Below are 55696 nucleotides of genomic sequence, written 5' to 3'. Positions count from 1 at the left end.
TACACAGCTACCCTGGAAGCAGCTGGGCGTCGACGTTGTGCTGGAGTGCACCGGAAAGTTCAAGAAGCGCGACCTGATCGACCAGCATTTGCAGGCGGGTGCAAAGCGGGTGTTTGCCTCACACCCGCTCGATGGCGCAGACCTCACGGTGGTCTACGGCGTCAATCACGAGCTGCTGGGCGATCAAAAGGTGATTTCCAATGCCTCCTGCACCACCAACTGCCTGGCGCCGCTGGCCAAGGTGCTGCATGACGCGGTAGGCATCCGCCAGGGGCTGCTCAACACGGTGCATTCCTACACCAACGACCAGAGCCTGCTGGACAAGGCGCACAAGGATCTCTACCGCGCCCGTGCGGCCGCGGAGTCGATGATTCCCTCGACCACCGGCGCGGCGAAGGCCATCGGCCTGGTGCTGCCCGAACTGGCCGGGCGGCTGGATGGCCTGGCGGTGCGGGTGCCAACGCCCAATGTGTCGCTGGTCGACCTGACCTTCACTGCCGAACGTGCGCCGGGCAGCGTTGAAGCGATCAACCAGATTCTGCGCGACGGTGCGCAGAAGATGCCGCTCGGGGTGATGGAGTGCAACGATCTGCCGCTGGTATCCCGCGACTTCTTTGGCCATCCGACCTCGTGCGTGGCCGACCTCAGCCATACCCGCGTGCAGGGTGATCTGGTCAAGGTGCTGGCCTGGTACGACAACGAATGGGCCTTCTCCAACCGCATGCTCGATGTGCTGCTGCACTGGGGCGACGGCAAGGCGCAGGCCAGCTGAAGGTAAACGCATGAGCAGAGGCGAGGGCATCTGGGCGCAACCGTTGGCAGACTTTCGCGCCGCGGTGGCGGCTGACAAGCCGACGCCCGGTTGCGGTGCGGCCGCCGCTGTCACCGCCGACATCGGCTTGGCGCTGGTGGTGAAGGGGCTGCGCATCAGTGAGGCGCACGGCGCCAACCCGGCGCGCCTGCAATTGCTGCAGGCCGCTGAAGCGCTGATGGGCCGACCTGGGGCCTTTGCCGACGACGACATGCAGGCCTTCAGTGACTACCTGAGCGCTGCCCGTGAAGGGGAAGCCGAGGACAAGCAGGCGGCGGCGCGTCAGGCCTGTGCGGTGCCGCTGGCCCTGGCGCATTGCTGTCTGGAGGCGCTCGAACTTGCCGTCGATGCCTGGCCGCTTACCGATCCGAACGTGCAAAGCGATGTTCAGGCAGGGGCCGTGCTGATTCATGCGGGGCTCAGTGCGGCGCTGATCAACGTCGATGCCGATATGCCGAGCCTCGACGCCGGAGCGACACGTGAACAGGCCGGGCAGACACGCCGACGCCTGCAGAGCGAAGGCGATGCTTTGCTGCGGCGGCTGGCCGATCCTGGCAGGTAGCGGTTCCCCAAGAAGTCTTGGAAGCTCAGCGGCTTCTGCTCGCCTGTAGCGCTCGGAGTTTGGCGTCTACTTGGTAAAACGCGAGCAAGCTCGCTACTGCGAGATCAGTGACCGATCCGGCGGCTGCTCACTTCCCTAATGCGTGCGCCGACGTAATGCTTGATGACCTATAACGAGAAAAAACGTCTCGTTATAGGTTGACGGCTGCTTGTGTTGTTTCTAGTCTCAGAGCCAAGTGAGACGAGCTGTCTCAACATAACAATCGAGACCAGCGTCATCTCGGGCTTCGTTCGGCGCTATGCCGATGTTGTACGTCCCGCGACCGCCCCCCGGAGAACGCCATGAGCCACCGCATCGTCCTGCCGCGCCTGATGGAAGTCGGCGCCGGCGCCAGTCAGCAGATTGTTTCCGTACTCCAGAACCTTGGCTGCAAGCGGCCGCTGATCGTCACCGACCGGATGATGGTCGAGTTGGGCTACGTCGCGCGGATCAGCGAAACCCTGGCCAAGGCCGATATCCCCAGCGACTGCTTCGCCGACACCCTGCCTGAGCCGACCGCCGCGTCGATCCGTGCCGGTGTCGAGATGGTGCGCGCCGGCAGTTACGACTCGATCATCGCGCTGGGCGGCGGCAGCCCGATCGACTCGGCCAAAGCCATCGGCATCCTTGGCAAGTTCGGCGGCGAGATGCGCGATTACCGTTTCCCACGCGATGTAAGTGAAGCGGGCCTGCCGCTGATTGCCATTCCGACTACGGCTGGCACCGGCTCGGAAGCCACGCGCTTCACCATCATCACCGACGAAACCAGCGACGAGAAAATGCTCTGCGCCGGCCTTGGCTTCATGCCGGTGGCCGCGCTGATCGACTTTGAGCTGACCCTCTCGCTACCGCCGCGCGTGACCGCCGATACCGGCATCGATGCGCTGACCCACGCCATCGAGGCCTATGTCAGCCGCAAGGCCAGTCTCTACAGTGATTCCCAGGCGCTTGAGGCCATGCGCCTGCTGGCGCCGAACTTGCGCCCGGCGTTCCACGAGCCCGGCAACCGCCAGGCCCGTGAGGCGATGATGCTCGGCGCGACACTGGCGGGCATAGCCTTCTCCAATGCCTCGGTGGCGCTGGTGCATGGCATGAGCCGGCCGATCGGTGCGTTCTTCCATGTGCCGCACGGGCTGTCCAACGCCATGCTGCTGCCGGCGATCACCGCGTTTTCCATACCCGCCGCGCCTGAGCGCTACGCTGACTGTGCCCGCGCCATGGGCGTGGCGGCGCAAACCGACAGCGTCGAAGCGGCCAATGAAAAGCTGCTGACCGAGCTGCGCGCGATCAACCAAGAGTTGCAGGTGCCCAGCCCCGAACAGTTCGGCATCACCCGCGAGCGCTTCTTCGAATTGCGCGAAACCATGGCCAAGCAGGCGCTGGCCTCGGGCTCGCCCGGCAACAACCCGCGCGTGCCTACCGAAGCGGAAATCATCGACCTCTACGAAACCGTCTGGAACCAGGAGTGACCCATGCAGACCCTCGGCAACCTGATCAACAACGAGGCCGTCGCTGGCCGCTCCGAACGCCACGCGACCGTCTATAACCCTGCCACTGGCGAGCCGCGCCTATACGTGTCGTTGTCCTCGGCGGATGAAACCCGCGAGGCCATCGGCGCGGCCCAGGCTGCTTTTGATGGCTGGTCGAAGACGCCGCCGCTGGTGCGTGCCCGCGTCATGTTCCGCTTCAAGGCGCTGCTTGAAGCGCGTCGCGACGACGTCGCCCGGCTGATCTCTCTGGAGCACGGCAAGGTTTTTTCAGACGCTCAGGGCGAAGTCACTCGCGGCCTTGAAGTGGTGGAGTTCGCCTGCGGCATCCCACATCTGCTCAAGGGCGAGTTCTCGCCCAATGTCGGGCGCGACATCGATTCCAACTCGCTGATGCAGCCGCTGGGCGTTTGCGTCGGCATCACCCCGTTCAACTTCCCGGCCATGGTGCCGCTGTGGATGCTGCCGGTGGCCATCGCCTGCGGGAATACTTTTGTCCTCAAGCCTTCGGAAAAGGACCCGAGCGCGACCATGCTGCTTGGGGAGCTGCTGGCCGAAGCCGGACTGCCGGCGGGCGTGCTGAACATCGTTAACGGCGACAAGGAAGCGGTGGACGTGCTGCTGACCGATGAGCGCGTGCAGTCGGTGAGTTTTGTCGGCTCGACGCCGATTGCCGAGTACATCTACAGCACCGCCTCGGCGCACGGTAAGCGCTGCCAGGCCCTGGGCGGCGCCAAGAACCACATGGTGATCATGCCGGACGCCGATCCGCAGCAAGTGGTGGGCTCGTTGATGGGCGCCGCCTACGGTTCAGCCGGTGAGCGGTGCATGGCCATCTCGGTGGCGGTCTGCGTCGGCGACGAAGTGGCCGACAACCTGGTCGAAATGCTCAAGGGCGAAATCGGCCAGATGCGCACCGGCCCTGGCACGGGTGTCGAACCCGAGCCGCACATGGGCCCGCTGGTCACTCGCGAGCATCAGCAGAAGGTCTCCAGCTACATCGACCTAGGCGTCGAAGAAGGCGCGACACTGGTCTGCGACGGGCGCGGGTTGAAAGTCGAGGGCTACGAGAACGGCTTCTACGTCGGCCCGACCCTGTTCGACCGCGTAACGGCGGAGATGCGCATCTATAAAGAGGAGATTTTCGGTCCGGTGCTGGTCGTGGTGCGGGTGCAGTCCTTCGACGAAGCGCTGAAGCTGGTCAACGACCACGAGTTCGGTAACGGCACCTCGATCTTCACCCGTGACGGCGACACCGCACGGCAGTACGAGGAAGAGGTGAAGGTCGGCATGGTTGGCGTCAACGTACCGATCCCGGTGCCGATGGCGTTCCACTGCTTTGGCGGCTGGAAGCGCTCGATCTTCGGCCCGCTGAACATGCACGGTCCGGACGGCGTGCGTTTCTTCACCCGGATGAAGACCGTGACCCGGCGCTGGCCGACCGGCATCCGAGCTGGGGCGGATTTCTCGATGCCGACGATGAAGTAGGCACTTGCAGGGGGGCGTCTTGGTGGGCCGAAGCCCACCCTACAGAACCGGGCATGCACGGGCGGCGGAAATGCGCCCCTCTTCCTCGATAAAAATCGTCATGGTGCGGGCAGAGCTCGCCCGCCCTGGGTGCGAATTTCTCGACGCGAATCATGAATAGACGCGCGTAGGGTGGGCTTGAGCCCACCAGCGTGTTCAGCCCACATGCGTCGATACGCTCGTTCCGCGCTATGGCGGTCCACTTTTTGAACAACAAGGCAGACGATGCGCAGCACTTCCCGCGAAAAAGGCTCTTCCATCACCCGTGTGCTGGAAATCATCGAAGCCGTGGCTGGCGCAACGGAGCCGCTGACGCCCAGTGCTTTGGCTGAAAAGCTGGACATCCCCAAGGCCAGCGCCCATCGCCTGGTGCAAACTCTGGAGAAAGAGGGTTTTCTGCAGTTCGGCCTGCGTGGCGGCCTGCTGCCGGGTGATCGGCTGCACGCCACGGCGGTGAATATCCTCGGCAGCGGTCGGCACAAAGCCTTGCGTCAGGCAATCCTGCGTCAGCTGTCCGACGAGATTGGCGAAACCTGCGGCCTGTCCGTGCCCGATGGTTTGGATATGCTCTACTTCGACCGGGTGCAGACCAACTGGCCGCTGCAGATCAACCTGCCCATCGGCAGCCACACGCCGCTCTGGTGCACCGCCAGCGGCAAGCTCTATCTCGCGTCGTTGCCGGATGATCAGCTCGAGCGGATCCTGCCGCGCCTGCCGATTCGGCAGCTGGCGCGCAATACGCTGACCGACCTCAGTGCCTTGCGTGACGATCTGGTGCGGATTCGCGAAGAGGAGCTGGCCACCGATTCGGAGGAGTTTATCGATGGCATGGTCGCCTGCGCCGTGCCGGTGCGCGATTGCCGCGGCGAGCTAAGCGCCTGCCTGTTCACCCATGCGCCGGTGATTCGCTGCTCGATGGAGTCGCTGCTGGTGTTCGTGCCGCGCCTGCGGGTGGCGGCCGGGGAGCTCGAGGCGATTGTCAGCGGTTGAGGTGCCGTAGGGTGGATGTCGCTTCTCACATCCACCGTGAAGTGCCGGTGGAGCACCACCCGGTGGATCGATGTAGCGAGATGCACCCTACGGCGGCTGCTCGGTCGGCAATGGGTAGGGTGGATGACGCTCTTTTCATCCACCGTGGTCCCGCTCGGCGCCGCGTCATGTGGTGAATTGCCCGCCGGTGGATCGCCACCCGCTGGCTCCGCACCCGGTCAATCGCGACCCGGTGGATCGATGGAGCGTGATCCACCCTACGTCTGCCTGAACCGCCTGCGGCTACTTCTTCAACATCGCTCGCATCGCCGCCAGCGCATCGTTGCCGCGGGCCGCTTTGACTTCGACCGGTGCGTCTTCCTGGCCTTCCCAGACCAGATCCTCGGGCGGCAGCTCGTCAAGGAAGCGGCTCGCCGTGCAGTCGATCACCTCGCCGTACTGCTTGCGCTTGGCGGCAAAGGTCAGCGCCAGGTTGCGTTTGGCGCGGGTGATGCCGACGTAGGCCAGGCGCCGCTCTTCTTCGATGGTGTCGGACTCGATGCTGGAGCGGTGCGGCAGGATCTCCTCCTCGAAGCCGATGATGTACACCGAGGGGAATTCCAGGCCCTTGGAGGCGTGCATGGTCATCATCTGCACACCTTCGGCGCCTTCCTCCTCTTCCTGCTGGCGCTCGAGCATGTCGCGCAGCACCAGCTTGCCAATGGCGTCCTCAATGGTCATGTCGCCGTCTTCGTCTTTTTCCAGCGTGCTTTTCAGCGCATCGACGAGGAACCAGACGTTGCCCATGCGCGCGTCTGCCACCTTGTCGCTGGAAGCGTTCTGGCGCAGCCAGTTCTCGTAGTCGATGTCCATCACCATGCTGCGAATGGCGGCGATCGGATCGTTTTGCGCGCACTCTTGGCGCACGCGGTCCATCCAACGTTTGAAACGCGCCAGGCGTTCGGTGAAGCGAGCGTCGAGGTGCTCGCCCAGGCCGATCTCGTCGGCGGCGGCGTACATGCTGATCTTGCGCTCGTTGGCGTAGTTGCCGAGTTTTTCCAGGGTGGTCGAGCCAATCTCGCGGCGCGGCACGTTGATCACCCGCAGGAAGGCGTTGTCGTCATCCGGGTTGACCAGCAGGCGGAAGTAGCTCATCAAGTCCTTCACCTCCTGGCGGGCGAAGAAGCTGGTGCCGCCGCTCAGGCGATAGGGGATCTGGTGGTGCTGTAGCTTGAGCTCCATCAGCTTGGCCTGGTAGTTGCCACGATAAAGAATGGCGAAATCGCTGTAGGGGCGCTGGGTACGCAGGTGCTCGGTGAGGATCTCCAGCGCCACGCGCTCGCACTCGGCGTCCTCGTTGCGCGTGCGGATCACGCGGATCTCGTCGCCGTGGCCCATGTCCGACCAAAGCTGTTTCTCGAACACGTGCGGGTTGTTGGCGATGAGGATGTTGGCGCATTTGAGGATGCGACTGGTGGAGCGGTAGTTCTGCTCCAGCATCACCACTTTCAAGGACGGGTAGTCCTCTTTGAGCAGCATCAGGTTTTCCGGTCGCGCGCCACGCCAGGCGTAGATCGACTGGTCGTCGTCACCAACTACGGTGAACTGGTTGCGCATGCCGACCAGCAGTTTCACCAACAGATACTGGCTGGCGTTGGTGTCCTGGTATTCGTCGACCAGCAGGTAGCGGATGCGGTTCTGCCACTTCTCCAGGATGTCGGCGTGCTCCTGGAAGAGCTTGACCGGCAGCAGGATCAGGTCGTTGAAGTCCACCGCGTTGTAGGCCTTGAGCGTGCGCTGGTAGTGCAGGTAGACGATGGCGGCAGTCTGTTCCTTGGGGTTGCGCGCGTTGGCCAGTGCCTCGTCAGGCAGAATCAGGTCATTCTTCCAGCTGTCGATGTAGTTCTTGATCTCATCGGCGCCGTCATCGCCGGAATACTCCTTCTGCATGATGTCGGTGAGCAGCGCCTTGATGTCGCCGTCGTCGAAGATCGAGAAGCCGGGCTTGTAGCCCAGACGCGCGTATTCCTTGCGGATGATGTTCATCCCCAGGTTGTGGAAGGTGGACACGGTCAGCCCGCGCGCCTCGGCACCTTTGAGCAGCGTGCCGACGCGTTCCCTCATCTCGCGCGCCGCCTTGTTGGTGAAGGTCATGGCGACGATGTGGCGGGCCTGGATGCCGCACTGCTGCACCAGATAGGCGATCTTGCGAGTGATCACGCTGGTTTTGCCGGAACCGGCACCGGCGAGCACCAGCATGGGGCCGCCGACGTAGTTCACGGCTTCCTGCTGCCGGGGATTGAGTCGGGACATTCTCGTTTGGTCTGTTGAAGCGGGGGCGAGAGTTTAGCAGGGCTGGCCCCGCTAATTGGTAACGTCCGGGCACTGGCGCTACCGGTCGTCGCCGACAGGGCTGGGTTATTCGTCACGATGCACTAGTCTATGCGCGCGGCGCCCGTTTTAGGCTGCTCAGCTTGCCGCCCCGCTTCACACAGGGAGGTGTAACCGTCGAGGTGGCGAGCCACCTCCAGCTCCGTTCGAACCGGGGAAACACCGTGAGATCGTCTACACAACCCATGCGTCTGGTTCTGCTGGCCGATGTGCCCAGGTGGACCGAAGAGCTTCAGGTTGCCCTTTCGTCTGTGCACGGCCGTCATCGACTGAGTGTGGCCGAAGACTGGTCGGCCGCCACCGCTCTGCTTGCCGAGTCCAGCCACGCCCTGTTGATTGCCACGCCGGGCTGTCGTCCCGCGTCGGCGCACTTTCCCTGGCCTACCGTGCTGTTGCTCGAAGATGAACCTGCGGATCTGCCGGAAGGTGTCATCGACTGGCTCCCCGGCCCTCGTTTGAGCGCGGACATGGTGGGGCGCTGTGTGCGTTATGCGCGCGAACGGTGCAACCTGGAGGGCGCGCTGCAGAGGCTGGCTGTACAGGACCCGCTGACCGGCATCGCCAATCGCCAGGGTTTTCAGGCGTTGCTCGCATCGCGCCTGGCCGAGCATGAGGGGCAAGGTCTGACGTTCGGTTGCCTGGACCTGGACAACTTTCGCCGGGTCAACGATGCCCTTGGGCATCAGGCGGGGGATCGCCTGATTCTGCAGGTCGTGGCGCGCTTGAAGGCGCAGCTGGAAGTGGGTGACACCCTGGCGCGTCTGGGCGGGGACGAGTTTGCGTTGTTACTCGATACAGAGCGTCAGCCGCATCGTGCGGAGCAAATCGCAGACCGAATCGTCGAGGCGATGGCCGAACCCTACTGGATTGACGGCGATACCCTGATGCTTGGCTGCAGTCTCGGGCTGGCGCACGCCAAGGCCGATACAGACCCCGATCAGCTGCTCTGGCTGGCGCAGGTGGCCATGCGCCAAGCGAAAGCGAATCAAGGCTGTACTTGGTATCTCTACAACGAGCGGGTCAACCGTAGCGCCTGTCACCTTGCCGACCTTGAAGGCGAGTTGCGGCGAGCGCTGCGGCGCGATGACCTTGAGCTGCACTATCAGCCGCGGCTCTGCATCGATACAGGTCGCATCGTAGGCATGGAGGCACTGGTGCGCTGGCCGCATGCCGAGCGTGGGCTTCTCGGGCCGGACGAATTCATCCCCATGGCCGAAGAAAGCGGCTTGATCGTACCGCTCGGCTACTGGGTGATCGCACGGGCGCTGCGTGACATGCAAAGCCTGCGCGAAAGCGGTGCAGGCGAGCTGCACATGGCCGTCAACCTGTCGTTCCGCCAGTTTCAGGACAGCCAGTTGCTGACAACCCTTCAGCGGCTCATCGCGGAGCGCGGTGTCGACCCGCATTGGCTGGAGTTCGAACTTACCGAAACCGCAGTGATGCGGCGCAGCGATCAGGTGCGCAGCACCATGAACGCCTTGGCCGCGTTAGGTGTGCGCTTCTCGCTGGATGATTTTGGAACCGGATTCTCGTCGTTCGTACACCTCAGCCGACTGCCGATCAGCCTGCTGAAGATCGACAAGAGTTTCGTCGACCAGATGGCCGCGCGGCCCCAGAACGGCCGGCTGGTTCGCGCGATGATCGACCTAGCGCACAACCTGGGCTTGGAAGTGGTGGCTGAAGGCGTGGAGGGGGCGGCACAACTCGGCCAATTGCGGCGCTTCGGTGCAGACCAGGTGCAAGGCTATCTGATCAGCAAGCCGCTGCCGCTGGCCGAGCTCGGCTCTTTTCTCAATGGCGGTTACGCGGCCGAAGCCAGCGGTTGAAACGAAGCGCCGGGCAAGAGCCCGGCGCGGACCATCAGCGAACCATGTGCAGGAAGTGCATGTGCTTCTCGTACTGGTCGAGGATGTCGCCAATCACGCCGTCTCGACTCCAGCCCATCACATCGTAGTTCTGCCCGCCTTCCTTGAGATGGACCTCGGCGCGGAAGTAGGTGGGCTCATCGCCATCTTCCTCCTCGGTCGCGACGAAGCTCGGCATCGGGTAGCCGCGCGGACGCACCTGATAGAAGAAATCGGGCGCGCCCTCGTGGGTAATATGCAGTCCGGTTCGGTTGTCCTCGCCGGTGGTCAGCTCGACCCCATAACCCTGCTTGCGCAACTCCTCGGCGACGGCGGCGCAGGCGGGCGCTGCGATCTCGTTGAGGAAGCGTTCTACATCACGACGGCGCGGATAGCGGGTCATGTTCTGCACCCGGCTGCGCCAGCCACCTTCTGACTGCGGAGCGGTCGGGGTAGTGCTGACTGCCTGGTAGCGCAGGCCCTGCTTGGTAGCATCGACGCGCAGCGCCTTGAGCAAGCCCCACATGGCGCAGAGCAGCACTATGGTGAAGGGCAAGGCACTGGCAATGGTCGCTGTCTGTAGAGCGGTCAGGCCATCGGCGAGCAGTAGCGCGATAGCGACGATCCCCATGGAAGCAGCCCAGAACACCCGCTGCCAGGTCGGCGTCTTGTCCATGCCGCCGGAGGCGAGCATGTCCACCACCAGGGCGCCGGAGTCTGCCGAAGTGACGAAGAACACCACCACCATGATGATGGCGATCAGCGACAGCAGCGAGGCGAAGGGGAAATGTTCGAGGAAGGCGAACAGTGCCAGTGAACTGTCCCGCTCGATGGCTTCGCCCAGGCTGGTGACGTGGTCCCAGAGAATCATGTGAATTGCCGTGTCGCCGAACACGGTCATCCATAGCAGGGTGAAAGCCGTTGGCACCAGCAGCACGCCGGTGACGAATTCGCGGATGGTGCGGCCACGTGAAATGCGGGCGATAAACAGGCCAACAAAGGGCGACCAGGCCAGCCACCAGCCCCAGTAGAACAAGGTCCAGCCACCGATCCAGTCGTTCGGTTCGTAGGCATAGAGGTTGAACGTGGCGGTGACGATCTGGGAGAAGTAATTACCGGTGTTCTGCACGAAGGTCTGCAGGATGAACACGGTCGGGCCGGCGATCAGCACCAGTAACAGCAATAGCACCGCCAGAGTCAGGTTCAGCTCGGACAGTCGCCGTACGCCCTTGTCCAGGCCGGTGACCACCGAGATGGTGGCCAGGACGGTCGTTCCGGCGATCAGCATGATCTGCACCGGAACGGAAATGGGCACGCCGTAGAGGTGATTCAGGCCGGTATTGATCTGGGTGACGCCCAGCCCCAGCGAGGTGGCAACCCCCAGCACGGTACCGATGATGGCGAAGATGTCCACCGCATGCCCAATCGGGCCATGAATGCGCTCGCCAATCAGTGGATACAGCGCTGAGCGCAGGGTCAGCGGCAGGCCTTGGCGAAAGCTGAAATAGGCCAGGATCATCGCGACGATGGCGTAGATGGCCCAGGCGTGCAGGCCCCAGTGGAAGAAGGTGATCTTCATGGCTTCGCGCGCGGCGGCGACGGTGCCGCCTTCACCGACCGGAGGCGAGAGGAAGTGCATGACCGGCTCGGCTACGCCGAAGAACATCAGGCCGATGCCCATACCTGCCGAAAACAGCATTGAAAACCACGTCAGATAGCTGTAGTCCGGCTCGCTGTGGTCAGGGCCCAGTTTGATCTCGCCGTAACGGCTGAGCGCCAGCAGTACGACCATCAGCAGGATGACCGCGACAGCAAGAATGTAGAGCCAGCTGACGTTGGCGATGATCCAGGCCTGGACGTTGCTGAACACGCCTTGAGCGTGTTCCGGGGTCGCGACGCTGTAGATCACCAGCAACAGGATAAGCACGGCAGAACCGTAGAACACCGGGGGATTGAGGGTGGGAGAGGAAGACTTGTTGGCCTCCATGCTGCGCTCCTTGATTACAGATTGGGGAGTGGCCGCCTGTGGCGAAGAGGACGCAATCTAACATATCGGTCAGCTTTAGACCGGGCCCGCACCCTGACGTTTGGGTGTGGGCGCTTGGATGTAACCGTAAGATGCCGCCATGCGCAGCGTATTTTTCGGTCTTTTCAGGCTGCTGCGTGCGCTAAGTTGATCACCGTTGAGCCTGCAAAGGGTTTGGTCCCTGGGTTCAACCCGCCTGGTTGCCAGGCCGGTACTGCAATGCCTCGGCCAGGTGCGCGCGACCAATGGATTCGGCCTGCTGAATATCTGCCAGTGTGCGTGCGACCTTGAGGATCCGATGTGCAGCGCGTAGGGACAGTCCGAGTCGTTCGCAAGCGCGCTCGAGCCACTGCTGGTCCTCGGGCTGCAATGCGCAACAACGGCGCAAGCCGGCAAGATCGAGGAAGGCATTGGCGCAGCCCTGTCGCTCGAGCTGAATGCGCCGCGCTTCGGCCACCTGAGCGGCGACCCGTTGTGTGGTTTCGTTGCCAGCCAGGGGGGCGTTCAAAGCCGTGGCTTCGCGCGCGACTGTCAGGTGCAGGTCGATACGATCGAGCAGCGGTCCGGAAAGCTTGCCGCGGTAGCGTTGAATCTGATCAGGCGAACAGCGACAGCGCCCGCTGGGATCGCCCAGGTAACCACACGGGCAGGGATTCATCGCCGCGACCAACTGGAAACGGGCGGGGAAGCGCACCTTGTCGCGTGCTCGCGCGATGACGATGCAGCCAGATTCCAGCGGCTCGCGCAGAACCTCAAGGACCTTGCGGTCGAACTCGGGGAGCTCATCGAGAAATAGCACGCCCTGATGCGCCAGCGTGATTTCGCCTGGCCTGGGCCGACTGCCGCCGCCGACCAGCGCCGGTCCCGATGCACTGTGATGGGGCTGCCGAAAAGGACGCTGTGGCCAATGCGCTAAGGGTGACTGACTGGCGACAGACTGAATCGCGGCGACTTCCAGCGCTTCCTTTTCTTCCAGAGGCGGAAGCAGGCCTGGGAGCCGGCTGGCCAGCAAGGTTTTGCCGGTACCAGGAGGTCCTGATAACAGCAGGTTATGCCCACCCGCGGCAGCCACCAGCAATCCACGCTTGGCTGCCGCCTGGCCTTGCACATCAGCGAGATCAGGGTAGGGCAGCACCTGACGCAACAGCCCTTGGGCGTGGAAGGGTTCGATCGGAGTCACACCGTTGAAATGTGCAGCGACTTCCAGCAAATGGTCGGCCGCGTAGACCACCAATCCCGACGCCAGGCTGGCTTCCTCGGCATTGGCTCGCGGTACCAGCAGTGCGCGTCCGGCCTGGCGGGCTGCGAGAGCCGCAGGCAGCACACCCTGAACCGGTCGCAGTGAGCCGGAAAGCGCCAGCTCGCCCAGGCATTCGAGCGTGTCGAGGCGGTCGGCGGGTATCTGACCGCTCGCCGCCAATATGCCCAGCGCGATAGCCAGATCAAAACGGCCACCATCCTTCGGTAGATCGGCTGGAGCAAGGTTGAGGGTGATTCGTCGAGCTGGGAAATCAAAGCCGGACGTCTGGATCGCGCTGCGCACGCGATCCTTGCTTTCCTTAACGGCCGTTTCCGGCAAGCCAACCAGCGCCAGCGAAGGCAGCCCGTTGGCGAGGTGCGCCTCCACCGTCACGGTGGGCGCTTCCACGCCGACCTGGGCGCGGCTGTGGACTATTGCGAGGGACATCCGATCACTCCTTTGATCGAGACGCCAGCCGGCCTATTCGGAGGCGGGTGGCGCGAGTTTCTCTTCCAGCTCGGCGACCTTGGCTTCGAGGGCTTCAAGCCTCGCGCGGGTGCGTGCAAGCACCACCATCTGGCTGTCGAATTCTTCGCGGCTGACCACATCGAGCTTGCTCAGCGCACCTTGCACGATGCCTTTGAGCTGGGCTTCGACTTCTGCGCGGGGCAGGGGGTTTTCACCGCTGAAAAGCCGTGAGGCCTGGGCGCCGACGGCGTCGAGAAAAGCTTTGGGTGGGAACATGAGTATTACCTGTATCTGAGCGACGCGCAGTGTAGCACGGGCAGTTCAGCCGTCCTGCGGGCGCCAGTGCACGATTGCGGGCACAGCGTTGCGTTGCCGTGCACCGGCATGGTGCGTGATCCGGCGGGCGCGCCTCGACGTAGGCCCGTGCCGCCTTTGCGGAGCGCCTGAGGCCGGGCATTGCAAAAAGCTGGCATTGATTCTGCTTAGTTCCATGTGACAGATGCACCAGCAGGTTGCGGTGCATAGGCGATTCGGGACGTTTCGTCGGATCGGTTGATGGTGTCGGATGGTCGCTCGGCAACGCCGGCGCGTTACAAGAGCCAGACACTGCGCTTAGACTTGAGCCGGGTTCGTACTTCTGGGGCAAGTCCACCTAAACGGGAGAAGTTTCATGAAACTAGTCACTGCCATCATCAAGCCGTTCAAGCTGGACGACGTACGCGAGTCGCTGTCCGAGATTGGCGTTCAAGGCATTACGGTCACCGAGGTCAAGGGTTTCGGTCGCCAGAAAGGTCATACCGAGCTTTATCGCGGCGCTGAATACGTGGTCGATTTTCTGCCGAAGGTGAAGATTGATGTCGCAATCGCCGATGACCAGCTCGATCGCGTGATCGAGGCCATCACCAAGGCGGCCAACACCGGGAAGATTGGCGACGGCAAGATCTTCGTCGTGAATCTGGAGCAAGCCATTCGCATCCGCACTGGCGAAACCGATACCGACGCAATCTGACGTCCCGGCGCGTAGCGCGCGTTTGAGCGGGCGGTTACGCCCGACACGTCGCCACGCACCGCCCGAGCATTGCGATTGCCTGCCTAGCAGGCCTACGAACCCCACGCCCCAGGAGTAAAACCATGACTCTGCGAAAATTCGCAGGGCTAGGAGCCCTTTTGTCTCTGATAAGCCCCGGCATCGCCATGGCGCAGGAGGCAACGCTTGATTCCGGCGATACGGCATGGATGCTCACAGCCACTGCGCTGGTGCTGTTCATGACGATTCCAGGCCTGGCGCTGTTCTACGGCGGCATGGTCCGTTCCAAGAACATCCTCTCGGTCATGATGCAGTGCTTCGCCATCACCGGCCTGATGAGCATCCTGTGGATGGTCTACGGTTACAGCCTGGCGTTCGACACGGCGGGCATGGAAGCAGGCGTCACCAACCTCAACTCTTTCGTCGGCGGACTCGGGCGTGCATTCCTGAGTGGCCTGACGCCCGACAGCCTCACCGGCACCGTACCGGAAAGCGTGTTCATCACCTTCCAAATGACCTTCGCCATCATTACCCCGGCGCTGATCGTCGGTGCCTTCGCCGAGCGCATGAAGTTCTCCGCGATGCTGGTATTCATGGGCGTCTGGTTCACGCTGGTGTATGCGCCGATCGCCCATATGGTCTGGGGCGGCGACGGCGGCCTGATGTGGGACTGGGGCGTGCTTGATTTTGCGGGCGGCACCGTGGTCCACATCAACGCGGGTATTGCTGGCCTCGTGGCTTGCATAGTGCTCGGCAAGCGCAAGGGCTTTCCGACCACCCCGATGGCGCCGCACAACCTCGGCCTCACCCTGGTCGGCGCGGCGATGCTCTGGATCGGCTGGTTCGGCTTCAACGCCGGCTCGTCGCTGGCTGCTAACGGCACCGCGGGCATGGCCATGCTGGTTACCCAGATCGCAACCGCTGCGGCTGCGCTGAGCTGGATGTTTGCTGAGTGGCTGACCCACGGCAAACCCAGCGCGCTGGGCATCGCTTCAGGTGTGGTGGCCGGCCTGGTTGCCATCACCCCAGCCGCCGGCACGGTCGGCCCGATGGGCGCGCTGATCATCGGTCTCGCCTCGGGCGTCATCTGCTTCTTCTGTGCCACCAGCCTTAAACGCAAGCTCGGTTACGACGATTCCCTGGACGCCTTTGGTGTGCACGGGGTCGGCGGCATCGTCGGTGCGCTGTTGACGGGTGTGTTTGCGGCCCCGGCACTGGGCGGCTTCGGTGAGGTGGAAAACATCGCACTGCAGCTGTGGATCCAGTTCAAGGGCGTGCTCTTCACCGTCGTCTACACCGCCATCGTCACCTTCGTGATCCTCAAGGTGATCGATGTGGTAATGGGGCTGCGTGTCACCGAAGAAGAAGAAACCATCGGCCTGGACCTCAGCCTGCACAACGAGCGCGGCTACAACCTGTAAGCACACGGAGTGCGCCCGGAGCCAACCCGGGCGCCTTAACCGAACAGCGCTGTAAGGCGCTCGGCAAAAGGTGATAAAAAATGGATAGCACAGCTTTGATACCCGTCCAGTACGGACTCGATACCTTCTACTTCCTCATCTGCGGTGCGCTGGTGATGTGGATGGCCGCCGGTTTTTCCATGCTCGAAGCCGGTTTGGTTCGGGCGAAAAACACCGCTGAAATCCTCACCAAGAACATCGTGCTCTACGCCGTGGCATCGATCATGTACCTGCTGATCGGTTACTACATCATGTATTCCAGCCCGGACGGCGGCATCCTGCCGAGCCTGGGCTTCCTGATCGGTGACGAGAACGCCGTCGACGTAGTCGCCGCAGGGGGCGAGGACGCGCCTTATTACTCGACCCGTGCCGACTTCTTCTTCCAGGTCGTCTTCGCCGCAACCTGCATGTCAGTGGTGTCGGGTGCAGTGGCCGAGCGGATGAAGCTCTGGGCATTTATCGCTTTCGCGGTGGTGATGACTGGCGTGATCTATCCCGTACAGGGCTTCTGGAAGTGGGGCGGCGGTTTCCTCGATGCGGCCGGTTTCCTCGACTTCGCGGGCTCTGGTCTGGTGCACATGGCGGGCGCATCCGCTGCCCTGGCTGGCGTGCTGCTGCTTGGTCCGCGCAAGGGTAAGTACGGCCCTAACGGACAGATCAACGCGATTCCCGGCGCCAACCTGCCGTTGGCGACCCTGGGGGCCTTTATCCTGTGGATGGGCTGGTTCGGCTTCAACGGCGGTTCGCAGCTGAAGATGAGCACCATCGAAGACGCCAACGCTGTAGCTCAGGTGTTCACCAACACCAACATGGCGGCCGCCGGTGGCCTGGTTGCGGCGCTGATCACGGCACGTCTGCTGTTCGGTAAGTCGGATCTGACCATGGTCCTAAACGGTGCGCTGGCTGGCCTGGTTGCGATTACCGCTGAGCCACTGACGCCAAGCGCGCTGCAGTCGGTGCTCATCGGTGGCGTGGGTGGCGTGCTGGTGGTCTTCAGCATCCTGGCCCTGGACAAACTCAAGCTCGATGACCCGGTCGGTGCCATTTCGGTGCATGGCGTGGTGGGCATGTGGGGTCTGCTGGCGGTGCCGCTGACCAATGCGGACGCGACATTCGGCGCGCAGTTGCTGGGCCTGGTGTCGATCTTCGCCTGGGTGTTCATTGCCAGCTTGATCGTCTGGGGCATCCTCAAAGCGGTCATGGGGCTGCGGGTGAGCGAAGAGGAAGAATACGAGGGCGTCGACGTTGTCGAGTGCGGCCTCGAGGCTTATCCGGAGTTCACCAACAAGCGCTGAGTTCACCGCTGTTGATAAGGGCGCCTCAGGGCGCCCTTTGTTTTTTCTGGCGCCGCGCTAGAATGCGCGCGTTCAAGAGCCGAAGGGGTCTTTGAGAATGTGGCGACAGACACTCATCACGCTGCGCCCGAGGCCGCGAGGCTTCCATCTGATAACCGACGAGCTGCTTGCACAGCTGCCGGAACTGCAACAATGCGAGGCCGGTCTGTTACACCTGTGGCTGCGGCATACCTCGGCTTCATTGACCATCAATGAGAATGCCGATGGTGCAGTCCGGCGCGATTTCGAGCGGTTTTTCAACCGTCTTGTGCCGCAGGGCGAAGCTGGCTACGAACACGATTACGAAGGGCCGGACGATCTGCCGGCACATTTCAAGGCGAGCCTGTTGGGTTGCCAGGTGAGTTTGCCCGTACGCGAGGGGCGCTTGGCCCTGGGGACCTGGCAGGGCGTCTATCTTGGGGAACACCGGGATCAAGGTGGCGCCAGGCAAGTACTGGCCACGTTGCACGGAATGGCAAGTTGAATTTTTTTTGGCGATGGCGAACAAAGCACATCGCTGGGCTATAACTTCCGCTTTGGCAAGTACGAGGTTGAACATGAGCGACGAAGAATTAGAACAAGACGATCTGGACACAAACGACGAGGACGAGGGCGAGGAGTTGGCTGCTGCCGATGACGGCGAAGCCGAAAACAGCGCCGACGACGAAAGCACTGACAGTGACCGTGCGACGCCCACCAGTAAAAAGAAGGCCAAGGCGGTTGTTGTCGAAGAGCTGCCGAGTCTGGAGGCCAAGCAGAAGGAACGGGACGAGTTGGCTCGTGCGATGGAAGAGTTTCTGGCACGCGGGGGGCGCGTACAGGAAGTCGAACCCAACGTCGTCGCTGATCCGCCGAAGAAGCCCGACAGTAAATACGGCAGCCGCCCTATCTAACGTCGAGAGGTTCTGATTGGACGATAGGTCACGTCGCCAGGCGGGACCGCTAAGAAGCCCAGCACGGTTGTGTTGGGCTTTGTCGTATCTGCGGGAGTGTCAGGCTATCGCCACCGGGCGAGCAGCGCAGGCAACTCTGCCAGGCTGCGAACCTCGGCGTCGGGCTGGCCTTCGTGCTGCCACGCTTTTCCGCCCGGGTTGAACCAGATGGCACGAACGCCAGCGCGCTGCGCTCCGCCGATGTCATCGTCAGGATGGTCGCCGATATGGACGGCGTGCTCGGCGGCTACGCCCGCTCGCGCGAGCGCTTCCTGGAACGGTCGAGGGTCCGGCTTGCCAATCCCCAGCTCCTCCGCGCACAAGGCAAACTGGAAATAGTCGGCCAAGCCCAGCCGCCGGATGTCCGCGTTGCCGTTGGTCAGCACGCCAAGCGTGTAGTGATTGGCCAGATGCTCAAGCGTAGGGTGTACATCAGGAAAGAGGTCGATGGCGTGGCGCGCCTCGAGAAAGACTTCAAATGCCTGATCGGCGAGGGTACCTGCCTCGCCTTCCAGGTAGCCGGCGTCATGCAAGGCGTGGAACAGGATGCGGCGGCGCAGCTCGCTGATACGGTGCTTGAGACCAGGTTCGGCCTCGACCAACATGCGGCGGATAGCGGCGAGCGATTCCACCGGAAATCCGCCAAGCCGCGGTGCATGCTGACCCAGCCAGTCACGCAGGCTGTTCTCCGCGCTGTGAATGACCGGGCCGACGTCCCACAGTGTGTCGTCAAGGTCAAAGGTGATCAGTTGAATACTCATGGTTCACTGCCTTGCTTGCGTTTGGCGCGTGGGTGCGCCTGGTCATAGACCTTGGCCAGATGCTGAAAGTCCAGGTGGGTATAGATCTGGGTGGTACCGATGTCTGCATGGCCGAGCAGCTCCTGCACGGAGCGCAAATCCTGGGAGGACTCCAGCATGTGGCTGGCAAAGCTGTGCCTGAGCATATGCGGGTGCAGGTGCTGACCCAGTTCACGCACGCCCGCCTCGCGCACCCGTAGCTGCACTGCTCGTGGTCCCAGGCGCCGCCCCTGCTGGCTGACGAACACGGCGCCATCCGACGGGTTGCTCAACGCACGCAGTGGCAGCCAGGCTTCGAGGGCTTCGCGCGCTTTGCGGCCGACGGGCAGCACCCGCGCCTTGTTGCCCTTGCCTTGAACCTGAATCAGCCCGTCGGCCAGGTCCAGCTGGTCGAGGTTGAGTCCGACCAGCTCGGCCAGGCGCAATCCTGATGAATAGAACAGCTCCAGCATCGCCTGGTCACGATGGCCGATGAAGTCGTCCTCGATACCGCCATCCAGCAATTGCATGGCCCGGTCGGTGTCGAGCAGTCGCGGCAGGCGCCGTTCACCCTTGGGTGCGGAGATGCCGGCAGCCGGATCGTGGGCGCAGCGGCCCTCCTGATTGAGATAGCGATACAGCCCACGCATCGACGACAGCAACCGAGCGAGGCTGCGTCCGGATTGGCCCTGGCGATGCTGCTCGGCAATGAGCTGGCGTACATGCGGACTTTTTAGCTGCTGCCAGTCGGCCAGTCGCTGCTTGTCACAGAAGCTGACCACCTTGGCCAGGTCGCGACGATAGCCGTCGAGTGTATGCGGCGACATCTGCCGCTCGCTGCGCAAGTGTTCGAAGTAGGCGTCGAGGTCGGTTTGCATGAGCGGCTTCCTGGGAGTGCCGGCTAGCTACGGGCTGCGCCTGACGCTCAGGCTGTAGCCCGTCGTATCGGGAGGCTGGTCGCTCAGCGCACCGAGCGCAGCGGTGTGGAGTAGGACGGCAGCACGCGGGTCAGCACTTCGGCAATGTAGCCGAGGAACAAGGTGCCCAGTGAGCTCTTGTAGTGCTGCGGGTCTTCGCTGCCAATCGCGAGGATGCCCTGCTGCTGGTTCAGTGCGACCACCGCCGCCGAGCCGATGCTGCGGCTTTCCTGTTCGCCGAAGAGGTAAGCCAGTTCGTGCGGACGAAGCACGCCGCAGACAGTCTTGCCGCTGCCGAGCAGCCCGCCGATCGCTTGCTGGGCTTCAGCGCTGGTGACGCTGCGCCCCACTGGCAGCGGCGTTTCGCTGAACAGGATCAGGCTCACGAATGGCACCTGGAACTCGTGACGCAGGCTTTCGTCCACCGCGCCGATGACCTCTTCCAGGCTGTTGGCATCCAGCAGATCCAGCACCAGTCGACGCGTTTTGTCGAACAGCCGGTCGTTATCGCGCGCTACATCCATCAGGTGCGACAAGCGATGGCGTACCTCGATGTTTCGCTCACGCAGCAGTTTGACCTGCCGCTCGACCAGCGACACGGCAGTGCCGGGCTGATGGGGAATGCGCAGCTCCAAAATCAGCTCGTCGTGATCGACAAAGAACTCCGGATGAGCTCGCAGATAGGCCGCGACGGCTTCTGCGTCCGGCAGCTGTGGCTTGTCCTGGTTTTGCTCGGTCATAGGCGAACCTGTCCTTCGAATACGCGAACGGCGGGGCCGGTCATCATAACGGGCTGTCCAGCGCCTGCCCATTCAATGGACAGACGGCCGCCCGGCAGATCGAGCTGCACCGGAGAATCCATCCAGCCTTGCTGAATCGCGGCGACTGCCGCCGCGCAGGCGCCGGTACCGCAGGCTTGGGTTTCGCCTGCGCCGCGCTCCCAGACTCGCAGCTTGGCGTGCTGACGGTCGATCACTTGGATGAAGCCGGCGTTGACCCGCTGGGGAAAGCGCGAATGATGCTCGATCTTCGGCCCGAGGCCGTGCACCGGAGCGTTGTCGACGTCCTCCACACGGAGCACGGCGTGGGGGTTGCCCATGGATACAGCGGCGATATTCAGCTGCTGGCCTTCGACGTCTAGCGGATAACTCAAGGCCTGTATATCAGCCAGGAAAGGGATCTCGGCCGGAGTCAGGCGAGGCGGGCCCATGTCGACACTGATCTGCCCGTCAGGACGGATGTTCAGCTCGATAATGCCGCCTTTGGTCTCGACGCGGATCTGCCGCTTCATGGTCAGGCGCTTGTCCAGTACGAAGCGGGCAAAGCAGCGCGCACCGTTACCGCATTGCTCCACCTCCGAACCATCGGAGTTGAAGATGCGATAGCGGAAATCCACGTCGGGATTGTGCGGCGGCTCGACCAGCAGCAGCTGATCGAAACCCACGCCGGTATGCCGATCACCCCATTGCTTGGCGTGCTTGGGCTGGATGTGCGCGTGCTGGCTGATCAGGTCGATGACCATGAAATCATTGCCCAGGCCGTGCATCTTGGTAAAACGCAAAAGCATCGTTGTGGCCTCAGGCAGGCAGCAGGCTTTCGCCAGCGTATAGCTCCTGCACGCTTTCGCGGCGGCGCACTTCGTAGGCTTCGTCGCCATCCACCAGCACCTCGGCAGCACGGCCGCGGGTGTTGTAGTTCGAACTCATGACGAAACCATAGGCGCCCGCGGAACGAACGGCCAGCAGATCGCCCTCGGCGAGTACCAGCGGACGCTCCTTGGCAAGGAAGTCACCGGTCTCGCAGATCGGGCCGACGATGTCGTAGTGGCGCGCCTCGCCTTCACGCGGCTGCACCGGTACGACGTCCATCCAGGCCTGATAAAGGGCAGGACGGATGAGGTCATTCATCGCTGCGTCGACGATGGCGAAATCCTTGTGCTCGGTGTGCTTGAGGTATTCCACCCGGGTCAGCAGCAGCCCAGCATTGGCCACGATCGACCGCCCGGGCTCGAACACCAGCGCCAGGGCGCGACCGTCGATGCGCTTGCGCACGGCCTGGATGTAGTCACCCGCAAGCGGTGGCTGCTCCTCGCGATAGCGCACGCCCAGGCCGCCGCCCAGATCCAGATGTTTGATGCGGATGCCACGCACGGCGAGGCGGTCGATCAAGGCCAGCAGCCTGTCGAGCGCATCGAGGAACGGCGGCAGCGTGGTGAGCTGCGAGCCGATGTGGCAATCGACGCCGACAACTTCCAGGTTGCTCAGCTCGTGAGCGCGGGCATAAACCTCTTCGGCGTCGGCGATGGCGATGCCGAACTTGTTTTCCTTGAGGCCGGTGGATATGTAGGGATGGGTTCCGGCATCGACGTCCGGATTGACCCGCAGCGAAACCGGTGCCACGGCGCCCAGCTCGGCTGCAACCTGCTGCAGGCGCTCGAGCTCGTCGGTCGATTCGACGTTGAAGCAGTGCACGCCGACTTCTAATGCACGGCGCATGTCGTCGCGCGTCTTGCCTACACCGGAGAATACGATGCGGTCAGGCTGACCACCGGCCGCCAGGACGCGCTCGAGTTCGCCACGCGAAACGATATCGAAGCCGGCGCCAAGGCGGGCCAGTACGTTGAGTACGCCAAGGTTCGAGTTCGCCTTGACGGCAAAACAGACCAAATGCGGCATGCCTTGCAGTGCGTCCGCATAGGCGCGGTACTGTGCCTCGATATGTGCTCGCGAGTAGACGTAGGTGGGGGTGCCGAAGCGTTGCGCGAGAGCGGGCAACGCCACACCCTCCGCGAAGAGCTGACCGTCGCGGTACGAGAAGGCCTCCATGAATGCCTCCTTACAGTTCGAATCGGTCTTTGGAACGTTCTTTGGCAGTTGCCTCGTCGTCCGGTAGGTAAAGCGGGCCTTTCTGGCCGCAGCCGGTAAGCGCGGAAGCGAGAACCGCCAATGCGATGAGTGGAAGCAGCAGACGCTTCATTGGGGGGTAATCCTAGAAAAATCGATGGGCCGGAGTATACCCAGCACCTGTCGGATTGCCTATGTGGCCGCGCTCGCCGGTCCCACATCGGAAACCTGCCCGGACCGCCGCTCGCTAGACGCGGCGGTGGCCTGCTAAGCTCGCCCGCATCGTCGGTGGCCCCCGGTGCCACCGTGCAACCCGTACTGAGGAAATGGATTCATGAGCCTGAGCGAAGCCCGCTTTCACGATCTTGTCGATGCTGCGCAGGAAGAAATCGAGGACGTGTTCGACCACAGCGGTATGGACGTCGATCTGGAGAATTCCGGTGGCGTGCTGACCGTGCGTTTCGAGAACGGCACCCAGTTGATCTTCAGTCGTCAGCCCCCGCTGCGCCAGCTGTGGGTGGCCGCGCGTTCCGGTGGATTCCATTTCGACTACGACGAGTCCAACTCGCTGTGGATCTGTGATGCCAACGATGAGCGTCTTGGCGAACTCTTGTCCCGAGTTACCGAGCAGCAGGGTGGCGAGGCGCTTGAGTTCGAAGACCTGTGAGGGTGGCGCGCAGCTGATCCAAGCCACGAATCAGGTGCGCTTGCTTATTTAATGAGCTGTGATAGGGTCGGTTACAGGTTAAATAACCCCGCCTTTGGGCGGGGTTTTGTTTTTTTGTCTGTTTACTTTTTCAGGAGCTGACCCGCACCCATGACCAGCGCACCGCCCATCATCATCACTCAACCCGATCTCCAGCGACTCGAGCGCTTGCTCGACGGTCTGGCTGACTACGGTCCGGCCGCCGAGGCGCTCGAAGAGGAGTTGTCCCGCGCCCAGGTGGTCGAGCGCAGCGAGTTGCCCGCCGGCGTGGTGTCGATGAACTCCCGCGTTCATTGCCGCGATGAGGGAGTCGGCAAGGATTATCACCTTACGCTGGTGTTTCCTCAGGATGCCGGCAAGGAAGGAACCGTTTCGGTCCTGGCGCCGGTAGGCACAGCACTGTTGGGCATGACCGTGGGCCAACACATCGATTGGCCAACACCCAGCGGCAAGGTACTCAAGTTGACCCTGCTGGCTGTCGAGTACCAGCCGGAAGCCGCGGGCGACGTCAATCTCTGAGAAGTTTGTGACGAAGCGCGTTCGCACAACGGTTCAGAGTGACTCCAGCGCCTGGTTGAGTGCTGCTTCCAGATGCGCCTTGTAGCGCAGGTGCTGAACCGTCTGGGCCCGACCGGTACCGTGCAGGCCCGACATGTCTAGATCGGTTATGTAACAGGGGTAGCGCTCGGCACCGCGCCGCTGCGCAAGAATGAAATGCGCGACGGCGGCGAACAGCTCGGCGCCGTATTCCAGGCTCGAAAACTCCTGATGGTTACAGTACAGGGTCACCCGTGAGCGGCCTCGCTCGCTGTGTTCGACAATGGCCTGCACGTCATAGAAAGGATCGCCGACATTTTCCCGGGGGGAAGGTCTGCGCTCAATGTCCGGTGCCTGGCCGGCTGCCGGTGCCATGAGTCGGTAGAACAGGATGTCCATCGCTGCCAGCCGGTTTTCCTCGAACGGCAGCTGGGTGTTGCGGCGGTAACTCACTGATTGCAAAAAGCGCAGCAAGGGCGTTAGCAGCCGCTGCTCGTCTCGATAGGGTTGCTGCTGCCGCCAGAGCGCGTTGAATTCATCGAGAACGGTGATCTCCGCCTGGCTTCCTTGAACACGGTAGAAAACTTGGATGCAGTGCGCTCTGGCCTGACCAAGGATCAGGGGCAGGTCGGTTCCTTCGAGTGCGTGTCGCTCCACGCGAATGCGTCGGACGCTGTGGTGAGCCTCGCCAAGATGTTCCAGCAGGGCCGGCATGTCACTCAACGTAATATGCCGGACATTCCCACTCACCAGATCGAGCAGGTGGTAGTGCTGGCGGACCTGCAGCAGATAACGGCTTTCTCCCGGCTCGTCCAACAGCGTCTGGGCATCGGTAAAGACAGTGTTGATACGTCGCGCGAGAGCCATGCCGGCGTTTCGACTGAAGCAGCGTATCTGCAGGTCCGGCCGCTCGCCACGAACGGGTAGTTCCTGCAAGAAGTCACGCAGGCAGTCCGGCAACGGGGATGTGCCTTCATAGCGCGTCGCGATCAGTTCGCTCCAGCTGTTCAGCGTCAGTTGATCGATGCTGAGCACCAGGTTGTCCCGCGTAACGGCATGTCGCAGCGATTCGGTTAGCTCGTCGAACGACAGTGGTTGCTGAGGATTCAATGGATCAAGCCCGACGTTTATCAGCAGCAGGACCTTCACCGGACTGGCCGCGATCAGCAGCGCTTCGTCTGCGAGCGCCGCGGGCGGCATCGGGAATGCCTGGCGGATATCGGTCAGCAGTGCGAACAGCTCGGCTTCAGTCAGGCCACTGTCCCCGGGGTGCAGGGCGACATGCGTGGCCGTATCGATAATGCCGTTTCTATGGCACCAAGCCAGCAGCGGAACCAGCTCGCGGGAGCGCTTCAGCGGGGAAAAGTTACTGAGCTGCTGAGCATTCAGGTTGCCCTCGTAGAGCGCCCAGTAGACGTCGTCTGCAGCGTCATAGCCCTGTATGAGGGTCAGGCTATGCTCGGCGAGGTCGGGCGCGATGCCCAGGTTGATGGCCTCGACCTTGCCCGCCTTGCGTTCGATCGCGGCATGCAGGCGCCTGCCAAGCACGCCGAAATCCCGCCCGTTGATGCTGCTGGTGATCTGTAGGCGTCGCGCGAACTCACTGAGGAATCGGTAGCCGTAGGTCAGTTCGTTAACCAGTGCTCGACGTTCCTCCACAACCCGCCGCACTTTCCACTGGCTGCGTGCGTCGAGTTGAGCAAATCGGCGATGATCCCATTGCCACTCCGCCGTCAGGCGCTCGATCAAACACCTTTTCCAGCTTTTGCTGCGGCCGCTGGGCGGCTGACTGAGGGGCTTGTTGACCTTCAGGTAAAGACATCGACGCAACAACGCCAGGCGTTCCTGATCGCCTCGGCTGGCGAGGTAATGCTCGATTCTGCGGTAGGCGACTATGTAAGGATCGAGGTCGTCCAGGTCGAGTCGATTGGCATACACCGCCTGTTTGAAGTCGAGGCTCAGACAGCGCACCTGCGGGTGTTCGCTGGCGTACACCTCAACCAGCAGTAACTTGAACAGCGACTTGTAGGGCGACTCGATGGCCTTGTACAGCTGCCAGAGGCCCGCGCCGAGGTACTCGCCGGGCGGGATGCTGGCGAGACTGCCGAGATCCAATACCTCGTCGCTGCGCACGAAGCGCTTGTCCAGCAGGGTGCGCACGTAGTCATGGTAGCGGTGCTCTTCATAATCAGGCACGAGCCACCAGATGGGGGTGCGCCCACCCAGCCAGAGCGCCGTCCGGTAGAACTCGTCGAGCAGCAGGTAATGCTGGGTGGTTCCGCAATCATCGGAGGTCAGCTTGGCTTCGCGCTCGCCCTGAGTGAAGCGGAGCGGGTCGACCAGAAAAAAATGCGCCTCACTGCCTTGCTTTGCTGCCCATCCCTGGAGAAGCGCGCACTTGCGCTGCAGTTCGCTTAGTTGCCCTGCCGAGAGATGGGGATCATGGCAAACCCAGACATCCAGATCGCTTTGGTCGTCCTGCGCCACAGTGCCAAGACTGCCCATCAGAAACAGGCCGAGAATGGGTTGCGGCGGCTTACCGCGCAGAGGCTTGTAGCTGAACGACCGGCTCAAGCGCTGGGCTTCGGCCAACGTCTCGGCGTCAGGCTCGAAGCCCGCCAGTCCCGCTGGCGTGAGACTGGAAACGTATCCGGGCAGCATCGGATGGTTTACATGGAATAGCAGCGGCAACAGCGTGAGCACGGCTTGTTGGCGGGACGACATGGCCAGGCGTGTACGTTCCAGGCGCGCGGTATTCAATGAAAGAAAGCGAGCACGAAGCGCGGTAAGCACCTTGCGATCGATTCCCTCTTCAAGGATTGGACGGATTTCCTGGCGGCGCGTCATGAAGTGATTCGTTCAGGCAAACGATGTTGTCCGACATGTTGATCGAGGCGAAAGGCGAAAACTAGCACGGGACAGCGAAAGGCGCAGCTGTAAGCGGCTGGTATAGCCGAGCGCCTGTGCGGTGCTCAAACCGGCAAATGGTGCACTCGGCTAGGATTTAGGCGCCTTCAGCTTAAGCCGGAACGGTCTCCGAGAGGATTGTCAGCAACACTTGGGCGTGCTCCGCGGCATCGCGGCCAAGGCTCGTCAGGTAGCCGCCGTCGGGCAAGGTTGTCAGACCTTTGCTGTGCAGGCGCTCGGCGGCAGCGATGGCTGTGTGGCCGGCGTCGTGATGAACTTTGAGGCCTTCGAGCGAGTTGTCGAGATTGAACAGGCAAAGAATTTCCAGCTCGGCTACTACTTCTGGGGTGTAGGACATGTCTGCTCCTCGGGTGATGGGCTTTGGCCCTGTTTGCGAAGTGTAGATGCTGCGTGCGCGCCTGCCTCTGTCTAAGACTATTCGGCGAGGTCGGGTAGGTTACGCAGCTGCGTTTCGTATCCATCGATGTCGAAGGGACGGTCTTGCTCGAGCATCAGCCGGATCTCCCGAGCCAGCACAAATGCCATCAGCTTGAGGACCTCGTCGCGCTCGTAGCCGACAAGGGTCAGTTTGTTCAGCGTAGCCTGAGTGGCGGCGGGTTCGCCGGCCTCAAGCTGGTTTTCGATTGCCTGGATCAGGGTTTCCTCGGCAAAGGTTTCATCATCATCGGACGTGGCATCGTTCATGTCGCAACTCTCGTAAGGTGGAAATCTCGATAGCGTGTCGAGGCGAGTACCGGCAAGCTTGCCTTTACGGAAAGGTCGGCTGAACGCTTCGCTTGGGTCGGTTTCTATTCTTACTATGACTTATCGAGAACGCGACTACAGCAATGATCATTTTTCACTGTCTTGAAAACGGCGCGCTGGTGAGGCGTGTTGCCGAGAATCTGCAAACGCTTCCAGCGAATGTACTGTGGGCCGATCTGCTATCGCCTGACTCGGAGGAAGAGCGTTTCATCGAAACGGCCCTGGGACTGGATATTCCAACCCGGGAAGAACTGGCTGAGATCGAGGATTCCTCGCGCTTCTACGACGAGGATGAGGCCATTTTCATGACCACTACAGTGGTGATGGGGATCGCGGACCGGCGACCGGAAAATGCTCAGGTGACCTTTGTCCTGACCAAGCGTTGCCTGGTGACCGTTCGCTATACCGAGCTCAGTGCATTCCGGCAATTCGAGGCGAAGAGTTCCCGGCAGCCGTCGACCTTTTCCTCCAGCCACCAGATTTTTCTTGCCCTGGCGGATGCCGTGGTCGATCGGATTGCCGACGTCCTGGAAAGCGTTCAGGTCGAGCTTCAGACCTTGTCGAAGTGTATTTTCGATGAACGTAAAGAACAGCGAACGGACCTGCAGCAGATCATCCAGCAGCTTGGGCAGAACCGCTCGCTGTTGTCGCAGTTGGGCGAAAGCCTGTTCAGCTCAACCCGTCTGTTGGCGTTTTATCGACTGCATGCCAATGAGCCCAGGCAGGGCGTTGCCAAGGGCCTGCTGAAGGCGTTGGAGCGCGACGTGCGTTCGCTCGGGGAGCATCAGGCGCGGCTGCTGGGAGATATCGCATTCCTGCTCGACGCCACGCTGGGTCTGATCAATATCGAGCAGAACGCCATCATCAAGGTGTTCTCCATTGCGGCGGTACTGTTTCTGCCGCCAACACTGGTGGGCACGGTATACGGTATGAACTTCGATCACATGCCTGAGCTTGGCTGGCCGTTCGGCTACCCGATGGCGCTCGCGATGATGATCGTGTCGGCGATCATCCCTTATGCCTGGTTCAAGTTTCGGGATTGGCTCTGATCAGCCGAAGAAGTACAGGACGATGCAGAACGCGCCCAGCAATGCCCAGACGCTGCCGAAGATGATCGGCGTCCTTAAGGAAAACAGCAGGGTACGCTTGTAGCGTTGGCCGCCTGGGGGGCTATTCCCTTCACCAAACAATGCCGAGTCATGGTTGGGTAGCAGTCCGACATTGCCTTCGGTTTGCAGCAGATCAGCCTGCTTGCGATGCCAGCGCTCGATCACGTCAAAGCTCGCGCGGATGCCGGGAATCGCATGCAGCGAGGTGAGCAGCCCAAGGAGTGCCAGAACACTTGGCACAACCAGCCGGAACAGGCTGCCCCAGTCGGGATTGCTGTTGGCCATGGAAGAGGCGAAGGCGATCATCAGAAACGACTGCGAGGACAGGTAACCACTGGTGCGGCTGGCCAGCAGTGTCGACTCGAAGTGTATTTCCGAGCGATAGAAGTTCAGGCGCTCCTTGGGTGAGTCGAATACTTCAGCACCTTGGGTGTCCTGATTCAGCAGCATCGTTTTGAGGTCGGTCATAAGTGGGGGCCAGCTCGGGCGACATTGCGTTTGGCGCGATCCGTCCGGTCGAGTTCCCGCGCATGCCTGCCTCAGGCTTGCTCCGCCAGCGCCTTCAATGCGTCGCCGGCCAGGCGGTAGGTGGTCCATTCGTCCTGAGGCCGCGCGCCCAGCGCCTCGTAAAACCTGATCGCGGGCTCGTTCCAGTCCAGCACGGACCACTCGAAACGCCCGCAACCTCGTGACACCGCCAGGCGCGCCAAGTGTTTGAGCAGCGCCTTGCCTGCGCCGGTGCCGCGAGCCTCTGGGGTGACGTAGAGGTCTTCAAGATAGAGGCCGTTGCGGCCGAGCCAGGTCGAGTAATTGAAGAAATACACCGCATAGCCGATCGGCTGGCCGTCGCGCTCGCAGATCAGCGCACTGGCGCTGGCGTCTTCGGCGAACAGGCTGGCTTCAATGCCGGCGACGTCGGTTTTCACTTCGTGCTCGGCGCGTTCATAGATTGCCAGCTCGGTGACGAAGCGCAGGATCAGCGCGGCATCATCGCGACTGGCAGGGCGGATGTTCAGGGACATGCAACTCTCCGGTCTGACAGGCACGAGCCGCGTCGCGCCTGCCACGTGATGAGGTTTAGCGAGTGGTCAGCAAGTCGCGGCCGCGCTGAACGGCGGCGCGAACCTGGGCGGGTGCCGTACCGCCAATATGATCGCGAGCCTTCACCGAACCTTCTAGGGTCAGTACCGCAAAGACGTCATCGGTGATCTGGTCGCTGAACTGGCGCAGCTCCTCGAGGCTCATTTCGGCCAGGTCCTTGCCGGTCAGCACGCCGAACTTCACCGCGTGACCGACGATTTCGTGGCAGTCGCGGAACGGCAGGCCTTTGCGTACCAGGTAGTCGGCCAGATCCGTCGCGGTTGAGAAGCCGCGCAGCGCCGCTTCGCGCATGATTTCGCGCTTGGGCTTGATGGCCGGGACCATGTCGGCAAAGGCGCGCAGCGAGTCGCGCAGCGTGTCGGCGGCGTCGAACAGCGGCTCCTTGTCTTCCTGGTTGTCCTTGTTGTACGCCAGTGGCTGGCCCTTCATCAGCACCAGCAGGCCGGCCAGCGCGCCGAACACACGGCCGGTCTTGCCGCGTACCAGTTCCGGTACGTCCGGGTTCTTCTTCTGCGGCATGATCGAGGATCCGGTGCAGAAGCGGTCGGGCAGGTCGATGAACTGAAATTGCGCGCTGGTCCAGAGCACCAGTTCTTCGGAAAAGCGCGACAGGTGCATCATCGCCACCGAGGCGGCGGCACAGAATTCGATGGCGAAATCGCGATCGGAAACGCCATCCAGCGAGTTGCCGGAGATGGCTTCGAACCCCAGCAGTTCGCAGGTGATTTCGCGCTGGATCGGGTAGGTGGTGCCCGCTAGCGCGGCCGAGCCCAGCGGCATGCGGTTGGTGCGCTTGCGGCAATCGACCAAGCGCTCGTAGTCGCGGCTGAGCATCTCGAACCAGGCTAGCAGATGGTGGCCGAAGGTCACCGGCTGGGCGGTCTGCAGGTGGGTGAAACCGGGCATGATGGTGTCCGCCTCGGCTTCGGCGAGGCCCAGCAGACCCTGCTGCAGGCGGGTGATTTCGCCAAGGATCAGGTCGATCTCGTCGCGCAGCCAGAGACGAATGTCGGTCGCCACCTGGTCGTTGCGCGAACGGCCGGTGTGCAGTTTCTTGCCGGTTACGCCGATGCGGTCCGTCAGTCGGGCTTCGATGTTCATGTGCACGTCTTCCAGTTCGACGCGCCAATCGAAGCTGCCGGCCTCGATTTCGCCCTGAATGTCTTTCAGGTTCGCGATGATCTGATCGCGCTCGTCTGCGGTCAGTACCCCGGCCTTTTCCAGCATGGTGGCGTGGGCGATCGAACCCATGATGTCGTGCCGATAGAGGCGCTTGTCGAACTCGACGGAGGCGGTGAATCGGGCGACGAAGGCGTCGACGGGCTCGCTGAAACGGCCGCCCCAGGACTGGTTGGTCTTGTCGGTGCTCATGAATGCGCTCGCTGGATCAGATGGGCAGGTTGAAGGGCCCAAATGATAACAGGGTTAGCCACGGCTTCTGCGATGGCCCTGTGAAGCGAGCGGCTTTATCAAGCCCTGAACTGCCCAAGGCTGGCTTCGAGCCGTTGCGCGAGCACACCCAATTCCTTGCCGCTGGCTGCGGTCGCAGTCACCGCATCGGCGGAGCGTTCGGCTTCGCTCAGAATGACTTCGACCCGTTGGCGGACGGCCGTTGCAGCGCCGGCTTGCTGCTCTGCGCCGTTGGTTGTATCCCTTACCACCCGATGCACCTGTTCGACGGCAGTCTGTAGCGCGCGCTGTAGGTCGCGGCTGCTGACCAGGGAGGCCAGGCCGCTTTCGGCTTGCTTGCCAACTGTGTTGATTGCCGAGACGGCGTCGCGAGCACCGCGTTGCAGGCTTTCGATGTGCGCCTGGATATCGCCGGTGGACTGCTGCGTCTTGCTGGCGAGCGCTCGCACTTCGTCAGCCACCACGGCAAATCCTCGACCACTCTCGCCGGCGCGGGCGGCTTCGATGGCAGCATTCAAGGCAAGCAGATTCGTTTGTTCGGCGATGCCCCTGATTACAGTCAGTACCACCTCAATCTGTTCGCTCTGATGGGCCAGTGCTTCGATGACTGAGGCGCTTGTCTGTACGCCACTGCCAAGTGCCTCGATCGTGCGACCTACCTGCTCGGAAATCGCCTCGTTGTCTACAGCGGCCTTGCGAATCGAGGCGACTTGATCGAGTGCGGTTTGCATGGCTCTGCTTTCGTCCTGCGCGCGCTGGGTCATGTCGGCCAGCGCTTGTAGGCTTCCGGCGACTTCGTCACGTTGACGCGCGGCGGCGGCGGCGGCGGCGCGGCTACGGTTGCCCAGGGTGTCGATTTCCGCACCTGTCTGTACGGCAATGGCGCGAGCTTCCTGAACGATAGGCTGAAGCTTGGCCAGGAACAGATTGACCGCGTCAGCCATTTCGCCCACCTCGTCTGCGCTGTGGATCTTCACGCGCTGGGTGAGATCACCGTGGCCCGCCGACAGCCCGCGCAGTGCGGTGTTGAGCAGGCCTAGCCGGCGCAGCACCTGACGCCCAAGGACCAACGTGACGGCGAGCAGGAGCAATGCCCCGGTGACAACGAGGCCGACGCTGATTTTCCATAGCAGCGCCGAAGCTGAGCGCTCGACGGCCTTCTGGCTATTGGACTCAATGCTTTGTGCCACCTCCGTCGCAGCGGCCAGACCTGACGCCATGATCTTTGCACTGTCGCTGGCGGTGGTGGCGAGTCCTGCTTCCACCAGCTTTGCTCCGCTGGCGACCAGTGTCTGGAAGCGGTTGTCGAAGGCGGCCAGCTCGGTGCTCACCGCAGAGGTGGAGAAGCCGAGGATGACGTGGCCAATGTCCGCGCCCTTGGGGTTGATCGATGTTTTAGCGAGATAGAGCGTCGGGTCGTTTTCGGCGGCTGACAGCACCTTGCCGAACGCGGTACGCCCCATGCCCTTTTCCAGCAGGGCTTTGACTCTGGGGTCTTGTCGGTTCAGATGGCGAGTGAGCTGCTTGCCATTGGCGTCGAAATAGACGACGAAAACGACGGCTGGGTTGCGGTGAGCCATCCTGACGAATTCAGTCAGCGCCGGTACGTCGTTGTCCCAGATCGCTGCTGGCGCAACGCCAGCGAGCAGCGTGGCGAGGTCATCGCCGGACTGCTTGAGGTGTCGCTCAAGCACTTCTTTTAGCTGCTCCTGCTCTTCGGTCAAGCGCTGCGTCAGGCCCTGGGATAGGTCATTTGTCATGCGTTTGGCCAGGCCGGAAAGCCCGCTGCCAACCTCGGCATCAGCAGTGCGCAGCGCTTGCAGCAGGCGCGTGGAGTCCTCACTCAGGCTTCGTTCGATGTCGTGCTCGAGCCCGTCGATGGTGCTCCGCGTCAATACGAGCGCAACCAGGACCTGCACCAGAACGGCGCCGCACAGTGTCAGGAATACCGGTCGTAGCAAGCGGCTACGCAAAGAGGAAAACAGCAGCACGGGTCAATACTCCTGAGGCAGCGATAGCGAAGGACGAAGTTGATGCTGTGATGCAATCATTAAGCCATCATGCGCTATAGCGAGGCGTTCGTAGAACTCCTTTTATCGGCCGAAAGCGCCACTTTCATGACTGCCGAAGCTTTGAAGTGGCGACCGCTCGTCACCTTCGGATTAAACCGAGCCGATAGACTGGACGGCCTCTGCGCAACGGCAGGCGCCGCATTGCCGGGCTCACCTTGCTTTGCGCTCACGCCGCGCGGAAACTCGATGCATGCGAACAAAAAAAACCGATCGAACGCGGCCCGCGGCCCCTGTCGATGACTTCTTCGTGCCCGAGCTGTGCCAGCCCGATGCCCTGCTTGGCCTGGTGTTGCTCGCTGAGTTGCTGGTGTTGGTGCTGGTGCTCGCCGAGCCGATGCAGCCTGGCTTCAACTGGATGCGCCTGGCGTTGTCGTCCCTGTTCGTGCAATGGGTGATGTTGCTGTCGGCCGGCCTGACCTGTCAGTTGCGACCGCTGCTGGCGAGGTTGCCGGCCTGGCTGGCTGGGCTTGCCTGCTGTGCCATGGTGGTCGGGCTGACGCTGGCGTGCACGGCGGTCGCCGATATCTACCAGCTTGGCGGCCCGCTGACCCGCGTCGGCGAGGTGAATCTTTATCTGCGTCATGCACTGATCAGTTTGATCATGTCGGGCCTGCTGCTGCGCTATTTCTATCTGCAGAGCCAATGGCGGCGGCAGGAACAGGCCGAGCTGCGCGCGCGCATCGAGTCGTTGCAGGCGCGTATCCGGCCGCACTTTCTGTTCAACAGCCTGAACAGCATCGCCAGCCTGGTGGTCACCGATCCGGCCAAAGCCGAGCAAGCCGTGCTCGATCTGTCCGATCTGTTCCGCGCCAGCCTGGCCCGCCCCGGCACTCTGGTGCCCTGGCGCGAAGAACTGGAATTGTCACGCCGGTATCTTTCCATCGAACAGTACCGGCTCGGTGAGCGTTTGAGTGTCGAATGGCAAGTCGACGCCGTGCCGGATGATCTACCGATTCCCCAGCTCACCCTGCAGCCGCTGCTGGAGAACGCGCTGATACATGGAATCCAGCCAAGAATCGAGGGCGGGGTGGTCAGCGTGGCGGCGTATTATGCTGACGGCGTGTTCCATTTGCAGGTCAGTAACCCCTTTGACGAAGCGGCTCCAAAGCTCCCATCTAGAGGGACTCAGCAAGCGCTGCACAATATAGACGCACGACTAACGGCACTTTTCGGTCCCGCGGCGAGTCTCAGCGTGGAGCGGCGTAATGCCCGTTACTACACCTGTCTACGCTATCCGTGTGCGACACAAAAGCAGGAAGCCAGAACTGTATGAATGTGCTGATTGTCGATGACGAACCTCTAGCCCGCGAGCGCCTCAGCCGACTGGTAGGTGACCTTGACGGCTATCGTGTCCTGGAACCTTCCGCCTCCAATGGCGAAGAGGCGCTGTCCCTGATCGAGGAACTGCGCCCCGATGTTGTGTTGCTGGATATCCGTATGCCCGGGCTTGATGGCCTCCAGGTTGCAGCCAAACTGTGCGAGCGCGATGCACCGCCCGCGGTGATCTTCTGTACCGCTCATGACGAGTTCGCGCTGGATGCCTTCCAGGTCAGTGCGGTCGGTTATCTGGTCAAGCCGGTACGGCCTGAGCATCTCGCTGAAGCGTTGAAGAAAGCCGAGCGGCCCAACCGGGTTCAGCTCGCGGCGTTGACCCGTCCGGCCGCAGTGAGTGGTACCGGCCCGCGCAGCCACATCAGTGCGCGGACCCGCAAGGGCATCGAGCTGATCCCGTTGCCACAGGTGATCTACTTCATCGCCGACCACAAATACGTCACCCTCCGTCATGAAGGTGGCGAGGTGCTGCTGGATGAGCCGCTCAAGGCGCTCGAGGATGAGTTCGGCGAGCGTTTCGTCCGCATCCACCGCAATGCGCTGGTCTATCGTGACCGTATCGAGCGCTTGCAGCGCACGCCCCTTGGACATTTTCAGCTGTTCCTCAAGGGGCTCGAAGGCGAGCCGCTGACGGTCAGCCGCCGGCATGTCGCTGGTGTGCGCAAGTTGATGCAAAGCATCTGATCCGGTATCGGCGCTAAGGACAGGCGCCGCGTTCCAGCTCAACCGTCCACCGGACGGCTTTCCTTGATCCCTGCCAACCCGATCGCCATTCCTGGCCTGTTATCATCGCCGGCAGTTTAATCTGTCTGGAATTGCTCATGTCCCGCGAAATTCGCATCGCTACCCGCAAGAGTGCCCTGGCCCTGTGGCAGGCCGAATACGTCAAGGCGCGCCTGGAAGCCGCACATCCGCACATAACGGTGAGCCTGGTGCCGATGGTTAGTCGGGGCGACAAATTGCTCGATGCTCCGCTGGCAAAAATTGGCGGCAAAGGCCTTTTCGTCAAGGAATTGGAAACGGCCCTGATGGAGAACGAGGCGGACATCGCCGTGCACTCCATGAAGGATGTGCCGATGGAGTTTCCCGAGGGGCTCGGCCTGTACTGCATCTGTGAGCGGGAGGATCCGCGCGATGCTTTCGTCTCCAATCACTACGAGAATTTCGATGCGCTGCCCTCCGGCGCGGTCGTGGGCACTTCCAGCCTGCGGCGCCAGGCTCAACTGCTGGCGCGTCGGCCTGATCTCAAGATTCAGTTTCTGCGTGGCAATGTGAACACCCGTCTGGCCAAGCTTGATGCAGGCGAGTACGACGCGATCATCCTCGCGGCGGCCGGCCTGATCCGGCTAGGTTTCGGCGAGCGCATCCGCGCCAGCATCAGTGTCGAAGACAGCCTGCCCGCGGGCGGGCAGGGCGCGGTCGGGATCGAGTGCCGAACCGGCGACACCGAGCTGCATGAGCTGCTCCAATGCATGAACGATTCGCATACGGCGCTTCGCGTCACGGCCGAGCGTGCGCTGAATCGCCACCTCAACGGGGGCTGTCAGGTTCCGATCGCCTGTTATGCGGTCCTCGAAGGCGAGCAGCTGTGGTTACGTGGGCTCGTCGGACAGCCCGACGGTGCTTTGCTCCTGCGCGCTGAAGGCCGCGCACCCAACGTCGAAGCCGAAGCGCTCGGCGTGCGCATCGCTGAAGAGTTGTTGCAGCAAGGCGCTGGAAAGATCCTCCAGGATATTTATGGCGAGGCCGGCAAGGCGTGAGCGGCTGGCGTCTATTGCTGACGCGACCGGCTGAGGAGTGTGCGGCGCTAGCCGCCACGCTGGAGGAGCAGCGAATTCACAGTGCAAGCCTACCTCTCCTGGCCATCGAGGCGCTCGCCGAAACACCTCAGCAGCGCATGACCATGCTGGAGCTGGACCGTTACGCTGCGGTGGTGGTTGTCAGCAAGCCGGCTGCCAGGCTGACCTTGGAGCTGCTCCGCCGCTACTGGCCGCAGCAGCCCGCAGGGCAGGCGTGGTTCAGTGTTGGTGCAGCGACCGGCGCGATACTGGCCGATTACGGACTGGACGTTAGCTGGCCGGCCGTAGGCGATGACAGCGAAGCCCTGCTTGCCTTGCCACGGCTCGTCGACGCGATAAGCGGGCCTGATCCAAAGGTGTTGATCCTTCGAGGCGAAGGCGGGCGTGAGCTTATCGCCGACACGCTACGCGCCCGCGGCGCGCACGTCGACAGCCTCGAACTGTACCGAAGATACCTGCCTGACTATCCCTGCGACCGACTTATGAAGTTGGTTCGTTCGGAACGGCTGAATGCCATGGTGGTCAGCAGTGGACAGGGTTTGCAGTCGTTACGCGAGTTGGCAGGATTCGATTGGTCAGCGCTGCGTGAACTACCCTTGTTTGTACCCAGCCCGCGTGTGGCCGAGATGGCCGCGGCGTTGGGTGCTAAAAGAATTGTGGACTGCCGCGGTGCTGGAACCGCGGCTTTGCTGGCGGCGCTCCGGAACACTCCCGGGCCCGCTTCCTGATGCAAAGGATGGAAACGTGAGCGAAGTAGACTCCGACAAGGCACCGCAGCAACCCAAGGGCAACGACTCCGTCGCAGCTCAGAATTCGGTCAAGAAAGATTCGCAGAAGGACTCGAAAGAACCGCCCAAGGCGCCGCCACCAAAATCGCCGTCCGCTGCCAAGCCCGATGCGCGTAGCGGCGGCAAGGGGTTGGCCGGTCTGGCCCTGCTGGTCGGCCTGGCCGGTCTGGCTGCGGGGGGCTATAGCGTCTGGCAGACTCAGCAGATCGCCGATCAGGAGCAGCAACAGCAGCAGTCGGCCCAGGCTACGAGCGAACAGACCCGCCAGTTGGGTGAGCGCAGCCAGCAACTGGCCAGCCGTCTCGGCAAGCTGGAACAACTGCCCTCAGCCGAACAGTTGGAGGATCGTCGCCGTTTGCTTTCCGAGCTGCAAAGTGATCAGCAGCGGTTGGCGGGGCGTGTCGAACAGGTTCTCGGGGCTAGCCGCGAGCAATGGCGGCTTGCCGAGGCCGAGCATCTGCTGCGCATGGCGATGTTGCGTCTGTCGGCGATGCAGGACGTGAACAGCGCCGAATCGCTGCTTGCCGAGGCGGACCTGATCCTGCGTAAGCAGGACGATCCCGGCGCTTACGCAGCGCGGCAGAAGTTGCTCGAAGGGCTTGAAGCGTTGCGCAGTCTGCCGGAGCTGGACCGTACCGGGTTGTTTCTTCAGCTTGGCGCGTTGCGTGGTCAGGCCAACCAGCTCAACGGCCTGGCTCCGGAATTCGAGGCGGGACCCGGTGCTGATGGCGGACAGGCTGATAGTCGCTGGCAGCGTTGGTTGAATGAGCTGACGCGCTACGTACGTATCGACTTCGATTCCGGCAATAGCGTCAAACCGCTGCTTGCCGGACAAAGCCTGGCGCAGGTGCGCTTGGCCTTGTCGCTGGCTATCGAGCAGGCACAGTGGGCCGTGCTCAATGGCAACGAAGAGGTCTATCAGCAATCGCTCGATCAGGCGGCGCAGTTGATCCAGGACCTCTTCAGCGAAGAAAACGGTCAGAGTCGAGGGCTGCGCGACCGCATCGAAGAGCTGAAAAAGCGCCAGGTCTCGGTCAGTCTGCCGGATCTGGCGCCGGCGCTCCGCGCGTTGCAGACCTATGTGCAGAAGCGTGAATCGTCCGAAGGTGCCGAGTCGTCCGCTGACAGCAGCCCTGAACAGCCAGCAGAACAGCCGGCAGAAGAGGCGAGCCCACAACCGGAGCAGCCGGCTACTGACGGCGCCGCGACCGAAGAGGGGCAGCGCGCATGAAGCGATTCGCCTTTGTCCTGATCCTGCTTATAGCGATCGTCGGGTTTCTCGGCTGGGCCATCGCACAGGATCCGGGTTATGTCCTGATCAGCTACGACCGCTTCCGCTACGAATCGAGTTTCTGGATTTTTCTGGGCCTGATCGCTTGCCTCTGGTTGCTGGCAATGGTGGTGCACTGGGTGCTCGGCCTTTTGCATACATCCGGGGCTCTGGTTAATCCGTGGTCGCGTCGCCACCGCGAACGGCGTGTCAGCAAGGCATCACGAAGCGGTTTGCGAGAACTGGCCGAGGGACAGTGGGGTCACGCGTTGGGCCATTTGCGCTCCGCGGCCGAGCACGATCACCAACCGCTTGTGCATTATCTCGGCGCGGCGCGTGCCGCCAATGAGTTGGGCGAGCACGATCAGAGCGACGAGTTGCTGCGCAAGGCAAGGGAGCGCGAGCCCGAGTCAGGGCTTGCGGTTGGCTTGACCCAGGCTCAGCTGCAAATTGCCAGGGGCCAATACAGCGAGGCGCGGGAAACGCTCAATGCCCTGCACAGCGAGCATCCTCGTCATGCCTATGTGCTGACCCTGCTCCAGCAACTCTACGTTCAGCTGCAAGACTGGTCCGCGCTGTGCCGTTTGCTGCCCGAGCTGCGAAAGCACCGTGTTTTGCCGCCGGCTCGCCTGAGTGAGCTGGAGCTGTTGGCCTGGACTGCAGCACTTGAGCAATCCGGCCAGGCCGCGACGACCAGCGATGAGGACGCTCTGCAGGCCCTCAATCAGAAATGGCAGGCCGTTCCTTCCGGGTTGCGCAGTGAGTCGCTGCTGGTGCGTGCCTACGCTGACGGACTGTCCCGTTTGGGTGCGGACGCCAAGGCCGAAGAAGTGCTCTATGCAGCGCTCAAGCGCCAGTTCGATGATCGTCTGGTCGAGCGCTATGGGCGCGTCCGCGGTCAGGACGCGGCGCGTCAGCTGGCGAACGCAGAGGGCTGGCTCAAGGCTCATCCGGAGAACGCGGAGCTGCTGCTCGCGCTTGGTCGGCTGAGCATGCGCAACGCGCTGTGGGGCAAGGCGCGCGATTACCTCGAGGCCAGTCTGCGTTTCGAGCACCGTCCGGAAACCTGCGCCGAGCTGGCGCGGTTGCTGGCCCAGCTGGGAGACAACGAGCGCAGCAACCGGCTGTTTCAGGAAGGCCTGGGGCTCCTTGCTCACCCCGGCGTCAACCAGATACAAACAACCAGCAGCAGTTAGTTAAAACGGTCGCCGTAGCAGCTCGGGTCGTGACATCCGTCCCGCGCCGCTGCGGCGATTTGCGTATGGCTTGCAGCGCGCTGCGTGCCGCACTACCGTAGCGAACTTTTCCTGTCTGCGGAGTCGCCATGAACCTGGCCAGCCCACGTTCGCTGTTTCTTCTGGCCTTCATTGGCTGCGCGTTGATGATGATCGCTGCCCTCTATCTCGAGCATGTTGTCGGGCTGGCGCCATGCCCGTTGTGCATCGTTCAGCGTATCTGCGTCATCGGTTTTGGCCTGGTCTGCCTAGTCGCTGCCTTGCACGGTCCGGGCAGGACCGGTCGCCGCGTTTATTCGGCTTTGGCACTCCTGTTCGCCGTGGCAGGTGGGGGTACGGCGATACGCCAGATCTGGCTGCAGAACATGCCTGCCGATCAGTTGCCGAGCTGCTTGCCCAGTCTCGAATACATGATGGATGCGCTGCCGTTCCAGGAGATCGCCCGGCTGGTGCTTCATGGTACGGCCGAATGCGCTGAAGTCAGCTGGACACTGCTCGGTATGAGCATTCCGGAGTGGACGTTGCTCGCATTCATTGCAATGGCTGTGTTCTGTTTCTGGCAGTTGCTGCGTCGCGACTAGGCTTTTTGACGAGGCGAGCGAATGATCGTCTCGCCTGATGGTCAATGAGCAGGGCGAAGCGCTGATGCTCAAGTCTGGCCAGATGAAATTCATCCCTGCTGCTTGATGCTTCGTTCCGCGCAGCTTAGTCTGCCCAGGCGGCGTCGGTTTTCTGCCAATTTCGCTGTCACTCACCCAAGGCCGATATCCCAAGACAAAAAACCGTCTCGGAAGGCGCAACAGGCATCATCGATTAGGGAAAGTGAGGTCATCATGCTCGAGAGCTGTCGGAACGCCCAGGAACGCTGGGGAGGTGTGCACCTGCTGATCGACCGCTGGCTGCAAGAACGCCATGCATTGATCAACGCATTCGATGGGCTGCATGGGGGTGCCGAAGCGGCTACCCGCCCGGCCTTGCAAAAATTCTGCGAAATACTCCTGGACTACGTGTCGGCTGGTCATTTCGAGATCTACGAGCAATTGCTCAACGAAGCTGAAGCCTTTGGTGACAAACGCGGGCTGGATCTGGCACGTCAGATTTACCCTCGTATCGAGGCGATAACCCAAGTGGCAGTGGCGTTTAATGATCGGTGCGACAAGGGCGATTGCCTGGAAAGCCCTGGCCTCTCAGAAGAGTTGAAACATCTGGGTCAGTTGCTGCATGAACGCTTCGAGCTGGAAGACTGCCTGATCGAAGTGCTGCACACCGCGCACAAAGAGCCCGCAGCTACCGCCTGACCGGCACCTGTTGGTCAGCTGCGAGCGAAGGATTGCTTGCGGCACGCTTCGCTGGTCGGTTGGCGGATCACTGCAGCCCGTCTAGTATGGCTGCACCAATCCCGCCAGGAGGCGCTTTCATGCCAGCAAAGAAAAACGCGGTCACGACTCCGCTGCACTTGCTTCAGCAGTTATCGAAGAGTTTGGTCGTGCATCTGGAAAAAGCCTGCACCGATGCACAGAAGGACGCAGAGATTCTCCTGGCCAAGCTCGAAAAGCAGCGGGGCAAGACGCAGGAAAAACTGATCAAAGTGAGAGCCAAGCTCGATGAGGCTGGCAATGCAGGTAAGTCGAAAGCCCAAAGCAAGGCTCGCGCCAGGCTGGCCGAACTGGATGACATGCTCGCCTTGCTGCAGGCGCGGCAGAGCGAAACCTTGAGTTACCTGGCCGACCTCAAGCGCGACGCCGAGCAGAGCTTGAGCCTGGCGAGAGGCGTCACTCAGGTAGAAGAGGCCGCAGCGCAAGCACTGGCATCGCGAAGCAAAGCCTCGCCGGCACGTTCGGCTACCGCGCAACGCAAGGCCGCGCCAGCGACAACCAAGCAAGCGCCAGCCAAACAATCTTCCAGCAGTTCGAGCACAGCAGCGCGCAAGCCCGCAGCCACAACCCGCGCTCGACCGGCAGCCTCCAAGGTTGCGAGTGGCAAATCCGCTGCTGCTAACACTTCCAGCGGCCAGGCCGCCGCAACCAGCGCGGCGAAACGTCCTGCTCGGCCCGCCAGTAGCCGCGCAAAGCCAAAAGCATCTACAGCCAAACCTTCGGGCGCTGCCAAACCCGCCGCCGCGCGCAAGCCGGCCTCAGCCAAGGCTGGTAGTGCCGATCAGCCCGCCCCGCCAGCATCCAGCTGAGTAGCTGCACGGCGCAGCACGTTCAGTAATGCACGGGCGTCGCCATCGACGCTCGTGCTTAGCTGATTCAGCCAATCATCCGATCCGTCCTCCGTGCGCCAGTGTTGTGTGGCCTGTTGAAGGCGATCAAGTTGAACCCGTTCGGCATCCAGTTCCAATCGCTTGACGCATTTTCGCAGGCCTTCGAGCTCGGTGTCGGTGGCTGCCTGCTCACGCCACGCCAGGCGCAGACTTCGTAGGGGCACTACAACCTCGCGCTGCCAGTCTAGGCTGAGCTGTTTCAGCTGTTCCAATCGCTGCGCATTTTGACGGACGCCCCGGATTTCCAACCAGCTGCAGGTGAGCAACAGGCAGACGTCCAGCCCTAGTGCTTGCAGCTCAAGGCACGCCTTTTCCGCGTCGGGCTCTGCATAGCAGGCGAGGGCAAAATTCCAGAGGTCGTCGTTGTTCATCTGTAAGGTTTTTTTCGTGCGCAGCCGGATGGATTTCCGGGCGACCTGATAGACTCCGCCGCCATTATGATCCGACTTCAGAACCTGACTCTACAGCGCGGCCCACAGCGTTTGCTGGAAGGCGCCGAGCTGACCCTGCATCCTGGCCAGAAGGTCGGGCTGGTAGGCGCCAACGGCGCCGGTAAATCCAGTCTGTTCGCCTTGCTGCGCGGCGAATTCACCCCCGACGAAGGCGATTGCCAGCTGCCGCCGGACTGGCGTATTGCACATATGCGCCAGGAGGTCGATACGCTCGATCGGTTGGCGGTCGATTACGTCTTGGACGGCGATACCGAGTTGCGCCGCGTTCAGGGGGCATTGATCGAGGCTGAAACCGCCCACGACGGCGGCGCGCTGGCTCGCTTGCACACCGAGCTCGACAATGCCGACGGCTATACCGCTGACGCCCGAGCGCGCAAGTTGTTGGCCGGCCTGGGCTTTGCCAACGAGCAGATGGATCTTCCGGTCAGCAGCTTTTCCGGCGGCTGGCGGATGCGTCTGAACCTCGCGCAGGCGCTGATGTGTCCGTCTGATCTGTTGCTGCTCGACGAACCCACCAACCACCTCGACCTTGACGCTATCCTCTGGCTGGAAGCCTGGCTCAAGAGCTATCCGGGCACGTTGATGCTGATTTCCCATGATCGCGACTTTCTCGACGAGGTGGTCGGTCATGTTGTGCACGTCGAGCAACGCAAGCTGACGCTCTATCGCGGGGGCTACTCGGCCTTCGAGCGGGCCCGTGCCGAGCGCTTGGCGCAGCAGCAGCAGGCGTTCGAAAAGCAACAGGCACAGCGCGAGCACATGGAAGACTTCATTCGGCGTTTCAAAGCCAAGGCCAGCAAGGCGCGCCAGGCGCAGAGCCGGATCAAGGCGCTGGAAAAGCTCGAGGAGTTGGCGCCGGCACATATCGATTCGCCGTTCGACTTTGCTTTCCGCGAGGCGGACCGAGTCTCAAGCCCGCTGCTGGATCTAGCCGAGGGGCGTCTTGGCTACGGTGACAAGCAGGTGCTGGACAAGGTCAAGCTGCAGCTGGTGCCCGGCGCCCGGATTGGCCTGCTCGGGCCCAACGGCGCGGGCAAGTCGACGCTGATCAAGACACTTGCCAACGAGCTGCAGCCGCTAGCGGGGCGTCTGCAGCGTGGTGAAAACCTGGTTATCGGCTATTTTGCCCAGCATCAACTCGATGCTCTGGATGCCAAGGCCAGTCCGCTGTTGCATCTGCAACGCATCGCTCCTGGCGAACGTGAACAGGTACTGCGTGATTTTCTCGGTGGTTTCGACTTTCGCGGTAATCGCTGCGATGAGCCGGTTCTCAATTTCTCGGGCGGTGAAAAGGCCAGGCTGGCGCTGGCGCTGATCGCCTGGGGTAAGCCCAATCTGTTGCTGCTCGACGAGCCGACCAACCATCTGGATCTGGAAATGCGCCTGGCGCTGACGCTTGCGCTGCAGGATTTCGAAGGTGCCGTCTTGGTCGTGTCGCATGATCGCCACCTGCTCAAGAGCACGACCGACGAGTTCTTGCTGGTCGCTGAGGGACGGGTCGCGGTCTTCGACGGAGACCTCGAAGATTATGCCCGCTGGCTAGCGGACTACCGCACGCGGCAACAGCCGGTGACCACGAACGAGCAGGCCGGCGACAAAACCGACAAGCGCGCCTTGCGTCAGGCGGCGGCCGCGCTGCGACAGCAGCTCGCACCGCTCAAACGTCAGGCTGACAGGCTCGAAAAGGATCTCGTCGGAGTCCATGAAAAGCTGGTCGACCTGGAGCAGCGCCTCGGTGATGCAGCCCTCTACGAGGTCGCTCGCAAGGACGAACTGCGCGAGCTGCTGGCCAAACAGGCGGAGCTGAAGGTGCGCGAGAGCGAGCTGGAAGAGGCCTGGCTGGGCGCGCTCGAGGCGCTGGAAACCTTGCAGGGCGAGCTCGAGGGCAGTGCATGAACGAGCGACTGCTGATGGAATGGCGCGATCCCTTGTTGCTCGGGTTGCAGGTGCTGGTGATTCTGCTGGCGGCCTACCTCCTGCAGCGATTGGTGGTGCGCGGGCTCGGGCGGCTTGGCAGTCGCTATCCGCTGCCGCCTGAATTGCTTCTGCCGCTGCGCGGTGGCATCCGCTGGCTGATCATCGGTGGCGCGCTGATCATGGTGCTAGAGCGCTTCGGTGTATCCGCAACGGTTATCTGGACCGCCTTCTCCGGATTCGTGGCCGTGGCGGCGGTGGCCTTCTTTGCAATCTGGAGTGTGCTCTCCAACCTGCTTTGCGCCGTGCTGATCATGACCGTTGGCCCGTTCCGGTTGGGCGACATGGTGGAGCTGGTGGAAAGCTTCGACAAGCCGATCGTCAAAGGGCGCGTGATCGATATAAACCTGCTGTACACCACGCTGGAGGAGTCCGCCGATAGCGGAACGGGTGCCATCGTTCAGGTGCCCAACAGCTTGTTCTTCCAGAAAGTATTGCGCCGCTGGCGCGGTACCGAGATCCAGCCCCCTCATCACAACGCACACGAGTAGTACGCATGGAATGGCTGAGCAGCCCTGAAATATGGGTCGCATTCTTGACCCTGACCGCCCTGGAAATCGTCCTGGGTATCGACAACATCATCTTCATCTCCATCCTCGTCGGGCGCTTGCCAAAAGAGCAGCAACCCAAGGCGCGTTTCTTCGGCCTGGCACTGGCAATGGGCACGCGGATTCTCTTGTTGCTATCGATCGCCTGGGTCATGCGCCTGACCAATGACTTGTTCACCGTATTCGAGCACGGTGTGTCCGGGCGTGACCTGATCCTGTTTTTCGGCGGCCTGTTTCTGCTGTTCAAGAGCACGATGGAAATCTGGCACAGCGTTGAGGGCGAAGAAGAGTCGGAAAGCACCACTGGAGGTGCGGTCAAAGCAGGCTTCGTTGGCATCATCCTGCAGATCGCGGTGATCGATATCGTCTTCTCGCTGGACTCGGTGATCACTGCTGTGGGCCTAGTGGATAACGTACAGGTGATGGTCGCCGCGATCGTTATCGCTGTCGGCGTGATGATGCTCGCCGCGGGTACCATCAGCGATTTCATTGAGAAGCATCCAACGCTTAAAATTCTCGCACTGTCGTTCCTGATCGTTGTCGGCACCCTGCTGGTGGCCGAAGCGTTCGGCGCGCATGTGCCCAAGGGCTACGTATACTTCGCCATGGCCTTCTCGCTGGGCGTCGAGGCGCTGAACATACGCATGCGCAAGGCCATGAAGCGCAAGCTGAAGGAGCCGGTAAAGCTCGGCAAAGACATGCCGGACTAAGGCTGCGCTGAAAGCTGCGCCTGCAGGCGCAGCCTCTTGGAGGATCAATCATGACGCTCGAAACCTGGCTTGCCTTTCTTGTTGCCTGTTGGGTCATCAGCCTGTCGCCGGGGGCGGGAGCGATCGCCTCGATGTCCTGCGGATTGCAGTACGGCTTCTGGCGCGGTTATTGGAACGCGATCGGCTTGCAGATCGCGCTGGCAATGCAGATTGCTGTGGTGGCCGCTGGGGTCGGGGCGGTGCTGGCGACTTCGTCGCTCGCCTTCAGCCTGATCAAATGGTTCGGCGTCGTCTACCTGCTGTGGCTGGCGCTCAAGCAGTGGCAGACTGTCCCTTCGATGCTCGACGACAGCGCTGCACCGCGGCCGATCGGTCGGCCCATGGCGTTGGTGTTTCGCGGTTTTCTGGTCAATGCCAGTAATCCCAAAGCCATCGTGTTCATTCTCGCGGTGCTGCCGCAATTTCTCGACCCGCAGCGTGACCTGATACTGCAGTACCTGCATATGGGCGCGACGATGGTGGTTGTCGACCTGATCGTCATGGCGGGCTACACCGGACTGGCGTCCCGAGTCTTGCGCTTGTTGCGTACGCCGCGTCAGCAGCGCCTGGTCAATCGCAGTTTCGCCGCCATGTTCGCCGGTGCTGCAGCCTTGTTGGCTATGGTGCGGCGGGCGGTGGCATGACGGCGGCCGCGCCGATGCGGGTATGGGTTGATGCCGATGCCTGTCCCAAGGCCGCTAAAGAGCAGCTGATCAAGTTCGCCCTCAAACGCAAGTTCGAGGTCTTGCTGGTCGCGGGTCAGAGCCAGACCAAACCGGCCTTCGCCTGTGTTCGCTTGATCGTCGTGCCGAGCGGGCCGGACGCCGCAGATGATTATCTGGTCGAGCATGCGCAACCTGGCGAGCTGGTGATTTGCAGCGATGTGCCGTTGGCGGATCGCCTGGTTAAGAAAGGCGTGGCCGCCCTCGATCCGCGCGGGCGTGAGTTCGACGAGCGCAACATGGGCGATCGCCTGGCGGTGCGCAATCTGTTCACTGATCTACGAGAGCAGGGCCAGGTGGGCGGTGGGCAGGCGGCGTATGGCGAGCGGGACCGTCAAGCCTTCGCCAACGCGTTGGACCGTCTATTAACGCAGCTCTCCCGCACCAGCGACCGCTAACCGACCTCGGTAGCCGGTCGAATCAGGCTGCAGGTCGAAATATCCGATTAGCCGCAGAGATAGGTACCTGTACCTACTGCGATCAACACCCCTTCTTCGTTGTGCAGTTCGGAGCGCACCACTGCCACCTTGTTACCGGAACGCAACAGCGTTGCGGCGGCACTGAAGCGTTCACCACGCCCTGGGCGCAGATAGTCGATTCGCAGGTCGATGGTGCCGAGGCGCGACAGGCGCAAGGCACGCTCCTCGGTCGTCAGGTGCTGATGCTTTTCGAAGGCTCCGATCATCGCCATGGCGCCGCCCACGACATCGAGCAGTGATGCGATCACCCCGCCATGCAGAATGCCGTGAAAGAAGTTGCCGACCAGCTCGTGTTTCATTGGCAGGTGCATCACCACGCGCTGGCGGGACACTTCGTCCAGTTCGATGCCAAGGTATTCATTGAACGGAATGCGTTCGAACAGCTGACGCACGGCGTGTTGTTGTTCTTCGATGGTGTCGATGGGGTGATTCATGCGTCAGGCTCTCGGGCAGGTCTAACTAAGCTGCCGGAGGGCGACGGGATTGACCAGCGGCGCGGCGGGAGCGCCGGTGAGATTGGCTGTATCGCCACGGTGGCCGTGCGACAACTCCCGCCGCCGGGCAGGAGTTGCGAACAGGCGGCGAGCTGCTATTTGCCGGTTAGTGCCAGTACCCTGTCGACCAGCTTGTAGATACCCGAGGCCGCCTCGCTGATGGACTGCGCCAGCATGTAGGCAGGTGTCGTCACCAGGTTGTGCCGAGAGTCCTCGACGATCTCGGTGACCTCGCACGCCTGGTGCTCAATGCCCATCTCCCGCGCTGCGGCTGCAGCGGGATCGTCGTCGTTGCCCAGCGTGCAGACCACGCCGCGGCCGAAGATCTGCGCCGCCATGGTCGGCGCGATGCACATCATGCCGACCGGTTTGCCGGCCTCGGCAAATGCCTTGGCCAGTGACAATACCTCAGGGAGCACCGTACAGCCGGCGCCCTGGGTGGCAAAGTCGGACAGGTTTTTGGCCGCGCCGAAGCCGCCCGGGATGATCAGCGCATCGAACTCTTCGACATTGGCTTCGTGCAGCGCCTTGATCTCCCCCCGGGCCAGGCGCGCCGATTCGGTTAGCACGTTGCGATTTTCGGACATTTCCTCACCAGTGAGGTGATTGATCACGTGCATTTGCTGGATGTCCGGCGCAAAGCACTGAACCTTGGCGCCACGCTGGTCCAGGCGCAGCAGCGTGATCACGCTCTCGTAGATTTCCGAGCCGTCGTATACGCCACAGCCGGAAAGAATCACGGCGACCTTTCTATTCATTGAGGGTACTCCTGGTCAGATTCGGCAGCCTGGCAATTGCGCCAGGCCAATGCCTTCGATGCTAGCCCTTGGCAAGGCTCAAGGTAAGCCCGCCGCGATAATGGTTGGATGCCTCAACACGACGGGTGTTCAACCGCCGGAGCGTCTGGACCAGGCCCGTCGCTACGGGTATTGACTGTTCAAAGCACTGGCAGAGCCTGCCCGGGGTGGCGACAATGAGGGCCATCTTCGGTCGACGCTGATGGCCTGTCACCAATCTGTCACGCTGTCGGCTTATAAACGTCATATTGCCCGCCAGGCGGGCCAGGAGTTCGCTGTGAGTTTCGTTCCTGCCAATCGCTTGTTTCCCGCTACTCGGCTGCGTCGCAATCGTCGTGATGAATTTTCCCGCCGGCTGGTGCGCGAGAATCGGTTGAGTGTGGACGATCTGATCCTGCCCGTGTTTGTACTCGACGGCGAAAACCGTCGCGAGCAGGTGCCGTCGATGCCCGGCGTAGAGCGCCTTTCGATCGACCTGTTGCTGGAGGAAGCCGCAGAGCTGGTCGCGCTGGGTATTCCGGCGCTGGCGCTGTTCCCGGTAACCCCGCTGGAAAAGAAATCCCTCGATGCGGCAGAGGCCTGGAATCCCGAGGGCATTGCCCAGCGCGCCACCCGTGCGCTGCGCGAGCGCTTCCCGGAACTCGGCATCATCACCGACGTTGCGCTGGATCCTTTCACCACTCATGGTCAGGATGGCATTCTCGACGAAAACGGCTATGTGCAGAACGATGTTACGGTCGATGCGCTGGTCCGTCAGGCCCTGTCTCACGCAGAGGCGGGCGCACAGGTGGTCGCGCCATCGGACATGATGGATGGACGTATCCAGGCGATTCGCGAAGCGCTGGAAGTAGCCGGTCACCATAACGTGCGGATCATGGCCTATTCGGCCAAATACGCCAGTGCCTACTACGGGCCGTTCCGCGATGCGGTGGGCTCGGCTGCGAATCTGGGCAAGGGCAGCAAGAACACCTACCAGATGGACCCGGCCAATGGTGACGAGGCGCTGCACGAAGTCGGCGCAGACCTTTCAGAAGGCGCCGATATGGTCATGGTCAAGCCGGGCATGCCCTATCTGGATATTCTTTGGCGGGTCAAAGATGCCTTCCGAGTGCCGACCTTCGTCTACCAGGTCAGTGGCGAATATGCGATGCACATGGCTGCGATTCAGAACGGCTGGCTGAGCGATGCCGTGATCCTCGAATCGCTGACCGCCTTCAAGCGTGCAGGTGCCGATGGCATTCTTACCTATTTCGCCAAACAGGCGGCACAACAATTAAAACAGGGGCGATGAGCCCTGCCGAGGCAGATCGATGACTAACCAGGGACTCAGCGAAAGTGAATTGCAGGCTGCTGCCATCGAGGCGCAACCCCTCGAGGAAGTGACCCCGCCAGCGCCGGAGGTGGATAAGACAGAGGAGGTGCCAGCACCGCCGGCCCCGCCGCCGAATCTGGACGACAACAGCCTCTATATCCACCGTGAGCTGTCACAGCTGCAATTCAACATCCGCGTGCTGGAACAGGCGCTGGACGAGTCCTATCCGCTGCTGGAGCGGCTGAAGTTCCTTCTGATCTTTTCCAGCAACCTGGATGAGTTCTTCGAAATTCGCGTTGCCGGGCTGAAGAAGCAGGTCACTTTCGCGCGTGAGCAGGCCGGTGCCGACGGTCTACAGCCGCACCAGGCGCTGGCGCGTATTTCCGAGCTGGTTCACGAACAGGTCAATCGGCAGTATTCGATCCTCAACGAGGTGCTGCTGCCGGAGCTGGTCAAACATCAGGTGCGCTTTATCCGGCGGCGCAACTGGACAACCAAGATCAAGGCGTGGGTGCGCCGCTATTTCCGTGATGAGATCGCACCGATCATCACGCCCATCGGGCTTGACCCTACTCACCCGTTCCCGTTGCTGGTCAACAAGAGTCTGAACTTCATCGTCGAGCTTGAAGGGATCGATGCCTTTGGCCGAGATTCCGGGCTGGCGATCATTCCGGCGCCGCGGTTGTTGCCCCGCGTTATCCGGGTGCCAGAGGAGGTCGGCGGGCCTGGTGCCAACCACGTATTCCTCTCATCGATGATTCACGCCCACGCCGATGACCTGTTCCATGGCATGAAGGTCAAGGGCTGCTACCAGTTCCGCCTGACGCGCAATGCGGACCTGTCGGTCGATACCGAGGATGTCGAGGACCTGGCGCGAGCGTTGCGTGGAGAGCTGATTTCTCGGCGCTATGGCGACGCCGTGCGGCTGGAGGTAGTGGATACCTGTCCAAAGCACCTCGCCGACTTCCTGCTCAAGCAGTTCAGCCTGAGCGAAAGCGAGCTGTATCGGGTCAACGGGCCGGTCAACTTGACCCGGCTGTTCAGTATTACAGGGCTGGAGAGCCATCCCGAACTGCAGTACACCCCGTTCACGCCCGCGATCCCGAAGCTGTTACAGAACAGCGAAAACATCTTCAGCGTGGTTGGCAAACAGGACATCCTGCTGCTGCACCCCTATGAATCCTTCACTCCGGTGATCGACCTGCTGCGCGAGGCGGCGAAGGATCCCTGCGTTCTGGCCGTCAAGCAGACGCTTTATCGCTCTGGTGCCAACTCGGAAATCGTCGACGCATTGGTTGAAGCCGCGCGTAACGGCAAAGAGGTTACCGCGGTCATTGAGCTGCGGGCGCGCTTCGATGAGGAATCCAACCTGCAATTGGCCAGCCGCTTGCAGCAGGCCGGGGCCGTGGTGATCTACGGCGTGGTGGGCTACAAGACCCACGCCAAGATGATGCTGATTCTGCGCCGCGAGAATGGTGAGCTGCGGCGCTACGCCCATCTCGGCACGGGCAACTACCACGCCGGTAATGCGCGGCTATACACCGACTACAGCCTGTTGACCTCGGATGACGCGCTCTGCGAAGACGTGTCGAAGCTGTTCAGCCAGTTGATCGGCATGGGCAAAACCATGCGCATGAAAAAGCTCCTGCACGCGCCCTTCACGCTGAAAAAGGCGCTGCTGGACATGATCGCCCAGGAGACGCAGCACGCCAGCGAAGGCAAGCCTGCTCACATCATCCTCAAGATCAACTCGCTGACCGACGCAAAAATGATCCGGGCGCTGTACAAGGCTAGTCAGACCGGCGTACGCATCGATCTGATCGTCCGCGGCATGTGCTGTCTGCGCCCCGGGATTCTCGGGGTCTCGCACAATATCCAGGTGCGCTCGATCATCGGGCGCTTCCTTGAGCACAGTCGCGTGTTCTATTTCCTCAACGCGGGCGATGAGAAGCTGTATCTGTCCAGTGCAGACTGGATGGAGCGCAACCTGGATCGGCGGGTCGAGACCTGCTTCCCGGTCGAAGGCAAGAAGCTGGTGACTCGCGTGAAGAAGGAGCTCGAGGGCTTCCTGACCGACAACACTCAGAGCTGGGTGCTGCAGCCGGATGGCAGTTATCTGCGTAACAGCCCGAGTGGTAACCAGAATCCGCGAAACGTACAGAACGCTTTGCTGGAACGTCTGGGTAGCCCGACTGCGCGATAAGCAGTCGGCTACTAGAGGAGGCGGCGGGCGAATTGCTCCGCTGCCCGCTGGATTCAGCGTACGCTGAGGGTGAAATCGATTCGCTTGAGCCAGTCCGCTTCCAGGGCGAAATCAGCCTGGGTCAGCGGATTGTTGGCTAGCCAGCCATCAGGAAAGGCTACGTCCAGGCTATTGTCGCCGGCTTTGAGCTGAAACGCTGGCGCTTGTTGCGGACCGCGGATGTGGTGAAAAAGGATCGCGAAGCGCAGCAGCACACAGAGTCTGGTCAGCTTCACGCCGTCCTCGCTCATTTCTTCGAATTTCTGCCTGGGTATGTTGCGCCTATGGCCGCGAACCAGCAGCGCCAGCATCTGCTGATCCTGACGCGAGAAGCCGGGCAGGTCGGAGTGCTCGATCAGGTAAGCGCCATGCTTGTGGTAGTGATAGTGGGCGATATCCAGGCCCACCTCATGCACTCGGGCGGCCCAGCCGAGCAATTCACGCAGCCATTCCTCATCCAGTCCCCAATCCGATGAGACCTGATCGAACGCCTCAAGCGCCTTGCCTTCTACCCGCGCCGCCTGTTCGGTGTCGACGTGGTAGCGCTCCATGAGAAAGCTCAGGGTGCGGTCGCGGATGTCTTCCTGGTGATGCCGACCGATAAGGTCATAGAGCACGCCTTCACGCAGTGCGCCTTCGGAATGCGCCATGCTGGCGAGTTCCAGGGCGTCGAAGATCGCTTCGAGGATGGCCAGCCCGGCGGGGAAGATACCCCGGCGGTCCGGCTTGATGCCGTCCATGTCGAGCTTTTCCACATCGCCCAGCTTGAACAGCTTGCGCTTGAGCCAGCCGATGCCATCAGCGGTGACTTCGCCGTTACTGAGCCCGGCACTCTTGATTGCCAGGCCGACGGCGCGGATGGTGCCAGAGGCGCCGACGGCGTCCTGCCAGCCTAGCCGGCGCAGGCCGTGCTCGATGCTCATCAGCTCTAGCCTTGCAGCGGTATAGGCCTGGGCGTAACGGGCTGGGGTGATTTTGCCGTCCTGGAAGAACCGCTGAGTAAAGCTCACGCAGCCCATCTGCAGGCTTTCACGCAACTGCGAATCGAAACCTTCCCCGATGATGAACTCGGTGCTGCCACCACCAATGTCGACGACCAGGCGCTTGCCGCTCGAGGCGGGAAAAGTATGCGATACGCCCAGGTAGATGAGCCGTGCTTCTTCTCGGCCTGAAATGACTTCGACCTGATGCTGGATGATCGACTCGGCCTGGCGAATGAACTGCGCGCGGTTGCGTGCCTCGCGCAGGGCATTCGTACCGACCACACGCACGGCGCCCTGGGGAAGATGGTTGACCAATTGAGCGAAGCGGCGAAGACAGTCCAGCCCGCGCTGCATGGCAGCGTCGTCGAGCTGTCTGTTCTCGTCGATGCCGGCGGCCAGCTGGACCTTTTCGCCGAGCCGCTCGAGGATGCGCATCTCGCCGTTGCTGGTGCGGGCCAGTACCATATGGAAGCTGTTCGAGCCGAGATCCAGGGCAGCAATCATCGGAAATGGTTCGGCGGCTGTTGGGCGCATGGGGCGGTCTCTGTGCAAAACCCCGACATCCTGACATGATCGTCGACATCCGCCAACGCGCAGCGCTGGGCCACCATCCGCCGTTGTCGATTCCATGGTGCCGCCCATGGTCTATTGCCCGAGCGACAGGCTGCGACTTTCGATCCGCACCAAGCCGGGCTATGATGGCGTCACTTCTGATTTTGACCCTGGAGAAACTCCATGAGCGAATACATCAACAATGTCAGTGACAGCAGCTTCGAGCAGGACGTGCTCCAGGCCGATGGTCCTGTTCTGGTCGATTACTGGGCTGAATGGTGTGGTCCGTGCAAGATGATCGCTCCGGTACTCGATGAAATCGCCAAGGAATACGAAGGCAAGCTCAAAGTCTGCAAATTGAACATCGATGAAAATCAGGAAACCCCGCCCAAGTACGGCGTGCGCGGCATTCCGACCCTGATGCTGTTCAAGAACGGCAACGTCGAGGCGACCAAGGTAGGCGCTCTGTCGAAGTCACAGCTGGCGGCGTTTCTGGATAGCAATATCTGATTCATCGCTGCTGTTTTCAAAAGCCCTCGCAATTGCGGGGGCTTTTTTATGACTGCAGGGTGGACGCTTCGCCTGCACGGTGCTAAATTCGGACCTGCGACGCTTCTCCGTCGCCCTCTGCATGCCGTCGCCGACGCACTTCAGCCTCATAAAGCACAACGAACCTGTTCGTCTCCTGCTGCGCGGCTTCTCAAGCTAATCGCTTTCTTCATCCCTTCTGATCTCTCTCTATGAATCTGACCGAACTTAAGCAAAAGCCCATCACCGAACTGCTGGAAATGGCCGAACAGATGGGCATCGACAACATGGCCCGTTCGCGCAAGCAGGACGTGATTTTCTCTCTGCTGAAAAAGCACGCGAAAAGCGGTGAGGAAATCTCCGGTGACGGCGTGCTGGAGATCCTGCAGGATGGCTTCGGCTTCCTGCGCTCCGCGGATTCTTCTTATCTTGCCGGCCCAGACGATATCTACGTCTCGCCGAGCCAGATCCGCCGTTTCAACTTGCGTACCGGCGACACCATCGTCGGCAAGATTCGCCCGCCAAAAGAAGGCGAGCGTTATTTCGCGCTGCTCAAGGTCGATACGATCAACTTCGATCGCCCGGAAAACGCGAAGAACAAGATTCTCTTTGAGAACCTGACCCCATTGTTCGCCAACAAGCGACTGACGATGGAAGCCGGAAATGGCTCGACCGAAGACCTGACCGGTCGCGTGATCGACCTCTGTGCTCCGATTGGCAAGGGTCAGCGCGGTCTGATCGTGGCCCCGCCGAAAGCGGGCAAGACGATCATGCTGCAGAACATCGCGAGCAACATCACCCGCAACAACCCCGAGTGTCACCTGATCGTCCTGCTGATCGATGAACGCCCGGAAGAAGTGACCGAAATGCAGCGCACCGTGCGTGGCGAAGTGGTCGCCTCTACCTTCGATGAGCCACCGACCCGCCACGTGCAGGTTGCTGAAATGGTGATCGAAAAGGCCAAGCGTCTGGTCGAGCACAAAAAGGATGTGGTCATCCTGCTGGACTCCATCACCCGTCTGGCCCGTGCCTATAACACCGTGATCCCGAGCTCCGGCAAGGTACTGACCGGTGGTGTCGATGCCCACGCACTGGAAAAGCCCAAGCGCTTCTTTGGCGCCGCGCGAAATATCGAGGAAGGCGGCAGCCTGACTATTCTCGCCACCGCGCTGGTGGAAACCGGCTCGAAGATGGACGAGGTGATCTACGAGGAATTCAAGGGTACTGGTAACCTTGAGTTGCAGCTCGATCGCCGTATCGCCGAGAAGCGGGTATTCCCGGCGATCAACATCAACCGGTCGGGTACTCGCCGCGAAGAATTGCTGACCAGCGAAGAAGAGCTGCAGCGCATCTGGATTCTGCGCAAGCTGCTGCACCCAATGGATGAAAGCGCTGCGATCGAGTTCCTGCTCGACAAGCTCAAGGACACCAAGACCAACGAAGAATTCTTCATGTCGATGAAGCGCAAATAAGGTCTGTGGTTGTTGCCGAGGCCGGGGAAACCCGGCCTTTGTCTGTCTGCAGGTTTTGTATCGGCCTGCGCCAAGGCTACACTTTCCGCCCCGGCCGGCCCCTGTGAGGCTCAAGCATGCAGTATCGCGATCTGCGCGACTTTATCCGAGGTCTGGAACAGCGCGGTGAACTCAAGCGCGTTTCAACCGCCGTTTCCCCGGCTCTGGAAATGACCGAAATCTGCGATCGGACTCTGCGCAAGCAGGGCCCGGCGCTGCTGTTCGAGAATCCGACCGGTTTCGATATGCCAGTTCTCGGCAACCTCTTCGGCACGCCCAAGCGTGTTGCCCTGGGCATGGGTGCCGACGAAGTGTCCGAGCTGCGTGAGATCGGCAAACTCTTGGCTTTTCTCAAAGAGCCGGAGCCGCCGAAGGGCCTGAAGGACGCCTGGAACAAGCT

General features: G+C 61.7%; 53 protein-coding genes and 1 pseudogene (2 of these 54 running past the window's edge). 33 read left to right on the top strand and 21 right to left on the bottom strand.

Features of this window, described 5'->3' with window-relative positions:
• From gap to ACSSNI_RS07345, 5 genes are all read left to right on the top strand, one after another.
• A protein-coding gene (gene gap, locus ACSSNI_RS07365) for a type I glyceraldehyde-3-phosphate dehydrogenase (protein WP_200636271.1) crosses the window boundary here: on the top strand, nt 1–772 show its 3' portion. Its footprint begins 245 nt before the window's first position; the window shows 772 of its 1017 coding nt (coding positions 246–1017); its start codon lies beyond the left edge, outside the window; its stop codon occupies nt 770–772.
• A gap of 10 nt (nt 773–782) precedes the next feature.
• The gene (locus tag ACSSNI_RS07360; RefSeq protein WP_200636272.1) at nt 783–1373 is read left to right on the top strand and encodes a cyclodeaminase/cyclohydrolase family protein; all 591 of its coding nucleotides are present in this window, start codon (nt 783–785) and stop codon (nt 1371–1373) included.
• 341 nt (nt 1374–1714) lie between these two features.
• Nucleotides 1715–2881, top strand: coding sequence for an iron-containing alcohol dehydrogenase (locus tag ACSSNI_RS07355; protein WP_200636273.1), 1167 nt, complete (start codon nt 1715–1717; stop codon nt 2879–2881).
• A gap of 3 nt (nt 2882–2884) precedes the next feature.
• Nucleotides 2885–4387 carry a CoA-acylating methylmalonate-semialdehyde dehydrogenase gene (locus tag ACSSNI_RS07350; protein ID WP_200636275.1) on the top strand — a complete coding sequence of 501 codons (1503 nt, stop codon included), beginning with the start codon at nt 2885–2887 and terminating at the stop codon, nt 4385–4387.
• 264 nt (nt 4388–4651) lie between these two features.
• A complete protein-coding gene (locus ACSSNI_RS07345; RefSeq protein ID WP_200636277.1) occupies nt 4652–5416 on the top strand; it encodes an IclR family transcriptional regulator in 765 nt (254 codons plus the stop codon).
• A 282-nt stretch (nt 5417–5698) separates the two neighbouring features.
• Here ACSSNI_RS07345 and rep read toward each other — a convergent pair whose 3' ends face one another.
• Nucleotides 5699–7708 (bottom strand): DNA helicase Rep, encoded by a 2010-nt coding sequence (gene rep, locus ACSSNI_RS07340; RefSeq protein WP_200636279.1) that lies wholly within the window; start codon nt 7706–7708, stop codon nt 5699–5701.
• A 263-nt stretch (nt 7709–7971) separates the two neighbouring features.
• Between rep and ACSSNI_RS07335 the strand changes: the two genes are divergently transcribed.
• Entirely contained in the window at nt 7972–9612 is a 1641-nt protein-coding gene (locus ACSSNI_RS07335) for a putative bifunctional diguanylate cyclase/phosphodiesterase (protein ID WP_200637106.1), read from the top strand.
• Between the two features lie 34 nt (nt 9613–9646).
• Here the strand turns inward: ACSSNI_RS07335 and ACSSNI_RS07330 are convergent, their stop codons facing one another.
• The 3 genes from ACSSNI_RS07330 to ACSSNI_RS07320 form a co-directional block, all read right to left on the bottom strand.
• The gene (locus tag ACSSNI_RS07330) at nt 9647–11617 is read right to left on the bottom strand and encodes a BCCT family transporter (RefSeq protein ID WP_200636281.1); all 1971 of its coding nucleotides are present in this window, start codon (nt 11615–11617) and stop codon (nt 9647–9649) included.
• A 226-nt stretch (nt 11618–11843) separates the two neighbouring features.
• On the bottom strand, nt 11844–13343 hold the full coding sequence (locus tag ACSSNI_RS07325) for a YifB family Mg chelatase-like AAA ATPase (RefSeq protein WP_200636283.1): 1500 nt from the start codon (nt 13341–13343) through the stop codon (nt 11844–11846).
• Between the two features lie 33 nt (nt 13344–13376).
• Entirely contained in the window at nt 13377–13640 is a 264-nt protein-coding gene (locus ACSSNI_RS07320; RefSeq protein ID WP_102837406.1) for an accessory factor UbiK family protein, read from the bottom strand.
• A gap of 394 nt (nt 13641–14034) precedes the next feature.
• On the opposite strand from ACSSNI_RS07320, the gene glnK reads away from it, so the two are divergent.
• The 5 genes from glnK to sutA all read left to right on the top strand — a co-directional run bounded on the left by glnK (nt 14035) and on the right by sutA (nt 18078).
• Nucleotides 14035–14373: a P-II family nitrogen regulator gene (gene glnK, locus ACSSNI_RS07315; protein WP_003096476.1), complete on the top strand. Its 339-nt coding sequence runs from the start codon at nt 14035–14037 to the stop codon at nt 14371–14373.
• Nucleotides 14374–14495: 122 nt separating this feature from the next.
• Complete coding sequence (locus tag ACSSNI_RS07310; protein ID WP_102837267.1) at nt 14496–15812, top strand: ammonium transporter; 1317 nt, start codon at nt 14496–14498, stop codon at nt 15810–15812.
• An 80-nt stretch (nt 15813–15892) separates the two neighbouring features.
• A complete protein-coding gene (locus ACSSNI_RS07305) occupies nt 15893–17146 on the top strand; it encodes an ammonium transporter (RefSeq protein ID WP_102837268.1) in 1254 nt (417 codons plus the stop codon).
• 97 nt (nt 17147–17243) lie between these two features.
• Nucleotides 17244–17669, top strand: coding sequence for a secondary thiamine-phosphate synthase enzyme YjbQ (locus ACSSNI_RS07300; protein WP_102837269.1), 426 nt, complete (start codon nt 17244–17246; stop codon nt 17667–17669).
• 73 nt (nt 17670–17742) lie between these two features.
• A complete protein-coding gene (sutA, locus tag ACSSNI_RS07295; RefSeq protein ID WP_148923900.1) occupies nt 17743–18078 on the top strand; it encodes a transcriptional regulator SutA in 336 nt (111 codons plus the stop codon).
• Nucleotides 18079–18182: 104 nt separating this feature from the next.
• Here sutA and ACSSNI_RS07290 read toward each other — a convergent pair whose 3' ends face one another.
• From ACSSNI_RS07290 to lptM, 6 genes are all read right to left on the bottom strand, one after another.
• Complete coding sequence (locus ACSSNI_RS07290) at nt 18183–18878, bottom strand: HAD family hydrolase (RefSeq protein ID WP_102837271.1); 696 nt, start codon at nt 18876–18878, stop codon at nt 18183–18185.
• Entirely contained in the window at nt 18875–19774 is a 900-nt protein-coding gene (gene xerC / locus ACSSNI_RS07285) for a tyrosine recombinase XerC (RefSeq protein ID WP_200636284.1), read from the bottom strand. The genes ACSSNI_RS07290 and xerC overlap by 4 nt, the downstream gene beginning before the upstream one ends.
• Before the next feature lie 83 nt (nt 19775–19857).
• Nucleotides 19858–20553: a DUF484 family protein gene (locus ACSSNI_RS07280; protein ID WP_148923898.1), complete on the bottom strand. Its 696-nt coding sequence runs from the start codon at nt 20551–20553 to the stop codon at nt 19858–19860.
• Nucleotides 20550–21380, bottom strand: a complete 831-nt coding sequence (gene dapF, locus ACSSNI_RS07275) for a diaminopimelate epimerase (protein ID WP_200636285.1) — start codon at nt 21378–21380, stop codon at nt 20550–20552. Before dapF ends, ACSSNI_RS07280 begins: the two co-directional genes overlap by 4 nt.
• A gap of 10 nt (nt 21381–21390) precedes the next feature.
• The gene (lysA, locus tag ACSSNI_RS07270; protein WP_102837275.1) at nt 21391–22638 is read right to left on the bottom strand and encodes a diaminopimelate decarboxylase; all 1248 of its coding nucleotides are present in this window, start codon (nt 22636–22638) and stop codon (nt 21391–21393) included.
• A gap of 10 nt (nt 22639–22648) precedes the next feature.
• Nucleotides 22649–22789, bottom strand: coding sequence for an LPS translocon maturation chaperone LptM (gene lptM / locus ACSSNI_RS07265; RefSeq protein ID WP_019341253.1), 141 nt, complete (start codon nt 22787–22789; stop codon nt 22649–22651).
• Nucleotides 22790–22990: 201 nt separating this feature from the next.
• Between lptM and cyaY the strand changes: the two genes are divergently transcribed.
• Together cyaY and rnk are read left to right on the top strand one after the other, a co-directional pair.
• Nucleotides 22991–23323, top strand: a complete 333-nt coding sequence (gene cyaY / locus ACSSNI_RS07260) for an iron donor protein CyaY (protein WP_102837276.1) — start codon at nt 22991–22993, stop codon at nt 23321–23323.
• A gap of 150 nt (nt 23324–23473) precedes the next feature.
• Nucleotides 23474–23881 (top strand): nucleoside diphosphate kinase regulator, encoded by a 408-nt coding sequence (gene rnk, locus ACSSNI_RS07255; RefSeq protein WP_102837277.1) that lies wholly within the window; start codon nt 23474–23476, stop codon nt 23879–23881.
• Between the two features lie 33 nt (nt 23882–23914).
• Here rnk and ACSSNI_RS07250 read toward each other — a convergent pair whose 3' ends face one another.
• The 3 genes and pseudogenes from ACSSNI_RS07250 to ACSSNI_RS07240 all read right to left on the bottom strand — a co-directional run.
• Nucleotides 23915–26746: a class I adenylate cyclase gene (locus ACSSNI_RS07250; RefSeq protein WP_448259002.1), complete on the bottom strand. Its 2832-nt coding sequence runs from the start codon at nt 26744–26746 to the stop codon at nt 23915–23917.
• A 172-nt stretch (nt 26747–26918) separates the two neighbouring features.
• Nucleotides 26919–27164 (bottom strand): TIGR02647 family protein, encoded by a 246-nt coding sequence (locus ACSSNI_RS07245; RefSeq protein WP_102837279.1) that lies wholly within the window; start codon nt 27162–27164, stop codon nt 26919–26921.
• A gap of 77 nt (nt 27165–27241) precedes the next feature.
• Nucleotides 27242–27499 (bottom strand): annotated as a pseudogene (locus tag ACSSNI_RS07240) (hypothetical protein); the annotation flags it as partial.
• A gap of 155 nt (nt 27500–27654) precedes the next feature.
• On the opposite strand from ACSSNI_RS07240, the gene ACSSNI_RS07235 reads away from it, so the two are divergent.
• The gene (locus tag ACSSNI_RS07235; protein ID WP_200636288.1) at nt 27655–28620 is read left to right on the top strand and encodes a magnesium transporter CorA family protein; all 966 of its coding nucleotides are present in this window, start codon (nt 27655–27657) and stop codon (nt 28618–28620) included.
• On the opposite strand, the gene ACSSNI_RS07230 is transcribed toward ACSSNI_RS07235, so the two are convergent.
• From ACSSNI_RS07230 to ACSSNI_RS07215, 4 genes are all read right to left on the bottom strand, one after another.
• Nucleotides 28621–29148 carry a hypothetical protein gene (locus tag ACSSNI_RS07230; protein WP_200636289.1) on the bottom strand — a complete coding sequence of 176 codons (528 nt, stop codon included), beginning with the start codon at nt 29146–29148 and terminating at the stop codon, nt 28621–28623.
• Nucleotides 29149–29219: 71 nt separating this feature from the next.
• A complete protein-coding gene (locus tag ACSSNI_RS07225) occupies nt 29220–29702 on the bottom strand; it encodes a GNAT family N-acetyltransferase (RefSeq protein ID WP_200636291.1) in 483 nt (160 codons plus the stop codon).
• Between the two features lie 55 nt (nt 29703–29757).
• Nucleotides 29758–31152: an argininosuccinate lyase gene (argH, locus tag ACSSNI_RS07220; RefSeq protein WP_200636293.1), complete on the bottom strand. Its 1395-nt coding sequence runs from the start codon at nt 31150–31152 to the stop codon at nt 29758–29760.
• Nucleotides 31153–31250: 98 nt separating this feature from the next.
• Nucleotides 31251–33182: a methyl-accepting chemotaxis protein gene (locus ACSSNI_RS07215; RefSeq protein ID WP_200636295.1), complete on the bottom strand. Its 1932-nt coding sequence runs from the start codon at nt 33180–33182 to the stop codon at nt 31251–31253.
• Between the two features lie 271 nt (nt 33183–33453).
• On the opposite strand from ACSSNI_RS07215, the gene ACSSNI_RS07210 reads away from it, so the two are divergent.
• The 9 genes from ACSSNI_RS07210 (at nt 33454) to ACSSNI_RS07170 (ending at nt 41872) form a co-directional block, all read left to right on the top strand.
• Nucleotides 33454–34536 carry a sensor histidine kinase gene (locus tag ACSSNI_RS07210; protein WP_148923889.1) on the top strand — a complete coding sequence of 361 codons (1083 nt, stop codon included), beginning with the start codon at nt 33454–33456 and terminating at the stop codon, nt 34534–34536.
• On the top strand, nt 34533–35279 hold the full coding sequence (locus ACSSNI_RS07205) for a LytR/AlgR family response regulator transcription factor (protein WP_148923888.1): 747 nt from the start codon (nt 34533–34535) through the stop codon (nt 35277–35279). The genes ACSSNI_RS07210 and ACSSNI_RS07205 overlap by 4 nt, the downstream gene beginning before the upstream one ends.
• Before the next feature lie 137 nt (nt 35280–35416).
• Nucleotides 35417–36355 carry a hydroxymethylbilane synthase gene (gene hemC / locus ACSSNI_RS07200; RefSeq protein WP_200636296.1) on the top strand — a complete coding sequence of 313 codons (939 nt, stop codon included), beginning with the start codon at nt 35417–35419 and terminating at the stop codon, nt 36353–36355.
• A complete protein-coding gene (locus ACSSNI_RS07195) occupies nt 36352–37122 on the top strand; it encodes a uroporphyrinogen-III synthase (RefSeq protein WP_200636297.1) in 771 nt (256 codons plus the stop codon). Before hemC ends, ACSSNI_RS07195 begins: the two co-directional genes overlap by 4 nt.
• Before the next feature lie 16 nt (nt 37123–37138).
• Nucleotides 37139–38413 (top strand): uroporphyrinogen-III C-methyltransferase, encoded by a 1275-nt coding sequence (locus ACSSNI_RS07190; protein WP_448258998.1) that lies wholly within the window; start codon nt 37139–37141, stop codon nt 38411–38413.
• Nucleotides 38410–39648 carry a heme biosynthesis HemY N-terminal domain-containing protein gene (locus tag ACSSNI_RS07185; RefSeq protein ID WP_200636299.1) on the top strand — a complete coding sequence of 413 codons (1239 nt, stop codon included), beginning with the start codon at nt 38410–38412 and terminating at the stop codon, nt 39646–39648. The genes ACSSNI_RS07190 and ACSSNI_RS07185 overlap by 4 nt, the downstream gene beginning before the upstream one ends.
• A gap of 128 nt (nt 39649–39776) precedes the next feature.
• The gene (locus ACSSNI_RS07180; RefSeq protein WP_200636300.1) at nt 39777–40268 is read left to right on the top strand and encodes a disulfide bond formation protein B; all 492 of its coding nucleotides are present in this window, start codon (nt 39777–39779) and stop codon (nt 40266–40268) included.
• Between the two features lie 252 nt (nt 40269–40520).
• Nucleotides 40521–40985: a sigma D regulator gene (gene rsd, locus ACSSNI_RS07175; protein WP_102837293.1), complete on the top strand. Its 465-nt coding sequence runs from the start codon at nt 40521–40523 to the stop codon at nt 40983–40985.
• A gap of 119 nt (nt 40986–41104) precedes the next feature.
• Nucleotides 41105–41872: an AlgP family protein gene (locus ACSSNI_RS07170; protein ID WP_200636301.1), complete on the top strand. Its 768-nt coding sequence runs from the start codon at nt 41105–41107 to the stop codon at nt 41870–41872.
• On the opposite strand, the gene ACSSNI_RS07165 is transcribed toward ACSSNI_RS07170, so the two are convergent.
• A complete protein-coding gene (locus ACSSNI_RS07165; RefSeq protein ID WP_200636302.1) occupies nt 41845–42324 on the bottom strand; it encodes a TIGR02444 family protein in 480 nt (159 codons plus the stop codon). The two genes, ACSSNI_RS07170 and ACSSNI_RS07165, sit on opposite strands and share 28 nt — an antisense overlap.
• A gap of 66 nt (nt 42325–42390) precedes the next feature.
• On the opposite strand from ACSSNI_RS07165, the gene ACSSNI_RS07160 reads away from it, so the two are divergent.
• From ACSSNI_RS07160 to ACSSNI_RS07140, 5 genes are read left to right on the top strand one after another with little or no spacing between them, the layout of a single operon-like run.
• Complete coding sequence (locus ACSSNI_RS07160; protein WP_200636304.1) at nt 42391–44301, top strand: ATP-binding cassette domain-containing protein; 1911 nt, start codon at nt 42391–42393, stop codon at nt 44299–44301.
• Nucleotides 44298–44870, top strand: coding sequence for a mechanosensitive ion channel family protein (locus ACSSNI_RS07155; RefSeq protein WP_200636306.1), 573 nt, complete (start codon nt 44298–44300; stop codon nt 44868–44870). Before ACSSNI_RS07160 ends, ACSSNI_RS07155 begins: the two co-directional genes overlap by 4 nt.
• A gap of 5 nt (nt 44871–44875) precedes the next feature.
• Nucleotides 44876–45637 carry a TerC family protein gene (locus ACSSNI_RS07150; protein ID WP_102837298.1) on the top strand — a complete coding sequence of 254 codons (762 nt, stop codon included), beginning with the start codon at nt 44876–44878 and terminating at the stop codon, nt 45635–45637.
• Between the two features lie 50 nt (nt 45638–45687).
• Entirely contained in the window at nt 45688–46320 is a 633-nt protein-coding gene (locus ACSSNI_RS07145; protein ID WP_200636308.1) for a LysE family transporter, read from the top strand.
• 14 nt (nt 46321–46334) lie between these two features.
• Nucleotides 46335–46796 (top strand): YaiI/YqxD family protein, encoded by a 462-nt coding sequence (locus ACSSNI_RS07140; RefSeq protein ID WP_200637107.1) that lies wholly within the window; start codon nt 46335–46337, stop codon nt 46794–46796.
• Between the two features lie 47 nt (nt 46797–46843).
• Here the strand turns inward: ACSSNI_RS07140 and ACSSNI_RS07135 are convergent, their stop codons facing one another.
• Nucleotides 46844–47311: a thioesterase family protein gene (locus ACSSNI_RS07135; RefSeq protein ID WP_148923875.1), complete on the bottom strand. Its 468-nt coding sequence runs from the start codon at nt 47309–47311 to the stop codon at nt 46844–46846.
• 155 nt (nt 47312–47466) lie between these two features.
• A complete protein-coding gene (gene elbB, locus ACSSNI_RS07130) occupies nt 47467–48129 on the bottom strand; it encodes an isoprenoid biosynthesis glyoxalase ElbB (protein ID WP_200636310.1) in 663 nt (220 codons plus the stop codon).
• Nucleotides 48130–48445: 316 nt separating this feature from the next.
• On the opposite strand from elbB, the gene hemB reads away from it, so the two are divergent.
• Nucleotides 48446–49459, top strand: coding sequence for a porphobilinogen synthase (hemB, locus tag ACSSNI_RS07125; RefSeq protein WP_200636312.1), 1014 nt, complete (start codon nt 48446–48448; stop codon nt 49457–49459).
• A 19-nt stretch (nt 49460–49478) separates the two neighbouring features.
• Nucleotides 49479–51683, top strand: a complete 2205-nt coding sequence (gene ppk1 / locus ACSSNI_RS07120; RefSeq protein WP_200636314.1) for a polyphosphate kinase 1 — start codon at nt 49479–49481, stop codon at nt 51681–51683.
• 53 nt (nt 51684–51736) lie between these two features.
• Here the strand turns inward: ppk1 and ppx are convergent, their stop codons facing one another.
• A complete protein-coding gene (ppx, locus tag ACSSNI_RS07115) occupies nt 51737–53239 on the bottom strand; it encodes an exopolyphosphatase (RefSeq protein WP_159969186.1) in 1503 nt (500 codons plus the stop codon).
• 201 nt (nt 53240–53440) lie between these two features.
• Between ppx and trxA the strand changes: the two genes are divergently transcribed.
• The 3 genes from trxA to ubiD form a co-directional block, all read left to right on the top strand.
• Complete coding sequence (trxA, locus tag ACSSNI_RS07110; RefSeq protein WP_019341284.1) at nt 53441–53767, top strand: thioredoxin TrxA; 327 nt, start codon at nt 53441–53443, stop codon at nt 53765–53767.
• Between the two features lie 230 nt (nt 53768–53997).
• Nucleotides 53998–55257: a transcription termination factor Rho gene (gene rho, locus ACSSNI_RS07105; RefSeq protein WP_019341285.1), complete on the top strand. Its 1260-nt coding sequence runs from the start codon at nt 53998–54000 to the stop codon at nt 55255–55257.
• A 116-nt stretch (nt 55258–55373) separates the two neighbouring features.
• Nucleotides 55374–55696: the start of a 4-hydroxy-3-polyprenylbenzoate decarboxylase gene (ubiD, locus tag ACSSNI_RS07100; protein WP_200636316.1), read on the top strand. The gene runs 1144 nt beyond the window's last position; the window shows 323 of its 1467 coding nt (coding positions 1–323); it begins with the start codon at nt 55374–55376; its stop codon lies off the right edge, out of view.

The organism is Stutzerimonas tianxiuensis, from assembly GCF_053470365.1.
The sequence above is the reverse complement of the archived record's forward strand: the minus strand, read 5'-3'. Positions and strand labels throughout refer to the sequence as shown.

Excerpts from the sequence above, each read along its gene's own strand:
- ACSSNI_RS07225 (WP_200636291.1), bottom strand. The coding sequence starts at position 29,702 with ATGTCCCTGAACATCCGCCCTGCCAGTCGCGATGATGCCGCGCTGATC.
- cyaY (WP_102837276.1), top strand. The coding sequence starts at position 22,991 with ATGAGCCTGAGCGAAGCCCGCTTTCACGATCTTGTCGATGCTGCGCAG.
- ACSSNI_RS07290 (WP_102837271.1), bottom strand. The coding sequence starts at position 18,878 with ATGAGTATTCAACTGATCACCTTTGACCTTGACGACACACTGTGGGAC.
- ACSSNI_RS07185 (WP_200636299.1), top strand. The coding sequence starts at position 38,410 with ATGAAGCGATTCGCCTTTGTCCTGATCCTGCTTATAGCGATCGTCGGG.
- elbB (WP_200636310.1), bottom strand. The coding sequence starts at position 48,129 with ATGAATAGAAAGGTCGCCGTGATTCTTTCCGGCTGTGGCGTATACGAC.
- rep (WP_200636279.1), bottom strand. The coding sequence starts at position 7,708 with ATGTCCCGACTCAATCCCCGGCAGCAGGAAGCCGTGAACTACGTCGGC.
- ACSSNI_RS07180 (WP_200636300.1), top strand. The coding sequence starts at position 39,777 with ATGAACCTGGCCAGCCCACGTTCGCTGTTTCTTCTGGCCTTCATTGGC.
- ACSSNI_RS07345 (WP_200636277.1), top strand. The coding sequence starts at position 4,652 with ATGCGCAGCACTTCCCGCGAAAAAGGCTCTTCCATCACCCGTGTGCTG.
- ACSSNI_RS07155 (WP_200636306.1), top strand. The coding sequence starts at position 44,298 with ATGAACGAGCGACTGCTGATGGAATGGCGCGATCCCTTGTTGCTCGGG.
- ACSSNI_RS07165 (WP_200636302.1), bottom strand. The coding sequence starts at position 42,324 with ATGAACAACGACGACCTCTGGAATTTTGCCCTCGCCTGCTATGCAGAG.
- ACSSNI_RS07320 (WP_102837406.1), bottom strand. The coding sequence starts at position 13,640 with ATGTTCCCACCCAAAGCTTTTCTCGACGCCGTCGGCGCCCAGGCCTCA.
- ACSSNI_RS07140 (WP_200637107.1), top strand. The coding sequence starts at position 46,335 with ATGCGGGTATGGGTTGATGCCGATGCCTGTCCCAAGGCCGCTAAAGAG.
- lysA (WP_102837275.1), bottom strand. The coding sequence starts at position 22,638 with ATGGAGGCCTTCTCGTACCGCGACGGTCAGCTCTTCGCGGAGGGTGTG.
- ACSSNI_RS07230 (WP_200636289.1), bottom strand. The coding sequence starts at position 29,148 with ATGACCGACCTCAAAACGATGCTGCTGAATCAGGACACCCAAGGTGCT.
- ACSSNI_RS07210 (WP_148923889.1), top strand. The coding sequence starts at position 33,454 with ATGCGAACAAAAAAAACCGATCGAACGCGGCCCGCGGCCCCTGTCGAT.
- ACSSNI_RS07150 (WP_102837298.1), top strand. The coding sequence starts at position 44,876 with ATGGAATGGCTGAGCAGCCCTGAAATATGGGTCGCATTCTTGACCCTG.
- ACSSNI_RS07280 (WP_148923898.1), bottom strand. The coding sequence starts at position 20,553 with ATGACCGAGCAAAACCAGGACAAGCCACAGCTGCCGGACGCAGAAGCC.
- trxA (WP_019341284.1), top strand. The coding sequence starts at position 53,441 with ATGAGCGAATACATCAACAATGTCAGTGACAGCAGCTTCGAGCAGGAC.
- ACSSNI_RS07360 (WP_200636272.1), top strand. The coding sequence starts at position 783 with ATGAGCAGAGGCGAGGGCATCTGGGCGCAACCGTTGGCAGACTTTCGC.
- argH (WP_200636293.1), bottom strand. The coding sequence starts at position 31,152 with ATGAGCACCGACAAGACCAACCAGTCCTGGGGCGGCCGTTTCAGCGAG.
- ACSSNI_RS07235 (WP_200636288.1), top strand. The coding sequence starts at position 27,655 with ATGATCATTTTTCACTGTCTTGAAAACGGCGCGCTGGTGAGGCGTGTT.
- ACSSNI_RS07350 (WP_200636275.1), top strand. The coding sequence starts at position 2,885 with ATGCAGACCCTCGGCAACCTGATCAACAACGAGGCCGTCGCTGGCCGC.
- ACSSNI_RS07145 (WP_200636308.1), top strand. The coding sequence starts at position 45,688 with ATGACGCTCGAAACCTGGCTTGCCTTTCTTGTTGCCTGTTGGGTCATC.
- ppx (WP_159969186.1), bottom strand. The coding sequence starts at position 53,239 with ATGCGCCCAACAGCCGCCGAACCATTTCCGATGATTGCTGCCCTGGAT.
- ACSSNI_RS07170 (WP_200636301.1), top strand. The coding sequence starts at position 41,105 with ATGCCAGCAAAGAAAAACGCGGTCACGACTCCGCTGCACTTGCTTCAG.
- ACSSNI_RS07250 (WP_448259002.1), bottom strand. The coding sequence starts at position 26,746 with ATGACGCGCCGCCAGGAAATCCGTCCAATCCTTGAAGAGGGAATCGAT.
- glnK (WP_003096476.1), top strand. The coding sequence starts at position 14,035 with ATGAAACTAGTCACTGCCATCATCAAGCCGTTCAAGCTGGACGACGTA.
- ACSSNI_RS07205 (WP_148923888.1), top strand. The coding sequence starts at position 34,533 with ATGAATGTGCTGATTGTCGATGACGAACCTCTAGCCCGCGAGCGCCTC.
- ACSSNI_RS07300 (WP_102837269.1), top strand. The coding sequence starts at position 17,244 with ATGTGGCGACAGACACTCATCACGCTGCGCCCGAGGCCGCGAGGCTTC.
- rnk (WP_102837277.1), top strand. The coding sequence starts at position 23,474 with ATGACCAGCGCACCGCCCATCATCATCACTCAACCCGATCTCCAGCGA.
- xerC (WP_200636284.1), bottom strand. The coding sequence starts at position 19,774 with ATGCAAACCGACCTCGACGCCTACTTCGAACACTTGCGCAGCGAGCGG.
- ACSSNI_RS07355 (WP_200636273.1), top strand. The coding sequence starts at position 1,715 with ATGAGCCACCGCATCGTCCTGCCGCGCCTGATGGAAGTCGGCGCCGGC.
- ACSSNI_RS07135 (WP_148923875.1), bottom strand. The coding sequence starts at position 47,311 with ATGAATCACCCCATCGACACCATCGAAGAACAACAACACGCCGTGCGT.
- hemC (WP_200636296.1), top strand. The coding sequence starts at position 35,417 with ATGTCCCGCGAAATTCGCATCGCTACCCGCAAGAGTGCCCTGGCCCTG.
- ACSSNI_RS07325 (WP_200636283.1), bottom strand. The coding sequence starts at position 13,343 with ATGTCCCTCGCAATAGTCCACAGCCGCGCCCAGGTCGGCGTGGAAGCG.
- ppk1 (WP_200636314.1), top strand. The coding sequence starts at position 49,479 with ATGACTAACCAGGGACTCAGCGAAAGTGAATTGCAGGCTGCTGCCATC.
- sutA (WP_148923900.1), top strand. The coding sequence starts at position 17,743 with ATGAGCGACGAAGAATTAGAACAAGACGATCTGGACACAAACGACGAG.
- ACSSNI_RS07160 (WP_200636304.1), top strand. The coding sequence starts at position 42,391 with ATGATCCGACTTCAGAACCTGACTCTACAGCGCGGCCCACAGCGTTTG.
- dapF (WP_200636285.1), bottom strand. The coding sequence starts at position 21,380 with ATGCTTTTGCGTTTTACCAAGATGCACGGCCTGGGCAATGATTTCATG.
- lptM (WP_019341253.1), bottom strand. The coding sequence starts at position 22,789 with ATGAAGCGTCTGCTGCTTCCACTCATCGCATTGGCGGTTCTCGCTTCC.
- ACSSNI_RS07245 (WP_102837279.1), bottom strand. The coding sequence starts at position 27,164 with ATGTCCTACACCCCAGAAGTAGTAGCCGAGCTGGAAATTCTTTGCCTG.
- rsd (WP_102837293.1), top strand. The coding sequence starts at position 40,521 with ATGCTCGAGAGCTGTCGGAACGCCCAGGAACGCTGGGGAGGTGTGCAC.
- ACSSNI_RS07335 (WP_200637106.1), top strand. The coding sequence starts at position 7,972 with ATGCGTCTGGTTCTGCTGGCCGATGTGCCCAGGTGGACCGAAGAGCTT.
- ACSSNI_RS07330 (WP_200636281.1), bottom strand. The coding sequence starts at position 11,617 with ATGGAGGCCAACAAGTCTTCCTCTCCCACCCTCAATCCCCCGGTGTTC.
- rho (WP_019341285.1), top strand. The coding sequence starts at position 53,998 with ATGAATCTGACCGAACTTAAGCAAAAGCCCATCACCGAACTGCTGGAA.
- ACSSNI_RS07310 (WP_102837267.1), top strand. The coding sequence starts at position 14,496 with ATGACTCTGCGAAAATTCGCAGGGCTAGGAGCCCTTTTGTCTCTGATA.
- ACSSNI_RS07305 (WP_102837268.1), top strand. The coding sequence starts at position 15,893 with ATGGATAGCACAGCTTTGATACCCGTCCAGTACGGACTCGATACCTTC.